This window comes from Hyphomicrobiales bacterium (assembly GCA_030688605.1).
In the GTDB taxonomy this organism is placed as follows: Bacteria; Pseudomonadota; Alphaproteobacteria; order Rhizobiales; family NORP267; genus JAUYJB01.
On the sequence record JAUYJB010000036.1, the window covers coordinates 1 to 49,340 of the forward strand.

Genomic DNA, 49,340 nt, shown 5'->3' on the forward strand with positions numbered 1-49,340 from the left:
TCGCCCATAACCTGATGGCGGCCCATCGCCTGCGCACCGCGACCACCTAAGCCGGCCGCGGACACACATTCGGCGACATCAAAACCAACAACGCCCTGCCCAGACCACTGCAGCCATGTACAAAACGCCGATTCCTTCACAAGCTCATTCGCGGGATGGACATGCTCAATCCGCGCCAGGTCGGAGAAGCGGAGCGCATCGGCCGCAAGCAGGTCAAGAGCATCGTGAATTTCCTGAAAAGGGAGGCGCCGGGATTCGAGAACGCCATTCTCACCAACATCGCCACTCGGGTCGGCGTGCGTGAGACAAGGCGCATTGTAGGACAGTACACGCTGACGGCCGAGGACATTCTCGAACAACGTTCCTTCGACGATGTCATCGCTCTTGGCTGTGGGCCCATGGATGTTCACGATCCGAACGGCACCAGTGTATCGCTCAGCATGCCCCCGGCGCCTTGGGACATTCCAATGCGCTGTCTTGTGCCGGCAGGCGTCGAGGGGCTGTTGGTGACCGGACGGGCGATCTCGGCGACTCAGGAAGCCAACGGCGGATCACGTCATATGGCAACCGCTATGGCTCTTGGCCATGCCACAGGCACGATGGCGGCAATCGCGGTCGATCAAGCCAATTCCCCACTGTCGGTTCCGACGAAGGTGGTTCAGGCGGCGCTTCACGACACCGCCGCCGCGATCAGTGTTGAGGATTGCGAGCGGCTTACACAGGTGAATGCAAACTAGCCGAAACAATTCACTGAATTACAATCTCCTTGTAAGCGATGGGGTGGACGCTCTCCTTGCCGTGGTTCCAAACACCACCACTTTGGCACGTCGATGCCGTCGGAGGGCGTCCACCCCATCGCTTACCGGCGCTTCCCTGTTCCTTGAAACAAATTTCCTGTTCGCCGGAGAAAATTCCCTGTTCCGTCGCGTAGGGAATTTCCGAAAAAATGCCGTGATTGCAATGAGTTATGAGGGACGGCAAGGCCGATTTGCGCACATATTTGAAAAATTTCCCTGTAAATTCCCGTAGAACAGGGAAATCGGTACCGGAGACGGGTTCGCCGCAGACTGCCTGCTCCACCAAGCCTTCAATTCACGCGCTGGGAAAAGCAGCGACTGCCGCGGGGCGTTTCGGCGCGTGGGAGCCGCGCGGTCATCGGCGTCGATTTTGGCTGAAGGCGGGGGCGGTGCGGGAAGGACGGCCGCTTCCGAGTTTGGGGGTCGTCTTGCGGCCATCCTTCTACCGAACCTGACTGACTACGCACGACCTGAATGCCAGCCACCGCCAGTTAAGCGCAAAGACCTTGCCATTCAGTGAAGCGGATTTGCCGCATCATATGGGAAAAATCGGAACTCGCGCCCCCATATCTGGTGGGTCGCGCGGGCTTCATGTCGCAGCCATTGCATTTTGCGAATAAGGCGGGTTTGCGGCCTGATCGGAGGACAAGAATTTGTCCGGGGCGAGGCGTGGACCGAAATCCCCCTGATCTGATTCGGATTTTGCTCCTATCTGTTCGGTTGGGCATGTTCTTGTCGCAAAACCGGTTTCCACTCTTGCGGAACATGCTTCTAGGCGCGCGTCATTCCGCGGCCAGATGGCGGCTGTGGCGCGCGTCGCTCGCCAGCCAGCGATCGAGAAGCCGCCGGAGCCAGTCGGCATTGGCGTCGTCGTGGATAGTGCGCTCGCTGAAATGCTCTTCCCGCGGGCGGGCGCCAGGCAGCGTCAGCCGTTCCGCCCCGCGCACCGTCCAGCGGTGCATCATGGCAAGGTTGACTTCCGGGTGAAATTGCACGGCGTAGGCGGCCTCTCCGTAGCGGAAAGCCTGGCAGGCAAAGGTGTCGCCCTCGGCCAGCAAGGTCGCTCCACGCGGCAGCTCGAGCCCCTCGCGATGCCATTGATAGACCTTCTGCGGCCAGGGCGCGAGATCGGCTCCGGCGCGGGTCGGGCGGATCGGATAGTAGCCGATCTCGACCTCGCCCTGGCGATGCTCGCGGACCGGGGCGCAGAGCTGGCGGGCCATGATCTGCGCCCCCAGACAGATGCCGAGGAACGGCGCCTCCTCATCGAGCGCGACCCTGACCCATTCGATCTCGGCGCGCATATAGCCGTCTTCGTCATTGGCGCTGATCGGCCCGCCGAAGATGATGGCACCGGCATGCTCCTCCATGGTCTCCGGCAGCGGGTCGCCGAAGCGCGGCCGGCGCATGTCGAGCTTAAATCCGCGCCCGCGCAACATGTTTCCGACCCGTCCGGGAGTCGAGTGCTCCTGATGCAATATGACGAGAATCTTACCGGTCATCGCAGTGCAACATAGCGGCAAAGGCCTGAGAAACAAGTAAACGCGCGCGCGTCAATCCGCCTTCCGCGCCTTGGCAGCCCGCCGCTTCAGCCGCAGGCGCTCGCGCCGCTGCACGCCGAGCAGCTCGGCGACGCGCCACACCAGATTGTCCTCGAACTCATGCACGGCGCCGTCGGCATAGACGATCTCCCACAGCATCTCAACACTGCGCTTGCGCCCCTTCTCGTCAAGCGCCCGCTTCAGCACGCTGGTGAAGGTGTAAAGGTCGACGGCCTCCTGGTCGCGCTCGCGCGCCTCGGCGACCAGCTCGCTCGTCTCGGCGTCGGAGAGCTCGAACTCGCGTTTGAGGACCGTCCGGATGGTGGTCTTTTCCGCCTCGTCGACGACGCCGTCGATCGACACCGCATGGACCAGCAGCGCGGCGATGGCGAGCCTGTGGTCGTCCTCGCCGAAGTGATGTGCCGCATCCGGGGATTGCTGCAGGCGGTCGATGAACTGGCGCAGGGCTGTCAACATGATCCTGGGGCGAATATGGGGTCCCGCTCACCTTAGTCGAGCCAGCCGGCGGCGGCAAATCGGCACCATTGATTACGCCCGCCCGATATGCTCATAATACTGATGATTTAGAGGGGTTCAAATCTGCAAGGGAGACGGCGCGGCGATGCCCGAGCGACAGATTTTGATTGCCGGTGGCGGAATTGGCGGTTTTGCGGCGGCTCTGGCGCTGAGCCAAAAGGGCCGCGCCGTGCATCTGATCGAACAGGCTTCGGAATTCGGCGAGATCGGCGCCGGCATCCAGCTCGGCCCCAACGTCTTCAAGATGTTCGACGTGCTCGGCCTTACCGACCCCATCAACGATGTCGCCGTGTTCCCGGACGCGATGGGGATGATGGACGGGCTCACCGGCGAGCGGATCACCCGCATCCCGCTCAACACCAACGAGTTCCGCGCCCGCTTCGAATATCCCTATGGAGTCATCTACCGGCCCGACCTGCACAACGCCCTGATCGACGCCTGCCGGGCCTCGCCGCTCGTCGAACTGACCCTCAAGCAGAAGGTGGTCGACTTCGAGAATGCCGACGACAGGGTCCGGGTGTTCACGGAGAGCGGCAAGACCTACGAGGGCGAAGCGCTGATTGCCGCCGACGGCGTGTGGTCGAAGGCGCGTGCCAAGATCGTCAATGACGGCAAACCGCGGGTGTCCGGCCACATCGCCTACCGCGCCGTGCTGCCGACCGAGCAGGTGCCGGAGCATCTGCGCATCAAGGAGGTGATCCTGTGGGCCGGGCCGAAGACCCATCTAGTCCACTATCCGCTGCATCGGGGCGAAATCTTCAATCTGGTCGCCGTGTTCCATTCCGACCGCTACGAGGAGGGTTGGGACGTCTACGGCGACACCGAGGAGCTCAACCAGCGCTTCGCCGGCGAGCACGAGAACGTGCTGATGATGCTCGACAAGATCGAGACTTGGAAGATGTGGGTGCTGGTCGACCGCGAGCCGGTGAAGAACTGGAGCGACGGGCGCGTGACGCTGCTCGGCGACGCCGCCCATCCGATGCTGCAATATCTCGCGCAAGGAGCCTGCATGGCGATCGAGGACGCGGTCTGCGTCGCCAACAAGATCGAGGCGAGCAACGGAGACTTCGAGGCGGCCTTTCGGGCCTACCAGAACGACCGCTATCTGCGCACCGCGCGGGTTCAGATCATGGCGCGCGTCTATGGTGAATTCTATCACGCCGCCGGCCCGACCGCCGAATTGCGCTACATGATGCTGTCGCAGCGCACCCCCGAGCAGGCCTATGACGGCAATGCCTGGCTCTATGCCGGCGTCGACAGGACCGGCGCGGCCCTGGGCTGAGCCGGGGGAAGCAGGAAAGCCAAGACGGAAGGAACAACGATATGTCCTTGACCAAGGCCCCGGCCGAGACCGCCGAGCGGAAGGCCTATTACGAGAAGATCGGCAAGAAGAACATGACCCCGCTGTGGGCGGTGTTGAGCGGCCTCATCACGCCGCAGCCGAAGAGCGCCTGCAAGCCGCATTTGTGGCGTTATGCCGAGGCGCGCGAAATGCTGCTCGAGGCCGGCGATCTGATCTCCGCCAAGGAGGCCGAGCGCCGGGTACTGATCCTGGAGAACCCGGGGATGCCGGGGGATTCGAAGATCACCACCTCGCTCTATGCCGGGCTTCAGCTTGTATTGCCCGGCGAGGTGGCGCCGGCCCACCGCCACAGCCAGTCGGCGCTGCGCTTCATCATGGAAGGCTCCGGCGCCCACACCACCGTCAACGGCGAAAAGACCGTTCTCGAGGTCGGCGACTTCGTCATCACGCCGCCCAATTCCTGGCACGACCACGGCAATGATTCCGGCAAGCCGATCATCTGGCTCGACGGGCTCGACATTCCGCTGGTGCAGATCCTCGACGCCTCCTTCGCCGAATCCTACCCCGACGAGGAGCAGCCCATCGACAAGCCGACCGGCCACTCCAACGCCCGTTATGGCGCCAACATGCTGCCCGTCGACTATGAGAGCCGGGTGCTGTCCTCGCCGATCTTCAACTACCCTTACGCGCGCACCCGCGAGGCGCTCGAATCGATGCGCCGGCGCGACGAGTGGGACCCCTGCCACGGGCTGAAGATGAAATATGTCAATCCGCAGGACGGCGGCTTCGCCATGCCGACCATCGGCACCTTCATCCAGCTCCTGCCCAAGGGGTTCAAGACGGCCCGCTATAGGTCGACCGACGCGACCGTCTATGTGCCGGTCGAAGGCCGCGGCCGCTCGCAGATCGGCGAGGAGACGTTCGACTGGGGGCCGCAGGACGTCTTCGTCGCGCCGAGCTGGATGCCGGTCCACCACGAGCCGGACGGGGACGCGGTCCTGTTCAGCTTCTCCGACCGGCCGGTGCAGCAGAAGCTCGGCCTGTGGCGCGAAGACCGCGGCAATGCGTGAGGCGGGATGGCTCTCGTTTGCATGAGCCAAGAGACCGGATGAGCGAGCTCCTTCAACGCCCGAGCGATGCCGCGCACAGCTGTTTCGAGGAGGTGTGCAACATGCCGGGCCATATGCTGCGCCGGTTCCAGCAGATCGCCGTTTCAATCTTTCTCAGGGACTGCAAGGCGTTCGAACTGACCCCGGTGCAGTTTTCCGTGCTCGCGGCGCTGTCTGAGGCAAATCCGCTCGACCAGATCCGCCTCGGGGGCATGGTCGCGCTCGACCGCACGACCATCAGCCTGGTCGTCCGCAAGCTCGAGGAGCGCGGCCTCGTTGCCCGCCAGGTATCCAAGAAAGACCGCCGCTCCAAGCTCATCAGCCTGACGGTAGCGGGCCGGGCGCTGGCCGAGGCCGCGCTGCCGAGCGTAAGAGCGATCCAGGACAAAATCCTGGCGCCGTTGACGGCGGCCGAGCAGGATGTATTCATGGCGCTGTTGCACAAGGCGGTCGAGGCCAACAATCAGCAGAGCCGCGCGCCTTTGCGCAGCGTCTGACGGAACCCCCGGATCCTGTGCCATTGCGGGACGAATCACCTTATTTTGGGCCAGATTTCGTATCCGCCGCCGCCACCGGCCTCGACGGTTGCGGCCGGTCTCACCATAACTGATTGAAAAATATCCTTTTTTCTCGGAGCCCCGAGCGCGCCGTCGGCCTTCGGCTTGGCATGGAAGCTGCGAGAAGGAACGCGAAAAAGCCTCCGGCAGGCATCGGACAGGACCATGACCGCGCACACGCCCACCGACATCTCGACGCCGGTGTTGATTCTCGGTGGCAAGGAGAATTCGCTGTCGCTGGCGCGCCATCTCGGCCGCCGCGGCATCGCGGTCAGGGTAACCGGGCAAAGGGAGTGCTTGGGCATGTATTCCCGCCACTGCCGGCAGCGCATTCCGATCGGCTGGGACGTGAGGGCCCGGGCCTTCTGGCGCGAGCTGTTGCTGTCCGGCGACAGGCCCGATCTTCACGGTCACATCATCTTTCCCTGCAACGACGAGGCGATCGAATTCGTCGCCGATTTCCAGGACGAGCTTGCCCACCACTACATCCTCGACGGCGGCACGGCAGCTCAGCGCAAAGCGCTGCTCGACAAACGCAGGACGCTCGAACTGGCGCTCGCCGCGGGGGTCGTGACGCCGAATTTCTGGAGCGTGAAGGACGAGGCGGACATCGAGAAGCTGCGCCATGGCGCGACCTTCCCGCTCATGGTCAAGCCCATTCAGTCGCACAAATTCTCGCGCGTCTTCGGCCAGAAGCTGTTCATCGTCGAGAAGGATTTCGCCGCGCTCCTCGACAAGGTTCGCCTCGCCCAGGCGCATGACCTCGAGGTCATGGTCATCGAGATGATCCCCGGTCCGGACGACCGGTTGAGCAGCTACTACACCTATATCGACGAGCGCGGAAACAACCTGTTCCACTACACCAAGAGGGTTCTGCGCCGTTATCCGGCCAATCGCGGCAATGCCTGCCATCACATTACCGAGTGGCTGCCGGAGACCGCGGTGGCGGGGCGCAAATTCTTCGACGGGATCGGCTTTCGCGGCCTCGGTAACATCGAGTTCAAGCGCGACGAGAGGGACGGAAAGCTCAAACTGATCGAGGTCAATGCCCGCTTCACTGCGGCCCAGGAGCTGGTGGTCCAGTCGAGCATGCCGATCGACCTTATCGTCTATTGCCACCTGACCGGGCAGCCGGTGCCGCAGGTCGGCGACTATGAGCAGTTGGTAAGATATTGGTATCCGGTGAGGGATTTTCTGGCGTTTCTCGAGCTGCGCAAGAGAGGGCAATTGAGGTTCGCGGAATGGGTGACGAGCGTTCTGCCGCTCAACCATGTCTCGCCCTTATACAGTCCGGCCGATCCGATGCCCTGTTTCGGCGCCGCGGGCGCGGTGCTCGAGAAAATCGTCAGGGGCCGCCGACAAACAGCGAATGAACGGACACCGCAGCGCTACGGAACCTTTACCGCCCGCTGATAGCGTCGCGCGGGACCAGGGCTTTCGCATGCGCATATTCACGCACGAACCACTGAGCCGGCCACGAGGCCATGGCGCGACGGCCGCGCGACTTGCGGCCGGGCGACCCGGTGGCCTGAAGTCCCTGCTCAGATCCTCGAGCCTCGCCGTCGGCGCGCGGGTGGCGGGCGCCGTTTTGGGCATCTGTGCGCAGATTCTCCTTGCCCGGATCCTGAGCGCGGAAGATCTCGGCAACTTCTTTGTCGCGCTCAGTCTGGCGACGGTGCTGGCGACCGTTTCGACGCTCGGCTATCCGTGGATCGTGCCAATGATCCTGGCGCGGGCCGATGCCGCCGGACGGCCGCATCGCGCGGCCGCCTTCCTCGCCTGGGCGCGGCGGGACATCGGTGTTGTCAGCGCGGGCCTCGCGGTCGTCGCAATCCTGGGCATCTGGCTTGTGCCGTCCTTTTCGATCCACACGCGCTGGGTTCTTACGGCCGGCGCCGCGACAGCGCCGGTCTTCGCCCTCATGCGATTCAACGGCCCGGTGGCGAACGCACGGCGGAAATTCGCGCTCGGCTATCTCCCGGACCTGTTCTGGCGACCGCTTTTTCTTCTCGGCCTGATCGTCGCCTTGTGGGCCCTGTTCGGGCGGTTCGACGTAACGGGCCTGCTGCTCGGTCATCTCGCCATCACAATCGCGCTGGCGGCGGAGATGGCCCGGCGCCTTAACGCCGCCGACGGGACCGGAGACGGCGTGGCGACGGCGCCCGGCCGCCTCGGGCCGGGACGGCGCGGACAGGGGCGCAGATGGCGCGCGCGCGCTCTGCCAATGGTCGTCGCGACGCTGTTCATCGGCGTCTTCGCCGACCTCGACCTGCTGATTGCCGGCAGCATACTGAACGAGACGGAGACCGGCATTTTCGGTGTCTGCATCAAGATCTCCATGTTCCTGGCCTTCTCCATCCAGGCGGTGCATCAGGTGATGGTGCGCGACGTGGCGAACGCCCTGCAAAGCCGCGACCGGTCGGCGCTCACGGCGATTCTGTTCAAGGCCAACCAAACCAACCTGCTGGTCAGCCTAGGCGCCGTCGCCGGGGTGTATTGGCTGGCCCGGCATTTCCTGGCGCTGTTCGGACCCGAATTCGTCGACGGCGGCCTCAGCCTTCTCTTGCTCGCCGCGGCCCAGGCGATCCGCGCGGCGGCGGGGCCCGCGACCCAAATCCTCGCCTTGACCGGGCATGTGCGCGCCACCCTGCCGGTCTTCGCAGCCGGTCTCGCGCTGCTCTTCGCGACCAATCTGGCGCTGGTGCCCCTTTATGGTCTGACGGGCGCGGCGCTGGCGGTCCTCATCGTGACCGCGGTCTGGTCGATGGGGCTCAGCCTCCTCGCCAAGGCGCGCACCGGGCTTGACGTCGCCATCTTCAGGCTGCCGCAGCTATCCGCCCTGTCCGGCGCCAAGGTCGGCGGCTCCGTGCAAGGTGGCCGCTGACCGACCGCCGACGGTTTGCCGCGGATTTCCCGGGCGGGCACGATCCTTAACGGCGAAAGCCTTGTTTTCGACAGGCGCGGCGGGCGGCAGCGGCAGGCCGAAGGACTTTCGAGCGCCGCCTTCATCGCGGGGCTGCGGCCTAGGGCCGGACCTCGGGACCAGCCCGGTAACGTGTCGTAAAGTCTGGAAATTAACCCGCGCAGACGGGCGGCCGCCCCGCTTCTCCTCGGCTATCCCATAAGCCATTGATGTAACGGGAATTCTTCTGTCCAGGCTCAAGCAATCGATGTCGCCGGCCCTGTTTGCCGTGTCACCCCATTCATGTCCTGACCGTTGATGGTGCCGACCCAAAACAGTGCATACACGGAGCATTAACCCTCAATCAAATTCGTCAGGCCGCAGCATTTCTTATGGATGGCGCGAAACCATTTCTTCAATGCGAGGTGATAGCGTCCCGAAACCTAGAAAACTCCCAAGTGTACGAGGGCAGGCGATGACGACACTCTACGCAACCAGAGGATCGGGCAACTGTTTCAAGCCGTTCTTGCTTATGAACCAGCTGAACATCCCGTTCCGCACCATCGCGGTCGACGTCCTGAAGGGCGAGACGCGCAAGGCCGCATATCTGGCGATCAATCCCAATGGAACGGTTCCCTATCTGAAGCTCAACGACGGCCGCGGCATCGGCGAGTCCAACGCGATGCTGTGGTACCTTGCCGAGGGCTCGCAGCTGATCCCGCAGGACGCCTACTCGCGCGCCAAGATGCTTCAATGGATGTTTTTCGAGCAATCGAGCCTCGAGCCGTTCATTTCGCCGGCGCGGTTCTTCATCTCCATTCTTCCGGACGGGCGGAAAGGCCGGGAGAGGGAAATTGCCGCCTGGCAGGAGCGCGGCCGCAAGGGGCTGACGCTTCTCGACGCCCATCTGCGCGACAGCAAGTTCATCGTCGCCGATCGCTACACCATCGCCGACATCGGCGTCTTTGGCTACACCCATGTGGCCGATGAGGGCGGCTTCGATTTCGCCAACTATCCAGCGGTGAAGGACTGGATCGCGCGGGTCGAGGACACGGACGGTTATTTGCCGCTGTCCCATCTGCTGCAACCGGCCGAACAGGCGCTGCAAACGGGGGCCGGGGCCGCCTGATGGCCAATGCGACTCAAGAGAGAACGCCGAAGGCGGCGAAGAACGGCGCCGTTCGCGATCAAATGGTCGCGAGCGACGGCGCGCCTTCCTACGTCGATCGGCTGAAGACGCCGGTGTGGATCTTCGACATCGACAGAAGTCGTGTCGTCTGGGCCAACCAGCGCGCTCTTGAAGTCTGGTCCGCGGAATCCATGGAGGAACTCAAGTCCCGCGACCTGCGAAAGGACATGTCGGTTTCGGTCGCCAAGCGGCTCAAGCAGTATCAAGAGGATTTCGAGAAGCACAATGCTTCTTTCTCGGAAATCTGGACGCTCTATCCCAACGGGGTGCCTCGCACGCTGCGCGTGAACTACAGCGGAGTCCGTCTGCCGGACGGCCGCATGGCGATGTTTTGCGAGGGGACCGAACACCAGTCCGAGACTCCGGAGACCCTGCGCAGCGCCGAAGCGCTGTTGCACGCCACGGTGATGATCTCGCTCTACAGTCTCGACGGCCAGCCGCTGTACCGAAATCCGGCTGCACGCGCCGATGTCGGCTCCGTCAACGAGACCCTTCTGTCACGCTTTGTCGACGAATCCGACCATCAAAAGATCAGAAGCGCCCTCAGCCGTAGCGGCGAAGGGCGGCTGGTGGCGCGGATTCGCTCATTCGCGGGCATCCGATGGCACGAGATTACGGCCCGGGAATGCCGCGACGCGGCAACCGGATCACCGGCCATCCTGATCAGCGAGGTCGATGTCTCTGACCTCAAGGAGACCGAGGAAAAAGCGCACTTCCTGGCGTTGCACGATGTGCTGACCGGGCTCTTGAACCGGACCTATGTGCAGCGTGAATTCCAGACCTTGCTGGACGCCGCCAAGGAGAGAAAGGAGCATATCGGCCTCCTTTTCATCGACATCGACCGGTTCAAGAACATCAACGATTCGCTGGGTCACGCGGCCGGCGACGAACTGCTGATCGAATCCGCCCGTCGGCTGCGAAGCGCGATCCGCGAGACGGATATCGTGTCGCGCATCGGCGGCGACGAGTTCCTAGTTCTGCTGAAAGACGCCAGCCACGAGCCGAATCTCGACGAGGTCGCCGAACGCATTCGCGCCGAGCTTTCGAAGCCGGTCCTTGTCGGGAACTGCGAGCTTCAGGTCACGCCCAGCATCGGCATCAGCGTGTTTCCCGAGGACGGGCCGGACATGGAAACGCTGATGAAGAGCGCCGATCTGGCTCTGTACGAGGCCAAGGATGGCGGTCGCAACTGTCACCGCTATTTCTCAGCGGCAATGAAAGAGCGCGCGGAGACGAGGCTGGAAACCGAATCGAGTCTGCGCCGCGCCCTGGAAGAGCAGGAATTCGAGGTCTTTTATCAGCCGCGCGTCTCCGTTGCCGACAACCAGATCGTCGGCGCGGAAGCGCTGCTGAGGTGGCGCCACGGCACAAAGGGGCTCGTCGGTCCCAACGAATTCATCTCCATTTGCGAGGAAACGGGATTGATCGAACCGCTCGGCGAGTGGGTGCTGGAGACCGCCGCCAGGCAGCAGAAGGCCTGGCAGGATCAGGGCTACCTTCTCGACGTGTCCGTCAACCTGTCGCCGCGCCAGTTTCGCAATAAGATGCTGCTGCCGATTGTCGGCCGCATAACCGATGAGACGGGATGCGATCCGACGCACATCGACCTCGAGATCACCGAGTCGATGCTCATGGGCAGCGACGACGATATCGGCGAAACGCTTCGGACCTTGAGCGGTCTCGGCTTCCGCATTTCCATTGACGACTTCGGTACGGGATACTCCAACCTGTCGTACATCCAACGCTATCCTGTGAGTTGCCTGAAGATAGACCGGTCGTTCATCGCCGATCTGAAAAAGAACAGCGCGATAACGAAACTTATTATTTCACTTTGCAAGATGATAAATGCAAAGGTGATCGCCGAGGGCGTCGAAACCGAAGAGCAGCTCGCCTGGCTTCGCAAAAACGAGTGTAATGAATACCAGGGATTCTTGTTCGGCCCCCCGACGACCGTTGACGAATTCGACAGACTGCTCGTGCAAACGAACACGCAAAGAGAGCCGCACTGTTACTTGCAATATGCGGGCTGACCATGATTGTGCCGCGCTGACGGCGCTATTCGCTGAAGACGCGAGAGATCGAACGCACCCCGCTATATGCAACCCGGCCCTTTTCCGGCGTCACCGAATTCCGGCATAGCGCGCGGCAGTGCACGCCGCCCTAAAGCGGTTCATGGTTATAGGGAACCATTTGACCGGGATGATTTTGCGCCGTGGCCAGGCGCGGCTCGCCGGGCGATGTGGTACATCGGCCAACAGCCGCAACACCGCCACGGCGCAAAAGAACCCGGCCTTCGGTGGGCCAAATCGGCCCACCGGGTTCGTTGCGGCGCTCGCCCGATATCCCGTATCGCGTGTCGCGGCCCACGCCTGCCCGGATGAACCGATTTGGACCATCCAATTGATCCCCTATAACCATGAACCGCCCTAGTTCCTAACGCCGGTCAGCCTTGTCGCCGCCTCTGGCAAGTTGGACGGTACGACCGCCGACGGCGGTGGTCTTCGCGTAGGTCTCCCTGCGCGCCGGCGGCATCTCGCCCGCGCGCACGGTGCGTTGGGCAACGCGCTCGACCGGACGGATGGCGACCTCCGGTGCCGGCAGATGGGCGAAGGGCATCGCGGCGACGTCCTCGGCAATCTCCGGTATGATCTCATCCTCGGCGAGAATCTGCGCATTGAGGGGCTGAGACAGCTTCGAGCCGTCGCGGTAAAGGGCGATCGCCTTCACGCCCAAATACCAAGACAGGACGAATGCCGCCTTGCAGTCCTCCACGGTCGCCTCGTTCGGCATATTGATGGTCTTGGATATTCCCCCTGAAATGAATGGCTGGGCCGCCGCCATCATGCGAATGTGGCTCTCCACCGACAGATGCCGCCTGCCCACCCGACCGCACTGATTGGCGCAATCGAAGACACGCAGATGCTCTTCCTTCAGACCCGGTGCGCCTTCGACCGTCATCGCTCCGCAGCAATAGAGGTTGGCGGCCGCGATATCGGTCTTGTCGAAGCCGAGGGCAGCCAGCATGTCGAAACGCGGGTCGGCGAGAGCCGCCGGGTCGAGCCCCAGGACCTCGGTACAGAAATCTTCGCCGAGCGACCATTTGTTGAATACGAATTTGAGGTCAAAGGCACCGGGGAGCGCTTGTTCGACGGCCGCGCACTTTTCGTCGGTGAAGCCCTTCGCCTGGAGCTTGGCATGGTCTATGCCCGGACCGCCGAACAAGGTTCCGGCGCCGATCGCATAGTCGACGATCGCCCTGATGGCGTTCTCTTCGTAGCCGAGCGCGCGCAGAGCCTGGGGCACGGCCCGGTTCATGATCTTGAGGTGGCCGCCGCCGGCAAGCGTCTTGAATTTCACCAGGCCGAATTCCGGCTCTATGCCGGTGGTATCGCAGTCCATGACCAACCCGATGGTGCCGGTCGGCGCCAGAACCGTCGCCTGTGCATTGCGGTAGCCGTGGCGCACGCCGATCTCAATCGCCCTGTCCCAAGCAGCTTTGGCGTGGGCGACAAGGCGCGCGTCGGGGCAGGCGGTCTGGTCGAGGCCGGCAGGCGGCATGCTCACGGATTCGTAGTCGGCGGTTCTGGAGTCGAGGGCGCGGCGGTGATTGCGCATGACCCGGAGCATGGCATCGCGATTCTTGGCATAGCCCAGGAAGGGCCCGAGCTCGCGTGCCATTTCGGCGCTCGTGGCGTAGGCGACGCCTGTCATGAGCGCCGTAATTGCACCGCAGATGGCGCGGCCCTCGCTCGAATCGTAGGGGATGCCAGATGACATCAGAAAACCGCCCAGATTGGCGTGGCCAAGGCCGAGGGTGCGGTACTCGTAGGTCCGCCGGGCGATCTTGGGCGAGGGAAACTGGGACATGGCGACGGAGATTTCAAGCGCGATGGTCCACAGCCGCACCGCATTCTCGAAGGCCTCGACATCGAAACGCCTGTCGGCGTCGCGAAACTGGGCCAGGTTCAGCGAAGCAAGCGTGCTGCCCGTATCGTCGAGAAACAGGAATTCGGAGCACGAATTCGACGCCGTGATCGGCCCAGTGACCGGGCATGTGTGCCAGTCATTGATGGTGGTCTGATATTGGATGCCCGGGTCGGCCGAGGCCCAGGAGGCATAACCCATACTCTCCCACAAATCCGCTGCATCGACGGTGTCGGCGATTCCTCCGTCGGTCCGCCGCCGCAGGTTCCACGGCAGTTTCTGCTCGACCGCCCTGAGGAAATCATCCGACACGCGGACGGAATTGTTCGAGTTCTGACCGGAAACCGTGCGATAGGCTTCCGAATCCCAATCGACGTCGTAGGTGGAAAAGGCAAGGTCGCCATAGCCCTGCCGGGCAAACTGGATCACGCGACGGATATAGTTCTCCGGCACCTGGTTCTTCCTGGCCGAGCGCATCTCGAAGTCGAGCGCGCGGTTCTTCTCCGGGTCGAATCGGGTTTCCTCCGGCCCGTCGTGATCGGAACAGGCCCTCAGAATGGCCCTGAGATGCTGGGCGCACAGCTTGGAGCCGGTGACCAGCGCCGCGACCTTTTGCTCTTCCTTGACCTTCCAGTGGATGAATTCCTCTATGTCCGGATGGTCGATGTCGACGACGACCATCTTGGATGAGCGGCGCGTCGATCCCTTGGCGGTCACCAGAGCCGAAGCGCGGTCGCCGCTGCTCAGAACGGAAATCAGCCCGCAGGCCTGGCCGCCGCCGGAAAGCGACTCGCTCGACCCTCTGATGTTGGAAAAGTTGGCGCCGGTCCCAGAGCCGAACTTGGCGATGCGCCCTTCCTCGACCAGCAGAGGCAGAATCCCCGCCTCGTTAACGAGATCGTCGTTCACGGATTGAATGAAGCAGGAATGCGCCTGCGGATGCTCGTAGGCGGACGTCGAAATCGTCAGCTTGCCGGTCTCGAAATCGACATAGGCGTGGCCCTGACTGTCTCCCTCGATGCCGTACGCCCAATGCAGGCCGGTGTTAAACCACTGGGGAGAGTTCGGCGCTCCCTTTTGGGTCGCCAGCATATAGCGCAACTCGTCGAAAAACGCCTGGGCATCTTCCTCGTTGTCAAAATAGCCCCCTTTCCAGCCCCAATAGGTCCAGGTGCCGGCCAGCCGATTGAAGACCTGGCGGGAGTCTCGTTCCGGTCCGGTCCTTTCGGCCTCCGGCAGCGCGGCGAGCGCCTCGTGATCCGGCACTGAACGCCATAGCCATGGGGGAACGGACGTCTCCTCCACACGCTTCAGCGCTGCGGGCACACCCGACTTGCGGAGATATTTCTGGGCGAGAATGTCGCTTGCAACCTGGCTCCAGGTCCTCGGGACCGAGACGCCATCGAGCCGAAAAACCACAGATCCATCCGGGTTGCGGATTTCACTTGCCGCCTTCCGGAACGCAATCGTTTCATAAGGTGAAACGCCTTGGAGCGTATAACGCCGCTTTATACGCATAACCGCCTCCTCAAACACTACAAAACACCGCACAAAATTAGAGCGGTCCCCCCTTCCCGTTCGCAATGGGAGATGATGAGTTTGGTCCGCCGCTCAGCAGTATTTAACCTTAATGTTCCGTTAATGTAAAACTTTGTTCAAATCGTGGTTAACGGGTCTGAGAAAAAATGCCGCTGGCCGCCGCGTGATTCGTGGTCCGATCGCATCAGGCTCCGCCAGAACGGTTCCATTTCATGTCGTCTCGCTCTAAGTGGTAGATTGCTCGGCGCAGTGGCCCATTCCGACTTAGGATGGGCGCGCACCGTGTCCACGCCTCGACTTCCGGCGGGCGGTCGGTAAGGGGCAAACACACACGAGGGAGGTTTACCGTGGCTATCAAAGACTTGCTCGTTGCCTACCAGGGGGAGGAGAGTTCCCAGAAGGCACTCAAGTTCGCACTGCAGATGGCGAAGAAATACAATGCGGCGGTCACGGGCGCCCACGTGTATGTGGCGCAACAATATTCGAGCCAGGTCCGCAACTGGATTCCGGGGGAGGTCCTGGAAGCCCTGCGCAAGGCCGAGGAAGCAACGGTCAAGACCATCGAGAAGTCGTTCCGCGATGTCGTCAAGGAAACCAACCCCAAGGCCGCGCACGACTGGATCTCAGTCGAAGGCCCGCCGAGCCTGTTGCTCGCGCGCCTGTCGCGCTGCTTCGATATTCTGCTGACCGGCCAGTTCGAGGGCGCCATCCGCCATGGCGGGCGCCTAGTGCAGCCGGAGGAGCTCGCCTTGCGCTCTGGAAAGCCGATGATCATCGTGCCGCAGGAATACAGGGTCCGCCCGTTCAAGGAGGAGGCCGTGGTTGCCTGGGACGGCAGCCGCTCGGCAGCGCGGGCGCTCACCGACGCCATGCAGATCCTGGAGACCAAGAAACGCCTCCATGTGGTGACCGTGACGAAGGATGGCGATGACGAAGACACCAAGCGGCTCGGCGACCACGATATCTTCGAGCACCTCAAGCGCCACGGCATCGCCGCGCAGCCTCTCCGCCTGGAGGTGAAGGGCAGCACGGGCAGAACCATTCTCGACTATTGCGAGAAAACCGACCCGGACATACTGGTGATGGGCGCCTTCGGCCGCGGCAATCTCGGCGCCTTGCTGTTCGGTGGGGTCTCGCGCTACATCCTCGAGCACCAGACGGTGCCGGTGCTGATGTCACACTGAGGCTGCCCCCGAGCCGGTCCCTCGGCCGCGATCAAGGCGGTTGCGGCCGACCCGGCGGTTGGGGGGCCGGCTAAGTCCGAAACGTCACACGGTACGATCGATGTCCGTACCATCGAGAAGGCGCCGACCTTGCCCAAAATCCGCACCTAGGGGGTTCCGATGACGCTGTTCCTGCCCTTCTGGCAACGTCTGCTGGCGACGATCGCGGCGATGCTCCTGATGAGCTATCTGGTGGGTCTCTTGTGGGAGGCGGCCTTGAATTTTCCGATGCCAAGTTACGCTGCCGGGGTTATCGGCGGATTGGCGGCATTGCCCGTCTGGGATTTTTTGAAAAGGGTCAGGCCGTCGCAAGGGGAATAGAGCCGTCCTTCAATCGCCGCGGGAGGGGGCGGATCCGGCGAAAGGGGAAAGCAGAACGGCGGCTCTATCAGGGCCGCCGATGGGCGGACCGCCATTCAAAAGGAAATCATGTTATCAAGGGGTTATGGTGCCGGTGGACGGATTCGAACCGCCGACCCACGCATTACGAATGCGTTGCTCTACCAGCTGAGCTACACCGGCGCCACCCGCCGTTTCGGCGGAAAAACTGCCCCGACAGATACTCTCTCAATCCCCGCTTGGCAATTGCGCCCTTCGCCCTGGCGCGACTGAACCCCTTCCTATCCGCCCCTTTGCAACTCGGCGTCCTCGTCGCTGATCGCATCGCCGTCCGGGCCGGGATCGTCGGGCGGCCGCGGCACCACAGGCGCCGCGGACGCCGAACCGGCCGCAACCCTGTCGTCGCCGGTTTCGGCCTTGGCCTTGCCGCCCGCGTTGGCTTTCTCTTCATTGCCGCCCGGTGCGGACGCGGTGGCTTCGGCCTTGGCCTTCTCGCCGGTATCGGTCCTCTTTTCTTCGCCGCTCGGCGCCGGTGCCGCAGCTTCCGCCTTGGCGGTTTCGGCCGCCGCCGGCGCGGCGACGTTCACCGGCAGGACGAGCGTCTTGACGTCGGCTTCCGGTTCGCCGAACAGGTCCGGCGAGGGCGAGCCCAGCGCCTCGACCGGCACTTTCCATTCAAACGCATCGAGGCGGCCGGTGACCGGCGATACCGGCGCCCAGTCCTCGCTGACCACCCCGTCCGCCGTCCACGCCGGATCGCGCGGCGCGCGCACGGCGCGGGACAGCCACGCCCGGCCGCGACCGGCATCGCCATGCTCGCCGTCCTCGATCTCCGCCATCAGCATGCAAATGCGCTGGGTCGGCCCGGCGCCCAGATAAGGTTTCAGCGCCTCGCGCGCCTCGCCCCATTCGTGCGCGTCGGCGGCGGCACCGGCGAGCGCGATGGCGCCCTCGCGCGGGTCCTTGGCCTTGGCCGCCAGGGTGCGCATGCGCTTCAGGCGGTCGCGGGTCGAATCGCCGGGGCGCACATTGATATAGGCCTCGGCAATGTCGGGGTGCGAGAACAGCTTCCAGGTTTTTTCCAGGACCCTGACCGCGCGGCGCGTATTGTCGGCGTCGGCAAGGAGCCGGCCGGCGAGGTTCGCCGCCGGCACCAGGTCGGGGGCAAGGCCGTGTGCCTCGAGCGCCAAGGCAAGCGCCCGCTCGGGATCGGTCTCCGCCACTCCCATCGCCCGGGCCGTGAGCAGCACCGCGCGCGGTCGCCGCGCGGAAGCCTTGTCGATGATCCCGTTTGCCCGATTGGCATTGAGCATCGCCAGCGCGCCGGCCCAGTCGCGCCCGGCGCAATGCATCTCGAACAGCGCCCTTGCTGCCCATGGGGTCGCCGGGTCGAGCCTGAGAGCGCGCTCGGCAAGGCCGCGCATCGCCGCAGCATCGCCCTTGCGTTCGGCTTCGATGAACAGGCCGCGCAGGCCGAGGATCTCGGTTTCCGGCGCGGCGAGCATGGCCTGAAAGCTTCGCATTGCGGTCGCGGGGTCGCCCTTGAGCTGCGCGGTCTGTGCCTTGAGCAGCAGGGTGAGCGGCTCCTCGCCCATGATCGCCTGCGCCTGCTCGGCATACTTGGCCGCAAGCCCGGCGTCACCCGTGCCGACCGCGATCATGCCGCGCGACAGCGCCTGATAGCCCTTGGCGCGGCGGCGGTTGCGCAGAAAGCCCGACAGCGCGCCGGGAATGCCGAGGACGAATCTGAGCCCTGTCCAGCCGGTCATCGCCACGATGATCGCAACCAGCACCAGGATCCCCGCGGCGACGAGGCTTGTCTCGACCCGGTATCCCTCCCAAGTCAGCACCAGCTCACCGGGCCGATCGACGAGCCACGCAATGCCGGCGGCGATCAGCGCCACGGCTATAAAACTGACGATCAAACGGGTCATTGCGCGCCGGTCCCTTGACCCGCCGGAAGACCGATCAGCACATGCTGGTTGAGCGTCGCCATCTGCCGCTCAGCCGCAATTCGCGCCTGCGCCCGCTCAAGCCAAGCCATCATCGCCGCCTGCGCCGCCGGGTCCAAGGCGGCGAGTTCGTCGACCGTGGCCGCGAGGTCGCCTGCCGCAAGCTGCGCTTCGGCGCGGGCGAGCACGGCGCCCGTCGTCTCGCCCTCGACCTCGCCGGTCGGGCGGATGCGCACGATCCTACGGGCATTGGCGATCAGCCGATCGAAAAAGCCGTCCGTCGGCAGCGCCGTGGCGCTCATCGCGGCGGATGCCGCACCCTGGAATGTCTCGGCAAGTTCGTCGCGCCGCGCCACGCCCTCTTGTGCGTAAGCCTCAAGGGCCGTGATCTCGTCGGTCGCGCCGGCCAGCTTCTGGACGGTTGCAAGCTCGCTTACGAAGGGGGCGCCTGAATTCACCGCCCGCTCCAGTCCGGCGACGGCGATGGCGAGCGCCGCGGCGGATCTGGCGGCGGGAGCGCTTTCGGCAACGGTCGCAATCTCGTCGCGCAATGCCGCCACATCGGCGCGCGACGCCGCGATCTCCTGCACGACCGCGGACATGCGCTCGACGATCTCGGCGCGGAGCGCCGCGCGGGCGGATGCGATCTGGCCCTGGGCTTCCGCCTTCGCGGTGCTCTCAACCGCATCGATACGCCGCGTCAAGGCGCCGATGGCGGCCGATGCCGCCTGGCCATCGTCGGAGGCGGCCATCTTCTCGATCAAGCCGCGCACCTCCTCGCGCCCGGCCGCGGCTGCCGCTTCGGCGTCGCTCAGGCGGGCAGCAAGTTCGGTAAGCCGGTTGTTAAGAGCGGCGAGACGCTCAGACGAATCATCCCGTGGGGTCTGCGCCAGTGCCCCTTCGGCCGCCTCGAACCGCTGGGTCAATTGCTGCACCGCAGCGGAAAGCTCGTCCAGCGCGCTCACAGGCAATTGGCTCGATCCTAACGCCGCGATCTCGCTTTCCATCTCGGCCTTGAAAGCCTCGATTCGCGCCTCGACCGGCGCCGCGTCCATGCCGGTGCCGGGCAACAGCCCAAGCCGGACCAGGCCGCCATAGGCACCAAGCGCAACGAGGCCGCCGAGAATCGCGCCCAGCACGAGGACCACGGCCATGAGCCTCAAGTCGCCTAACCACGCGGATTTGCCAGGCTCCGCAGCCGGTTCCTGCGGTGCTTCGGCTGCAGTCTCTTGCGCCGCGGCGGTCGCCTCCTCCGATTCGGCGGATTCGTCCGGGCCCGCCTGTTCACCTGCCTCGGTCGCGGCGGCTTCCGGCTCATCGGCTTCCGCCTTTTCAGCCGCCACCTCGGTGGCGGCAAGATCGATGGTCGCAGGCCGGCGCCTGGCCCGCCGCTTTCGGGCCTTCTCGCCGGGCCGCTCACCATCTGATTTGGTCTCGTCCGTCGGGCTCATGCTGTCCTTCGTGGTCTGCGCCACGCGGGCCTAAAATTGGTCAAACCGGCTCCGTTATACGATGCCCGCGCCGTCAGCGCGAGGCGTTGCCGGCCCGTTCCGCCTCGGCCAATCGCTGCAGCAGCGCCTCCTGTCGCGGTGCCGTTGCGACCAGCAGCCGGCCGCGGTCAAGGCCGAGCGGTGCAAGTTCGGTGGCAACCGCTTGTGAAAGACACACATGGTAAAGACTGCGCGCTGCGGCAAGCAGGTCTTCGGTCTCGGCGCGGATGAGATCGGCATGGATGCGCGCGGTACGCGGCGAATAAAGCAGCACCGCGTCCAATTCGCCCGCCCGAAGAGCCGACCGCGCTTCTTGGGACAGCGCCGTCGCCGCCTTGGCGGCATAAAGAACCGCCACTTCGACCGTGAAGCCATCGGCTCTGAGAGCGGCCTTCAGATCGCCGGCGCGGTCGCGCCCGGCGATGTGCACGATGCGGCCCCGCTCAGGCTCGACGCTATCGCGCACCAGCGCGGCAAGCGCATCGACGTCGCCGCCGGCAACCCGGACATCGGAAAAGCCGGCCTTGCGCGCGGTGCGCGCCGTGGCGTCGCCGACGGCGAAGAGCGGCAGACGCCGCGACCTCGCGCCTAGCTGTTGCGCGGCAAGCGCGCGCACGCCGTTGGAACTCGTCGCGAGCAGGGCCTGCACGCCGTCAAGGTTCAGGTCCACCTCCTTGCACGGGACGATCCGCATCAACGGCGCGATCAAGACCGCGTGGCCGAGCCCGACAAGAGTGCGGGCAAGCGGCTCGCTGTCCTCTCTCGGCCGGGTCAGCAGCACGCGCATCCTCAAGGTCCAGGACTATCGGAGGCTTCGGGAGCGGCAAAGAATCCGGGGCGCAGGCGCGCCTTCAGCGCCGTTCCGGCGTCACGGCCGATCCGCGCGGCCTCGGCGCGCGGCCCCCGCGCTTGGATGCTTTGCTGCTCGCGTCCGTCCGGCGACAGCACCTGACCGCGAAACGCGATGTCCCGGCCCGCGATCTCGGCAAGCCCGGCGATCGGCGTCCGGCAGGAGCCGTCGAGGGCGGCCAGAAACGCGCGCTCGCAGGTGACGCAATCGGCTGTGTCGGCATCGTGGATGGCGGCGAGGAACGAGATGACCTCCCGGTGGTCCACGCGCGTCTCGACGCAGATCGCCCCCTGGCCGACGGCGGGCAGCATCTCGCCGGTCTCGGCCACCGAGGTGGCGTGATCGGCAAGCGAGAGCCGCTTGAGGCCGGCGAGCGCCAGGAACGTCGCGTCGGCTGCCCCTTCCTTGAGCTTGCGCAGTCGGGTCTCGACGTTGCCGCGAAAGGTGACGATCTCGATGTCCGGGCGCAGATTTTTCACCTGCGCCGCCCGCCGCAGGGACGCGGTGCCGACGCGGGCGCCTTGCGGCAGCTCAGACAGGCTGCTCGCATGAAGCGAGATGAACGCGTCGCGGACATCCTCGCGTGCCAGATAGCAGGCGATGGCGAGCCCGTTGGGCAGCTCGGTCGGCATGTCCTTGGTCGAATGCACGGCAAGATCGATGCGGCGGTCGAGAAGCGCCTGCTCGATTTCCTTGGTGAACAGCTCCTTGCCGCCGATTTCCGCCAACGGCCGGTCGAGCACCTTGTCGCCCGAGGTCTTGATGACGACGATCTGGAAATCAGCCTCGGTCAGACCGTGCGCTTGCATCAGCCGCGCCCGCACCTCGTCAGCCTGTCTGAGCGCCAGGGGGCTCCCCCGCGTACCGATCCGGATCGTGGATTGCATAAAGTGGCATCCAGGTGCTAGGGCCAGCAACGGCGCCGAACCTAGAGCATTATCCGGCCGTATGGGAACCCGCATTGCGCATCCTGGGGATCGAGACGACCTGCGACGAGACCGCGGCGGCGGTTGTCCTGCGCCGTGCCGACGGTTCGGGCGAGATCCTTTCCAACGTCATTCATTCGCAGGACGAGGCGCACGCCCGCTTCGGCGGCGTGGTGCCTGAGATCGCCGCCCGCGCCCATGTCGAGCTGATCGATACGGTCATCGCCGCGGCGCTCGACGAGGCCGGGCTTTCCTTCGCCGATCTCGACGGCGTCGCGGCAGCCGCCGGACCGGGGCTCATCGGCGGCGTCATCGTCGGCCTGACCACCGCCAAGGCGATCGCGCTGGTGCACGACAAGCCGCTCATCGCCGTCAACCATCTGGAGGCCCACGCGCTCACCGCTCGGCTCACCGACCGCGCCTCCTTCCCCTATCTCTTGCTGCTCGTCTCCGGCGGCCACACCCAGCTCATCTGGGTGCATGGGGTCGGCTCCTACGAGCGTCTCGGCACCACCGTCGACGATGCGCTGGGCGAAGCCTTCGACAAGACCGCGAAGCTGTTGGGCTTAAGCTTTCCCGGCGGCCCGGCGGTGGAGCGCATGGCGCGCACCGGCGACCCCAAGGCGATTTCGCTGCCGCGGCCGATGCTCGGGCGCAAGGAGCTGCATTTCTCATTCTCCGGCCTCAAGACCGCCGTCCGCCAGGCGGCCGAGGCGCGCGCGCCGCTCTCGGACAAGGATATCGCCGACATCTGCGCCGCCTTCCAGGCTGCCGTCGCGGAGAGTGTTGTCGACCGGGTGCGGATGGCGCTTGCCGCCTGCCGCGCCCGCGGCCTTAGGTCCGGCCGGCTGGTGGTTGCCGGCGGCGTTGCCGCGAACGCGGCGCTGCGGGCGGCGCTTGAACTGACCTGCGAAGAGGAGGGGGTGATGTTGACCGTTCCGCCGCCTTCGCTGTGCACCGACAATGGCGCCATGATCGCCTGGGCCGGCGCCGAACGGCTGGCGCTCGGACTGAGCGATCCCCTCGACGTGGCTCCGCGGGCACGCTGGCCACTCGATCCGGACGCGGCTCCCGCGCCCGGCGCCGGCGTCAAGGCGTGAGGGACGGCCGATGGAACGAATCAACCGCATCGGCATCGTCGGCGGCGGCGCCTGGGGCACGGCGCTGGCCACCGTCGCCGACCGCGCTGGGCGCGAGGTGCTGATCTGGGCGCGCGAGGCGGAGGTCGTCGACGACATCAACGCGCGACACGTCAACAGCCTGTTCCTGCCCGGCATCGCGCTCAAGCCGGCGATCCGGGCGACCGGCGCGCTCGCCGAGCTTGCCGGCCACGACGCCCTGTTGCTGGTCACCCCGGCGCAGGCGCTGCGCGCGGTCGCGGGCGATCTCCGCCCGCACCTGCCGGAAGGCAAGCCGCTCGTCATCTGCGCAAAGGGCATCGAGCAGACGACGGGAAGCTTTCTTTCCGACGTGCTTGCCGAAGTCTGCCCGGCCGCCGTCCCGGCGGTCTTGTCCGGCCCCAGCTTCGCCGCCGACGTCGCCCGCGGCCTGCCGACCGCGGTGACGCTCGCCTGCGTCGACGATGCGCTCGCCGAGAGCCTCGCCGCCGCTCTCAACCCGCCGACCTTCCGCCCCTATGTGTCGCACGATTTGCGCGGCGCCGAGATCGGCGGGGCGGTCAAGAACGTGTTGGCGATCGCCTGCGGCATCTGCGAGGGCAGGGGGCTCGGCGCCAGCGCCCGCGCCGCCCTGACGACGCGCGGCTTCGCCGAGCTTTCCCGCTTCGGCGCGGCGCTGGGCGCCCACGCGGAGACGCTTGCCGGCCTTTCCGGCCTCGGCGATCTCATCCTCACCTGCAACAGCCCGCAGTCGCGCAACATGTCGCTCGGCATGGCGCTCGGTCGCGGCGAGGCGCTCGACACGGTGCTTGGCGCCCGCCGCTCGGTCAGCGAGGGCGTCTATACGGCGGCCGCCGTCGTGGCGCGGGCGAAGAAGCTCGGCATCGACATGCCGCTGTGCAAGGCCGTCCACGGCATTGTCTCAGGCGTAATCTCCGTCGACGCGGCGATCGACGCCATTCTGGCGCGCCCGCTGAAACGGGAAGGCCCGTGATCGATGCTGGACAGGAGCCGACGGTGACGCCTAGATTTCTGCCGGTTCCCGCGGCACGCAAGGAGAGGCCACAACAGATGCTGTTTGTCGTCATTGCCAATGACAAACCCGGCACTTTCGGCACCCGCAAGGCTACGAGGGAGGCTCATCTCGCCTGGCTGAAGGGGCTCGGGTCCAAGATCAAGATCGCCGGGCCGTTCCTCGATTCCAGCCAGTCGATCATGAATGGCAGTCTGTTGATCATCGAAGCCGAAAACGAAGCCGTGGCCAGGGCGCTCGCCGCCCAGGACCCCTATGCCAAGGCGGGTGTTTTCCGACGGGTCGAGATCAAGCCGTGGCGCTGGGTGGTCAACCCGCCGGGTCAGGCGTGATGGCCCATTGGCTGTTCAAGTCGGAGCCGGGCGCCTGGTCGTGGGACGATCAGGTGGCTGCCGGCAGGACCGGCACCGAGTGGGACGGCGTGCGCAACTATCAGGCGCGCAACAGCATGCAGGCCATGAAGAAGGGCGACCGGGGCTTCTTCTATCATTCGGTCGGAGAGAAGAGCATCGTCGGCATTGTCGAGGTGATCGCCGAGGCGCACCGTGATTCGACGACCGAGGACGAGCGCTGGTCTTGTGTCGACCTGGCCGCCGTCAAGGCGCTGCCGAAGCCGGTCACGCTTGCCGACGTCAAGGCCGCGCCGCGCCTTGCCAGGATGGTTCTCGTCAACAATTCGCGTCTTTCGGTGCAGCCGGTCAGCGATGATGAATGGGCGATCATCTGCGCCATGGGCGGGCTTGAGGGGTGAGGCAGGACATGATCTCGGGAAGGAGGCTCCTTATGGATTTCGCCGGAATGAATTATGCGGCGATCATCGTCGCCGCCATCGTCGGCTTCCTGGCCGGTGCCGTCTGGTACGGCCTTCTCGGCAAGCAGTGGCTCGCCGCTCTCGGCAAGAGCAAGGACGAGATGAAGCCGTCGCCGGGGCCGTTCATTACCTCCGCGGTCGCGCTCATCGTCATGGCCTATGTGCTCGCCGGCACCATCGGCCATCTCGGCGAGGTCAATCTGCGCGCCGGCGTCATATCGGGCGCCATCGTCTGGGCCGGCTTCGCCGCCACCACCATGGCTGTCAACAATGCCTTCCAGGGGGCGAAGGTCACCCTCACCCTGATCGATGCCGGCCACTGGCTTGTGGTGCTGGTGCTGATGGGCGGTGTCATCGGCGCATTCGGCGTCTAGAGCACATGCCAAAGAAGGGTATCCTCGACGGCTTACGCGTGCTCGATCTGACCAGCGTCATTCTCGGTTGCTATGCCACCGAGCTACTCGGCGATCTCGGCGCCGACGTGGTCAAGATCGAGCAGCCGGGCGAGATGGGCGGCGACATCATGCGCTGGGGCGGGCCCACGCCGGCAGGCGGCGCACCGGGCATGGGGCCCTTGTTCATGGCCTATAACCGCAACAAGCGCTCGCTCGGCCTCGACCTCAAGGAAAAAACGGGCCGCGCGGCTCTCCTACGCCTTGGCGCCAAGGCCGACATCTTCGCCAGCAATATGCGGCTTGAAAGCCTCGAGCGCCTCGGGCTCGGCTATGAGGCGCTGAAGGCCGCCCGCGGCGATATCATCTATGTCCATGCCGCAGGCTTCGGCTCCGATGGACCCTATGCCGGCCGTACCGCCTATGACGAGACGGTGCAGGCGGCTGCCGGCATGGCCGATCTCTATCCCCGCGCCTATGGAGAAGATCAGCCGCGCTACCTGCCGACATTGGCCGCCGATAAGACGGTAGCCTTGTTCATGGTCTATGCGAGCCTTGCCGCTCTTTACCACCGCGCCGTGACCGGCGAGGGCCAGTTCGTCGAGGTGCCGATGTTCGAGTGCATGACCCATTACAATATGAGCGAGAATCTCTACGCCCACATCTTTCAGCCGCCGACCGGAGAATATGGTTACAACCGCATCCTCAACTCCGAGCGCCGCCCCTACCGGACCATGGACGGCTGGATCTCGGTCTCGCCCTATACCGACCGCAACTGGCGCGATTTCTTCGCCTTTGCCGGCCGCGAGGCGGAATTTTCGCGCGATTCCCGCTTCAACACTTACGGAGATCGCATCCGCAACATCGCCGCCCTATACGCCATGGTCGAGGAGATCACCGAGACCAGGACCACCGAGGAATGGTTGTCCTTGCTGGCCGAAAAGGGCATTCCGGCAATCCGTGTGAACCGCCTCGACACGATCATGGACGACCCGCACCTTGCCGCCACAGGCTTCTTCGCGGTCAGCCGGCACCCGAGCCAGGGCGCAGTCGTCGACATGAAACATCCGGTGCGTTTTTCCGCCACCCCGGCCGAGGCCCGCCGACCGGCGCCGCGGCTCGGGGCGCACAATGACGAGGTTTTCGCCGACTGGGGAGTCGACGCCCCGCACGCGGAGGAAAGAGGCGGCGGAAGCTGACCGCCCTGCCAAAGTTTGACCGGGCCACGGTTGTCGGAGCATAAACGCCCCACCATAATGCGCCCACACTCTTGTCGCCCTTGGGGGAGGAAGGTTCATGTCGGAGCGAAAAATTCACCCGGTGCCGCGCGCATGGGCGAAAAGCGCCTATATCGACAATGCCACATATCTGAAGATGTACGAGGAATCGGTCACAAACCCGGCCAGGTTCTGGGGCCGCGAGGGCAAACGCATCGACTGGATCAAGCCTTACAGCAAGGTCAAGAACACCAGCTTCAAGCCGCCCAAGGTCTTCATCAAGTGGTACGAGGACGGCAAGCTCAACGCCTGCTACAACTGCGTCGACCGCCACCTCAAGAAGCGCGGCAATCAGACCGCCATCATCTGGGAAGGCGACGACCCCTATTACGACAGGAAGATCACCTATAACGAGCTTTACGAGCATGTCTGCCGTTTTGCCAACGTGCTCAAGAACAACGGCGTCAAGAAAGGCGACCGGGTCACCATCTACCTGCCGATGATCCCGGAAATCGCTTACGCCATGCTCGCCTGCGCGCGCATCGGCGCGATGCATTCGGTGGTGTTCGGCGGCTTTTCCCCGGATTCGCTTGCCGGCCGCATCATCGACTGCAAGTCCAACTTCGTCATCACCGCCGACGAGGGCCTGCGCGGCGGCCGCACCGTTCCGCTGAAGGAGAATACCGACGCGGCGCTGAAGAAATGCCCCGGCGGCGAGAAGGTGCTGGTCATCCGCCGCACCGGCGGCAAGGTGCCCTGGAACGACAAGCGCGACCGCTGGTACCATGAGGAGGCGGCCAAGGTCTCCGCCGATTGCAAGCCGGTGGCGATGAATGCGGAAGACCCGCTCTTCATCCTTTACACCTCCGGCTCGACGGGAAAGCCGAAGGGGGTGCTGCACACGACCGGCGGCTATCTGGTTTTTGTCGCCGTCACCCACAGCTACATCTTCGACTACAAAGAGGGCGATGTCTTTTGGTGCACGGCCGACGTCGGCTGGGTCACCGGCCACAGCTACATCGTCTACGGGCCGCTCGCCAACGGCGCCATCACCCTGATGTTTGAAGGCGTGCCGAACTATCCCGACGCCTCGCGCTTCTGGCAGGTGGTCGACAAGCACAAGGTCAACATCTTCTACACCGCGCCGACGGCGATCCGCGCGCTGATGGGCGCCGGCGACGCCTACGTCAAACGCACCAGCCGCAAGTCCGTGAAGCTGCTCGGCACCGTTGGCGAGCCGATCAACCCGGAAGCCTGGGAATGGTACTATCGGGTGGTCGGCGATAGCCGCTCGCCGATCGTCGACACCTGGTGGCAGACGGAGACCGGCGGCATCCTGATCACGCCGCTGCCAGGCGCGACCAAGCTCAAGCCGGGCTCCGCCACCCGGCCATTCTTCGGCATTCAGCCGGCCATCGTCGACAGCGACGGCAAGCTGCTCGAAGGCGCGGCGGAGGGAAATCTGGTGATCCTCGATTCCTGGCCGGGCCAGATGCGCACCGTCTATGGCGACCATAAGCGGTTCGTCGAGACCTATTTCACCACCTATAAGGGCATGTTCCTGACCGGCGACGGCTGCCGCCGCGACAAGGACGGCGATTATTGGATCACCGGCCGCGTCGACGACGTCATCAACGTCTCCGGCCACCGCATGGGCACCGCAGAGGTTGAATCCTCGCTGGTCGCCCATCCCAAGGTCTCGGAGGCCGCCGTCGTCGGCTATCCGCACGACATCAAGGGGCAGGGCATCTATTGCTACGTGACGCTGATGGAAGGCGGGAAACCGTCCGACGCGCTCAGGGACGAGCTGCGCGCCTGGGTGCGCAAGGACATCGGCCCGATTGCCACGCCGGACCTGGTCCAGTTCGCGCCCGGCCTGCCGAAGACGCGCTCGGGCAAGATCATGCGCCGCATCCTGCGCAAGATCGCCGAGGACGACGCGACCCATCTCGGCGACACCTCGACGCTGGCCGACCCCGCCGTCGTCGACAATCTGGTCAAGAACCGGCAGAACAAGAGGGCATAGCGGGCGCAGAGCCCTGTCGATACTGATTGAGACATTCGATGGCGGCGCTGCCGCACCAATCCGTCCGCCTCCCGCCGTCATAGGGACGCGCCAGGCCGGCGGCGACGAGCTCAGGCCCGAGCGCGCGTTCGTCCGCCGTCGTTACGTCGGCAAGCACGCGGCCGAAATATTTGTCGCCGGAAACGGCGCTGAGCCGCACGGTCTTGCCTGAGACCGCCTTGCGCACGAAGTCGGCGGCGCGTAACGCCAATGTCCGTTCGCCGGCGCAGCCAGCTTTGAGCTCGGGCGCGTCGATGCCGCGGATGCGCACCGCGACCTGAACCTTTTGGTCGATCCAGATATGCGCGCTCACCAGCAAGGTATCGCCATCGACGACGCGCGCGACGTGCGCCGAAATCGGCCCGGCGAGCATATCTGCGCGTGGCCCGATATGCGGTGTCGGGTTGTTGTTGACCGCGCCCGGAATGATTTGGGCCGGTCTCCCCGTCGAAGCGTTTTCGGGCCCAATGGAACCTGCTCCGCCCGCCGGCGAGCCGGCCCATACCCAGCCTGCCACGCTTGCGAACAGCGCGGCCGCGGCCGCGAGAGGCGCGACGCGATTTGAACCGGTGCATGCCCATTTCGTTGTTTTTCCCATTCCCTTGCGACCCACGGTTGTACAACTATAACGTGTATGATACTGGTGTCGAGTGAAAAAAGGGAACAAAATAAAAACATCACGCAAAGCGCGTGGGAAGATACCGCCTCTGCAGGCAGCAACCCGCAGGCTCAGAAATCGCTGGCGATGCCTTTGACCTCCCAGTCGCCGTAACGAACCGGATCGAGTCCGCCGCGGTCATTGACTTCCTTGGCGACCTCCTTTTCGGCCTTCTCGCCGCGCCGGTCGATTGCGGCGCGAGCGCGCGTTCCGCCGCCGGGGTCAGCTTCTTGCCGCGTTTCCCGACTGCGGCGCGTTGCGGGTCGGTCCTTTTCGGCTCCCTGGGCATGGCGAAAACAATCTAGCGCCGCGCCGCGCCAACTTGAAGCTTGGCGACGACATCCCCATCATATTCATCGGACACGTCGCGGGCGCTGCGGCCCGCGTCAAGCGAACGATCGAACGGAACAAAGATGAACCTTTTCAAGACCGCGCTGCTTCTCGCCGCCCTCACCGGGCTATTCATGGCCATCGGCTTTCTCATCGGCGGCCAGGGCGGAATGCTCATCGCCTTCGTCGTGGCGCTGGCCATGAACGCCTTCAGCTATTGGAACGCCGACAAGATCGTGCTGCGCATGCACAATGCGACAGAGGTGGACGAACGGACCGCGCCTGAATTCTTCGCCACCGTGCGCCGCCTCGCCGCCGCGGCGGACCTGCCGATGCCGCGCGTCTATGTCGTCGATTCCGCCCAGCCCAACGCGTTTGCCACCGGCCGCAACCCGGCCCATGCCGCCGTCGCCGCCACCACCGGCCTGCTGCAATCGCTGTCGCAGGAGGAGGTCGCCGGCGTCATGGCTCACGAGCTCGCCCACGTGAAGAACCGCGACACGCTCATCATGACCGTTACCGCGACCATCGCCGGCGCCATCTCCATGCTCGCCAATTTCGCCTTCTTCTTCGGCGGCAACCGCAACAATAACGGCCTCGGCCTCATCGGCACGCTGGCGCTGATGATCCTGGCGCCGCTGGGTGCGGCACTGGTGCAGATGGCGATCAGCCGCACCCGCGAATATTCCGCAGACCGCCTCGGCGCGGAGATCTGCGGCCGGCCGCTGTCGCTTGCCTCGGCCTTGCAGAAGATCGCCGGCGCTGCGGCGCACATCCGCAATCCGGCCGCCGAGCGCAACCCGGCGACCGCGCATCTGTTTATCGTCAACCCGCTCTCCGGAGAGCGCATGGACAATCTGTTCTCGACCCACCCGGCGATCGAAAACCGCGTTGCCCAGCTCATCGCCCTGGCCGAGGAGTGGGGAACGAGCGGCGGCGGCCGGGGATCGGCCGGTGCCGCAAGCGTCCCGCCTGCCGGGCTCCGTCGGTCCGGGCCCTGGGGCTGATGTTCGTTCATGCACGGCCGATCCGCATTCGCCCGGCGCATGGCCGTGCCTGAACCCGACCGCCAACAACGCAACAAACCCGCCGCCGACGCAGGCCTTGCTCCCCGCCGCGTCGCCCTCGACCTGTTGAGCCTTGTGTTGCGGCAGGCCCGGCCGCTCGCCGACCTTCTCGATGCGGACAGCCCTGAGGACGGCCTTGCCCGGCTTTCCGAGCGCGACCGGGCGCTCGCACTCATGATCACATACACCGCGCTGCGCCGGTTGGGCCAGATCGACGCTTGTCTGAAACGCATCTACCGGTCCGGCGTGCCGGCGCGCGCCGGAACGCTCGAGGAGGTCCTGCGCATCGGTGCCGCGCAGATCCTGTTTCTCAATGTACCGGCCCACGCGGCCGTCGACCTTTCGGTGCGGCTTGCCGACCTCAATCCCCGCGCCCGGCATTACCGCTCGCTCGTCAATGCCGGTCTGCGCCGCCTCGCCGAAAGGGGCGCAACCCTTATTGCTCAGCAGGATGAAGCCCGACTCAACACGCCGCTCTGGCTATGGCAGAGCTGGCTTGAGACCTATGGCGAGGAAACCGCCCGCGCCATCGCTTCGGCTCATCTTGTCGAGCCGGCCCTCGACCTCACCGTCAAGGAGGACGCCGCCGGCTGGGCCGAGCGCCTCAATGGGATCGTGCTTTCGACCGGGTCGGTGCGCCTTGTCCGCGGCGGGCGGATCGAGGCGCTCGAGGGCTATCGGGAGGGCGCCTGGTGGGTGCAGGATGCGGCGGCCAGCCTGCCGGCGCGGCTGTTGCGCGACGTTACCGGAAAGACCGTGCTCGATCTGTGCGCCGCGCCCGGCGGCAAGACCGCCCAGCTTGCTTCCGCCGGCGCCAGGGTGGTCGCGGTGGAAAAATCGCCGCGCCGCGCCCGCAGGCTTGAGGAAAACCTTCGTCGCCTCGGTCTTTCGGCCGAAATCGTCGTCGCCGACATGCTCGAATGGCGACCCGGCACGCCGGCCGACGCGGTGCTGCTCGATGCCCCGTGCACGGCGAGCGGAACCCTGCGCCGGCACCCGGACGCCGCTTGGCTCAAGCGCGCCCGGGACCGCGACGAGCTGGTAGCGCTGCAGCGCCAGCTTCTCGCCTGCGCCGTTTCCCTGATACGCCCCGGCGGCGAGCTCGTCTTTTGCACCTGCTCGCTCGAGCCCGAGGAAGGAGAACAGCAAATCACCCGTTTATTGGAGGCCGGTGCGCCGGTGCGCCGGGCGCCGATCACGCCCGATGACATCGGCGGCCTTGACGAGGGCGTCACCGCCTCGGGCGATCTGCGTACGCTGCCCTTCATGCTTCCCAACGCCAATCCGCGGCTTTCCGGCATGGACGGCTTCTTTGCCGCTCGGCTCGTCCGGACCTAAAGTCAACACGCTGATTCGCGTCGAGAGGGCGGCGATCATCCATTGACCTTAACGCGGATCGCCGCGAATGTTGGCGCGGGCTCCCCACCGACGCGGCGGTTGTGAGATGCGGTCAGCGGCGGCGAGGGCGAGGAGGCAAGAGCGCGACATGTTCGCATCCAAGCTGAGAGAGAGAGGGCGGCTTGCCCTGCTCCTGACCGCTGCGCTTATGCGCGCCCTGCGCCGGCGGCTCTATCCCTCTTCGCTGTACCGGTGGCGGTTTTCCGGTCCGATCACCGACCGCCTCCTGCTCGCTCCGCAGGATCTCCGCACCGCCGACCCGACCATCGCCAACGAGATCTATGGCGGCCGCTTTTCGCTTGCCGGCCAGGTCGCGGTGATCGAGCAAGGCTCTCCCTTCACCTCCTCGCCGCCGTCGCTGGAATGGCAGCGGGCGCTGGTCGGCTTCGGCTGGTTGCGCCATCTGCGCGCGACCAACGCCGCCTTGGCGCGCTCCCAATCCCGAGCGCTCATCGACGACTGGTTGCTATCCGCCGGCCACTGGCGGGGCGTGTCCGCGGACGCGGAGGTCACCGCACGCCGGATCATCTCCTGGCTGTGCCATTCGCCGCTGATCCTTGAAGGGGCCGACCGCGCCTTTTACCGGCGTTTCCTGCGCAGCCTGAACCGCCAGATCCGCTATCTGCGCAAGGCCGCGACCACGACGCCTGAGGGGTTGCCGCGCCTGACCGCGATCATCGCCCTCAATTATGCCGGCCTGTGCCTCGGCGGGCTCGACCGTCAGCAGCGCCAGGCGGCACGCTGGCTCAACGAGGAGCTGGCCCGACAGATTCTGCCCGACGGCGGCCATGCCAGCCGCGATCCGGGCGCCATCGTAACCCTGCTGCTCGAGCTTCTGCCGCTGCGCCAGACATTCAGCGCGCGACAGATCCATCCCCCCGCCGGTCTGCTCAACGCCATCGACCGGATGATGCCCATGATCCGCTTCTTTCGTCATGGCGACGGCGCTTTCGCCTTGTTCAACGGTATGGGCGCAAGCCAGGCCGACGCGGCGGCGACCGTGCTTGCCTATGACGATTCATTCGGCAAGCCGATCGACAATGCGACCTATTCCGGCTATCAGCGCCTCACCTCGGGCAATACCACAATCATCATGGACACCGGCCGGCCGCCGCCGATCCGGCTCAGCGGTAGGGCCCATGCCGGCTGCCTCGCCTTCGAGCTGAGCTCGGCCCAACATCGCATCATCGTCAATTGCGGCGCGCCGGCGACCAACAGCCGGGCCTGGCGCCAGGCCGCGCGCACGACGGCCGCCCATTCGACGGCGACGGTCGAGGATTCCTCCTCGTGCCGCCTTGTCGGCGACAAATGGCTCGCCGACATTGTCGGCGAACTGGTGCTCTCCGGCCCGCATCATCTGACAGTCGCCCGCGAGACAGGGGTGGGCATGACCCGGGTCACCGCCAGCCATGACGGCTACTACGAGCGGTTCGGCGTCGTTCACGAGCGCCGTCTGGAGATCAAGGCGGATGGCCGCGTCCTGACCGGCGAGGACGCTTTCTCCTGCGCGCGCACAGACGCCAATCCGGCCTATGCGCTGCGCTTCCACCTTCACCCCGACGTCCACGCCAGCCGCTCCACAACCGCTCACGGCATCATGCTGACGCTGCCGAACCGGGAGGCCTGGAGCTTCGCCGTCGAGGGCGCCGAGGCGGAGCTTGAGGAAAGCGTCTACTTGCCCGATCCGGACGGACCGCGGCGAACCGGCCAGATCGTCGTCTATGGACGGGTCAACCATCAGCCACGCGTCGCCTGGTCGCTGGTCCAGGTGGGCGAGTCCGGCCGCTCCACGGCGCCCGCCCATTCGGATGCCGTCGAGCAACGGGAGCTGCCCCTGGCGCAGGAATGAACCGATGCGCCTTTTTGTCCCAATCCAAATCGCTTTAAAGGCCGCGAGGTTGCGTTAAACACAGGATCGCAATGCGTCGACCGGAACGCCCGGAAAGACGCCCGCAAAGAAGCTCCATGAGCGAGAAACAGCAAAAGATCGCCCGCGCCCTCATCTCGGTCTCCGACAAGTCGGGCCTCATTGAATTTGCGTGCGGCCTCGCCGGCCTGGGGGTCGAGATCATCTCCACCGGAGGCACCACCCGGGCGCTGGCCGAGGCGGGAATCGAAGCCCGCGAAGTTTCCGCGCTGACCGGCTTTCCGGAACTGATGGGCGGCCGGGTAAAGACCCTGCACCCGCGTGTCCATGGCGGCCTGCTCGCGGTGCGCGGCAATGCCGAACACGAAGCGGCGATGCAAGAACACCAGATCCCGGCGATCGACCTCATCGCGGTCAATCTCTATCCCTTCGAGGCGACGGTGGCCAAGGGCGCGGGGTTTGCGGAATGCGTCGAGAATATCGATATCGGTGGCCCGGCAATGATCCGCTCGGCGGCCAAGAACCACGCCGCCGTCACCGTCATCGTCGACCCGGAAGACTATGCCCGCGCTCTGGCCGACATGGCCGAGAATGGCGGCGGCACCAGCGCCGCGCTGCGCCGAGAGCTTGCCGCCAAGGCCTATGGCCGCACGGCAGCCTATGACGCGGCGATCGCCACATGGTTCGCCGAGGAGACCGGCGAGACGGCGCCCACTTACCGCGCTTTTGCAGGTCGGCTTGCGCAGATTCTGCGTTATGGCGAGAACCCGCACCAGCAGGCGGCCTTCTACCGCACCGGGGTGGTGCGCGCAGGCGTTGCCACGGCAAGCCAGTTCCAGGGCAAGCAGCTCAGCTACAACAATATCAACGACACCGACGCGGCCTTCGAGTTGGTCGCCGAGTTCGACCCCGCGTTGAGCCTCGCCGTCGCCATCGTCAAGCACGCCAACCCGTGCGGCGTAGCGGTCGGCGCAACGCTCGTGGAAGCCTATCGAAAGGCGCTCAAATGCGATCCCGTGTCCGCGTTCGGCGGCATCATTGCCACGAACCGGCCGCTCGATGTCGAGGCCGCGCGCGCCATGGTCGAGATTTTCACCGAGGTCATCATCGCGCCCGACGCCGACGAGGCGGCAAGAGCGGTGATCGCCACAAAGAAGAATTTGCGCCTGCTCATCGCCGGCGGTCTGCCGAATCCGCGCGCGCCGGGGCTCACCGTCAAGTCCGTCGCAGGCGGCCTGTTGGTGCAGTCGCGCGACAATGGCAATATCGACGATGTCGAGCTCAAAGTGGTGACCAAGCGCGCCCCGAGCGATCAGGAATTGGCCGACCTCAAGTTCGCCTTCCGCGTCGCCAAGCACGTCAAGTCGAATAGCATCGTCTACGCCAAGAACGGCGCCACGGTTGGCATCGGCGCGGGCCAGATGAGCCGGGTCGATTCAGCCCGCATCGCCGCCCGCAAGGCCCAGGACGCGGCCGAAGCGGCCGGCGAGACGGAGCCCCTGACCCGTGGCTCGGTTGCGGCATCCGACGCCTTCTTCCCCTTCGCCGACGGGCTCATTGCCACAGCGGAAGCCGGCGCCACCGCGGTCATTCAGCCCGGCGGCTCAATGCGCGATCAAGAGGTGATCGAGGCCGCCGACGAGGCCGGCCTTGCCATGGTCTTCACCGGGATGCGCCATTTCCGCCATTAGCGCTACTCGGCCCGAGCATCCGGCACCGTCCTAAGCAGCGCGTAGCCCACGACGAGAAACAGAAGTATCACCGACATGCCGAGGCGCAGGCTGCCGGTCGCAGCCGTTACCGCGCCGATCATCAGCGGGCCCAAGAATGCCGTCGCCTTGCCGACCAGCGCGTAGAGGCCGAAATATTCGGTGATCTCCTCTTTCGGCGCCAATCGCACCAGCAGCGTGCGGCTTGCCGACTGGATCGGTCCGGCCACGATGCCGATGACGCAGCCGGCGGCGAGATAGGCCAGCTCCGACATCGAATTAAACAGCCGACCGGCGTCTGCGGGGGTAACCGAGACGACGAAACCGACATGATCGCGGCCGACCGACAGAATGGCGATGGCCGCTGCGGCCAAAATGACGAGGCTGGTCAAGATCAACCGCCGCGATCCGAGCCGATCATCGAGCCGCCCGCCGAAACCGGCACCGATGGTCGCGGCGATAATCAGGATGACGCCGAACAGGCCGACCTGTTGGGCCTGCCAGTCGAATGTCGCCGCGGCATAAGCGCCGCCGAAAGCGAACAGCGCAGAAAGCCCGTCGGTATAGATCATGCGGGCGACCAGATAGCGCGCTATGGGGCCGCGCGCGGCAAGCCGCACAAGCGTCGCACGCAGCGACTTCATGCCCGCCACCACTGCCGCCGAGAGCCGCGCCTGATGCGGCCGGTCAGGCACGAAGGCAAACAGGGGCACGACGAAGACGAGATACCAGATGGCCGAGAACGGCCCGGAGAAACGGTCACCCTCGAAGGCCGCCGGATCGAGGTCCAGGAGAGGGGCAAGACCGGCGACGGTGCGGCCGGCGATCGGATCGGCCAGGAACAGGATCAGCATGACCGCGAGGCTGGTCAGACCGCCCATATAGCCGACAGCCCAGCCGAGGCCGCTGATGCGGCCGATTCGAGACGGCGGAGCCACGTCGGGCAGCATGGCGTTGGTGAATACGGCGGCGACCTCCGCGCCGACGGTTGCCGCGATGAAGGCGGCAAGCACCGGGAGCACGCCATAGGGCAGACCCGGAACCGCCCACCACAAACCGATGCCGCCAGCGGCAAACAGCAGGGACGAGGCCGCGATCCAAGGCTTGCGCCGTCCGCCGGCGTCAGCGATGGCGCCCAGCACCGGACTTAGAACCGCGACCGCGGCCCCGGCGCCGGCCACCGCATAGCCCCACAGTTTTTGGCCCTGCACCGGATCGCCGACGGCGTGGGCGACGAAATAGGGTGCGAAAACGAAGGTGGTTATCAACGTGAAATAGGGCTGCGCCGCCCAATCGAACATCACCCACCCCACGATCGCGCGCGACCCCCCGCCCGGCGCATCCTGCTCTTCGGCGGTTGGACCGTCGCTGCCACTATCCCCCATGACGTGCCCCCATGATCGAGCCCTATGATCCGCATAGTGCCCCAGGGCGCAGGCATGGCGCCACCCTCACCTGCGCAGGAGATCGTGCAGCAGGCTCGCGCCAACGGCGAGCTTCGAGAACGTCAGCGCCCCGTCGCCGGCGATCTCCCGGAGCGAGCGGCGCGTACGTTCCACCTCGGCGCGGCGGCTGCCGGCCCATTTCTCGATCCCAGTTTCGCCTGCCTCGCCCGTTGCCAGGACCTGGGCGGTAAGCCGGCGCTGCGCGTCGGCGAGATTGTCGAGCGTGCTATTGAGCGCCAGGCGACCGAAATAGTCGGCGATGTCCAGCCCATGGGCCAGCTCAACGATGCGGTCGGTCTCGAAATAGGCGCCGACGGCAAAGAAGGCCCGTGCAACCGCGTCGACGGGTTTTCCTGTGTTCCCGGCGACGAGAACGATGTCCGGCGCCATGGCCAGGGGCTCAAGCGCCGAGATGCGTTCGGCGAGCCTGGCGGGCACGCCAAGTTCGCCAAGGCGCTCGCGCGCCCGGTCAAGCCGAGTCCGGGCCTCGGCCGGCAGGACGCTGTCCAGTGCCGCCGACAGCTCCTCGATGCCCTCCCGGTAACGCTCGACGAGGGCGGCCAGCCCCTCCCCGAACTCGGCGTTGCGCAGGAACCACGCGATCTCGTCCAAAAGCAGCGACTGCACCTCGCCGTAAAGCTCAAGCTGCACCGTGTTGACAATCTTGTTGTCGAGCGCATCGATCTCGGAATTGAGCGCGGTCATTTGGAAGCTGTCGCGCGCCGCCGCGAAGGCAGCGGCAATTTTCGGCACGTCGGCGCCGGTCTCGTCGGTGAGGCGGTTGATCATTGTCGGACCGCAGCGATTGATCATCGAATTGGCGAGCATGGTGGCGATGATCTCGCGGCGCAGCCGATGCTCATGGATCTCATCGGCGAAGCGTTCGCGCGCTGCCGCCGGGAAATAACGCATCAGTTCGGCGCCAAGATAGCTGTCGTCCGGCACGTTCGAGGTGAGAAGGTCGTTGTAGAGCGTGATCTTGGCATAGGCGATGAGGATCGCGATCTCCGGTCGGGTCAGAGGCCGGCCCTGCTTCTCGCGCTCTGCGAGCGCAGCGTCGTCGGGGAGGTTTTCCACCGCCCGGTCGAGCAGGCTGCGTGCCTCCAGGTCGCGCATGAACCGTGCCTGGAATTCGAAATCGGCCAAGCCCAGATTTTGGCCGAGCGAAATCGCCAGCGTCTGCATGTAATTGTTGCGCAACACGAGCTTGGCGACGTCTCGGGCCATCTTGGCGAGAAGCCGGTTGCGATCCGGAACCGAGAGCTTGCCGGCACGCACCGCCGCGCCAAGCGCAATCTTGATATTGACCTCGAGGTCGGAGGTATTGACGCCGGCGGAATTGTCGATGGCGTCGGAATTAACTCGCCCACCATGGGCGGCGAATTCGATGCGCGCGCGCTGGGTCATGCCAAGATTGGCCCCCTCGCCGACAACCTTTGCGCGCAATTCCTTGGCCGTGACGCGCACCGCGTCGTTGGCCCGGTCGCCGACCGCCTCGTCGCTCTCTTCGCTGGCGCGCACATAGGTCCCGATGCCGCCGAACCAGAGCAGCTCGGTCTTGGCCTTGAGCAATCCGTTGATGATTTCGAAAGGCGTCGCCTTGTCCTTGGAAAGGCCGGTGATGTCGCGCATTTCCTGCGACAGCGGGATCGCCTTGTCTTGCCTCGAAAAAATGCCGCCGCCCTTGGAAATAAGCGTCTTGTCATAGTCCTGCCAGGACGAGCGCGGCAGCTCGAACAGCTGCTTGCGCTCGGCAAGGCTCGCCGCCGGGTCCGGATCGGGATCGATGAAGATGTCGCGGTGGTCGAAGGCGGCAACGAGTCGGATCCGGGGTGACAGAAGCATGCCGTTGCCGAACACGTCGCCGGACATATCGCCAATGCCAACGACCGTGAAGGGCGTCGTCTGAATGTCGACGTCTATCTCCCGGAAATGGCGCTTGATCGCCTCCCAGGCGCCGCGCGCGGTAATCGCCATCTTCTTGTGGTCGTAACCGGCCGAGCCGCCGGAAGCGAAGGCATCGCCGAGCCAGAAATGGCGGCCTTCCGAAATCTCGTTGGCGATGTCGGAGAAGCTCGCCGTGCCCTTGTCGGCAGCAACCACGAGATAGGGGTCGTCGCCATCGTGGCGCACGACGCGCGGCGGCGGAATGGTGTGGTCGCCGTCGAGATTGTCGGTCAGGTCGAGCAGGCTCGAGACGAAGATCCTGTACGCGGCGACGCCTTCGGCCAGGAGGTCCTCACGGCTGCCGCCCGCCGGCGGCCGCTTCAACACGAAGCCGCCCTTGGCGCCGACCGGGACGATGACAGCATTCTTGACCTGCTGGGCCTTTGCAAGACCGAGCACCTCGGTGCGGAAATCGTGCGGCCGGTCGGACCAGCGCACGCCGCCGCGGGCGACCTCCCCGAACCGGAGATGCACGCCCTCGACGCGGGGGGAGTAGACGAAGATCTCCGCAAAGGGGCGCGGCTTAGGCAGCTCTTCGACCGCGGTGGAGTGGATCTTGAAGGCCATGGTTGCCTTCGCCGCGCCGTCGGGATCGCGCTGATAGACGTTCGTTCGCGAGGTCGCCATGACGAGATTGGCGAAGCGGCGGATGATGCGGTCCTCATCGAGCATTTCGACCCCCTGCAGCGCTTCTTCGATGCGCTTGAGGATCGTTTCGCTTTCACCCGCGCGCCCGTCCATATCGAGGTTGAGATCGGGATCGAAGCGGGTCCGGAACAGCCCAATGAGCTGGACGGCGATCTCGGAGTGCCGGTTCAGCGTCGTCGACATGTAGCCCTGGCCGAAGGGAATATGCGCCTGCCGCAGATAGCGGGAATAGGCACGCAATATGGCAACCTCGCGCCAGGAAAGGCCGCCGCGCAGCACCAGGCCGTTATAGCCATCGTTCTCGGCCGCGCCGCGCCATACTGCCATGAAGCAGTCCTCCAGCGGCCCGCCCAGCCGCGGCAGTGCGACCGGCTTGCCATCGGCGGTCTCCAGCGCCATCTCGTGCAGCCAGACTTTCTCCGAATCGGCCGGATTGATGCCATAAGTGCGCTCGTTGACGACGCGAAAGCCCATATGCTCCAGCATCGGAACGCGGCTCGACAAGGTGATATGCTCGCCGAGGTGAAACAGTTTCAGGCGCAGCCGTGCGCTGTCGCCCACCCGATCGGAATGGGGCACGAAATCGATGGCGATGCGGTGGTCCTCGGTGAGTTTGTCGATGATGGCGATGTCCTGGACCGCATCCTCGGCCGCAAACGCCTCCTGATAGGCGATCGAGAAGGCGTTGCGATATTTGTCGAGCAGCGCCTGAACCTGTTGCGGCTCGATACCGCGCGCGAGCACGGCGTGGACATTGTTGTCCCAAGTGCGCAAGAGCCGGCCGATATCCGTCTCGAGCTGCCGTTCCGGCGGGTCCGGGGTCTTGCCCTCGTAGCGACCGATAATGTAGTGGACGCGCACCAGCGCGCCTTCCAGGAATGCCGGATAATAGGCCGAAATCCGGCCCTCATAGATCTTTGCCAGATATTCACCGATGACGGCACGCCCCTGCGTCGAGTAGTGATCGCGCGGCACGTAAACCATCACGGAGACGAAACGATCGAACTTGTCCGGACGCGTCAGTACACGCAGGCGCGGATGTTCGTCGAGCTGGAGGATGGCGAGCGCAAAGCGGGTCAGGGTTTCCAGGTCGATCTGGAACAGCTCGTCGCGCGGGAACTGCTCCAGTACGTTGATCAACGCCTTGCCGGAATGTCCGGTCGGGTCGAATCCGGCGCGGTGCAGCACGTGGTCGACCTTGCGCCGCAGGAAGGGGATGTTGCGGGCGCTTCTGTTGTAGGCGGAAGAGGTGAACAGGCCGACGAGACGCAATTCGCCGGTCAGGTCGCCGTCAGCCGAGAACAGCTTGATGCCGACATAGTCCATATGCACGCGCCGGTGGATGCGCGAGCGTACATTGGCCTTGGTAACGATCAGCGGCGCCGGCTGCATCAGGAACTCGCGCAGTTCCGGCGTGAAGATGACGAGCTCGCGACCGCGGCGCAGCACCTTGACGTCCGGATTGCTGAGGATGCCGAGACCGGTCTTGGCGAGACGCTCCAGCCCGCCAGCTCCGGCCTTTCCGTTGAAGGCGTACTCGCGCATACCGAGCAGGGTGAAATTGTCCTCTGCCAGCCAGCGCAGAAACTCGATCGTTTCGGCGATCTCGTCGACAGGCATCGGCGGCGGGGCTTTTCGAAAGCTCTCGATGGCCTCTTCCAGCCGTGCCAACATCGCCGGCCAGTCATTGACCGCCATGCGGCAATCGTCGAGCACGCCGGAAAGCGACTCGGCAAGCTCTTTGCGCGCCGCGGCGCGCTCCATGCGCTCGACATGGATGTGGATGTGGCTTTCGCGCACGACCCCTTCAGTCGCGTTATCCCCCGGCTTTCCCTCAGCCACAGGTCCGGTGCGCCGGCCTGCCTTGTCGCGGGGAACCGCCAGCAGCGGGTGCAACGCCAGATGCACCTTCAGCCCGCGATCCTGCAACTCGCTCATCACCGAATCGACCAGAAACGGCATATTATCGTTGGTGATATCAATGACCGTGACCGGCGTGCGCCAGCCATATTCGGAGAGCACCGAAATGTCCGGATTGGCGATGCGGATCTTGTGGCGACCGGGCTTGCGCCGTTGCAGATGCTCCCAGGCATCGAGCGCCACCGCCGCCACGTCTTCGTAGCTGTATTGCGCGAGGTCGTCGGCAATCCCGTGTGCGAGCAAGAGGGCGATGAAGCCGGTGGCGTCCGCGTCGATGTCGCGGGTCGCCCGCGCCGCCGCGATCACATGGTCCGCGAGATCCTGGTTTGCCTGTTCGGCGGGTAACGCCATGGTGCTGTCCTCAAAAAATTCCGGCCGGGACCGTAGACCGAAATCCACGTTATCCGTAACGGATTTCGCTCCTGTCCTTTTGGTTGAGCATGTTCTTTTCGCAAAACCGGTTGCCACTTTTGCGGACCACGCTCTAGCGGCCAATTCTGGGCCAGGCCCGTGAACAAACGATAACCGACCGGCAGGCATTATAGAGATTATTGGGAGGCCGGCGGCGGGCCTTTCACGGCCTCGCGCGATTGTTAAGCAGGCGTGCCGCGGTTACAGCTCGACCAATTGGTTGGGCAGCTCGTTGCGGTCGCCGGCGGTAAGCGGGAAGTGCCTGGCCAGCACCTCGCCGCAGATCGCGATTGCCTTGACGAAGCCCGCCGCCGGGCGGCCATTGCGCGCGGCGGCGACGAGAGCGGCCGCCGCCTCGTCCCAGACGGCAGCATCGACCCTTTCATAGATCCCTTGATCGGCCACGACTTCCGCATACCGTTCCGCCTCCGATACGAAAATCAGCACGCCGGTGCGGGCTTCCGTCATGTGCAGCCCATGGGTGAGGAACAATTCGAACGCATGGCGGTGGGCGCGCCTTCGCTTGACCGGCCCCGGCACGAGGCGGACGCGCAGCGGGGTCCAGGCAAGGGCGAGCGCCAGGGCCAAGAACAAGGCAAGCTGCGCCACATAGATGATCTGCACCGGCCACAGAGTGAGCAGGATCAGCGGCGCCGGCAGGATGAGCGCGGCAAGTGCCGCCCACAGCAGCGGAATATAGCGGTAATCGTCGCTTGCCCGGGCAAAGACGCAGAAGATTTCGCCGCTGGTCATCGCCTCTGCCATCCGAATCGCGGCTGAGATCTCCTCGCGTTCCTGTTCGCCGATGCTCATGGGCTACCAGCTCCCCGACGATCCACCGCCGCCGAAACTGCCGCCGCCGCCGGAAAATCCGCCGCCTGACGAACTCCAAGAGCCGCCTGACGAGCTGCCCGACGACCAGCGCCCGCCCGTTGTGCCGCCGCGCCAAATAAGGATGAAAATGAGGATAACGAACAAGAAAATCATCACCGGGAAGACCATCGCAAACAGCTCGTCCTTGACCTCCGGCCGCGTGGCGGCACGCTCGGCGATCGCCGCGGCGTCGCCGGTCAGCGCGCTGATGACGTCGTCGGCGCCGGCCATGATGCCGCCGGCCATGTCGCCGGCGCGAAAGCGCGGCAGGATAGATGTCTCGATGATGATCTTGGTGAGCGCGTCGGTGAGCGTGCCTTCGAGCCCATAGCCGACCTCGATGCGCACCGTGCGCTCGTTCGGCGCAACGATCAGCAGGACGCCGTTGTTCTTGTCCTTCTGGCCGATCGCCCAATGGCGGCCGAGCTGGTAGCCGAAATCCTCAATGGACGTGTCCTGCAGCGAGGAAAGCGTGACGATGACGAGCTGGTCGGTGGTTTTTTCTTCCAACGCCTGGAGCTTGGCGGCGAGCGCGGTTTCTTGCGCGGCGTCCAGGAGCCCGGCCTCGTCGACGACCCGGCCGGTCAGGTTGGGAAAGACGAGCTCGGCGGCGAGCGCCGCGCCGCAGGCGGGTAACACCGCCAGCACCACCAGTGCTGATGTCCACCGCTTCATGGCCTGGTCTGCGCCGCGCTCATGGAGATTGCCCGTCAATTGAAGTTGACTTGGGGCACCTCCTTCGTGCCCTCGGCGACTGAGAACTGCTGCATCGGCTGACGGTCGGAATAGAGCACCGCCTTCCAGATCACGCCGGGGAAGGTCTTCAGTTCCGTGTTGTAGAGCCGCACCGCCTCGATATAGTCGCGCCGGGCCACCGAAATCCGGTTCTCGGTGCCCTCGAGCTGCGACTGCAGGGCGAGAAAATTCTGGTTCGCCTTCAGGTCCGGATAGTTCTCCACTACCGCCAGCAGGCGGGAAAGCGCACCGGTCAGTGCCGCCTGGTTCTGCTGGAACGCTTCGAAGGCGGCAGGATTGGTCAGAATGTCCGGGGGGATCTGCGTCTGCGTCGCTTTGGCGCGGGCCGCGACCACCGCCTCCAGTACCTCCCTTTCGTGCGCGGCATAGCCCTTCACCGTCTCGACCAGATTCGGGATCAGATCGGCGCGGCGCTGATACTGGTTTTCGACCTGGCTCCAGGCTGCGGTGGCCTGCTCCTCATAGGTCGGAATCGCATTGACGCCGCAGCCGGAGAGCAAGATTCCGGCGAGGACGACCAGCAGGATTTTCCAGGAGACGGGAAAGGTGGCGGCAAATGAATTGGGCATAACGGGAAAACCTCCCGCGGTTCGGCGTTGCGGACGGTGCGAAGGTGAGTCGCATTCAGCTTAATGAATTCCAGCCGCTCATACAAAGGGAAGCTTGGCGTGGACCGGTGGCGGCACAGTGACATTTTTTCCTCTGATGAGCGCCTCTTGACTCCATTCTGGGTTCATGGATTCCTGATGAGAACAAAACAGGAACATGTTCGAGTTGAGAGCGGATGCCCATGGCCAGAGTGCTTGTCGAGGAGTTGAGGCGGAAAATCGCCGCCATCGAGGCGCGGCCTCTGGTGGTGCCAGGGGGGGCCGTGCCGGGCGAGGCCATGCGGCATGCAGGCGAAGGGCGGTCTGTCGTGCCGCTCGGCGTGCCGGAGATCGATCATCTCCTGGGCGGCGGCCTGGCCCGCGGCGATTTGCACGAGGTGACGGGTGCGACACCACGCCAGGATGGGGCCGCAACCGGCTTCGCGCTGGCGCTCGCAGCCCGGCTGATGGCGATGATGCGCCCCGGCCCCCTGCTCTGGGCGCAGCAGGCGATGAGTGCCCAGGAGGCGGGCGCGCCCTATGGGCCAGGGCTCAGCCTGTTGGGGCTTAATCCGGGCCGGCTTTTGATCGTCCACTCGGGAAATGCCCGCGACACGTTGTGGGCGGCGGAGGAGGGGCTTTCCTGCCGGGCGCTCGCCCTCGTCCTCGCCGAGCTCTGGGATGGGCGTGCCTTGAGCCTCATTGCAAGCCGCAGGCTGCGCCTCGCCGCCCAGGCTTCCGGCGTGCCGGTGCTGCTGCTCAGCGGGCGCAACGCCGATGCCCCGTCGGCCGCTTCGACCCGCTGGAGCGTCGCCGCGCGCTCCGACGCCGGCCTGAGTTTCTCGGCACACGCTCTTGGCCGGCCGCGCTGGAAGATTGCCCTTGACAAGAACCGCGGCGGGCGCCTCGGCGCCTGGACCGTCGAATGGAAGTCCGATGCGTACCGTTTCCACCTTTCGTCCGCGCATTCTGGCGCTTTGGCTGCCCTATCTTTCGACCGACCGGATCATGCGCGATCGGCGGCGCACGGCGCCGAATGAGGCGAGCAGGACGGCTCTGCTCGTCACGGTGGCCAAGACGGAAAAGGCCCTGCGCCTCGTCGCTCTCAACAAGGCGGCGGCCTGCGCCGGTCTTACCTCCGGCATGGCACTCGCCGACGCCCGCGCCATGCTGCCCGTCCTGGACGTGGTCGAGGATGGTCCTGAGGCCGACGCGGCGCTGTTGCGTGATGTCGCCCAATGGTGCGGCCGCTATACGCCGCTGGTTGCACTCGATCGCCCGCGCGGCCTGTTTCTCGATATTTGCGGTTGTGCGCATCTCTTCGGCGGCGAGGCCGCTCTCGTCGACGACCTTCTTATGCGCCTTGCCGGCGCCGGATTTGCCGCTGCGGCGGCCGTTGCGCCGACGCCGGGCGCGGCCTTTGCGCTTGCCCGCCATGGCGGCGGCTTCATCGCCGAGGACGGCATTGTCGACGCCCTGGCGCCGCTGCCTCTGTCGGCCCTGCGTCTCGATCAGGAAAACGTGGCGGCGGCAGACCGCCTCGGCCTGAAGCGCATCGGCCAGCTCATCGATGCGCCGCGCGCGCCCCTTGCTGCCCGCCTCGGCGAAACTCTGCTGAAGCGTTTCGACCAGGCGCTCGGCCGCATGGCCGAGCCGATCTCGCCGCTTACACCCGTGCCGCGCTTTTCCGCCGAACGCCGCTTTATCGAGCCGCTCGCCCTTGCCGACGGCATCGCTGCCTGCCTTAAATCGCTGACAACCCATCTTGCCGCGGCGCTGGAACGGCGCGGCGGCGGCGCGCGGCGCCTCGATCTGGTTCTGTTCGGAGTTGCCGGCAGCCGCGTGAGCATCACCGTCAGCACCAGCCGGCCGCTGCGCGACGCCGGTCGCATGGCGGAGCTTCTCAACGAGCGTCTCGCGGCCTTGGCTCCCCGCGCGGATAAGGACACGGGCTTCGATGTCATCCGCCTGTCGGCGCCGGTCACCGCGCCGCTCGATCCGGTTCAGATCGGCATAACGGATGGCTCCTTGGGCGGAGATGGCGGGAGCGAGGATCTCGCCCGCCTGATCGACCGGCTCGGCGCCCGGTTCGGCCTGCGCCGCATCGTCCGGCTCAGCCCCCTGGACAGCCATATTCCCGAATTCGCCGTCGCCGCCGTGCCCGCCGCGCTCGAAGCCCCGCGCAAGAGTGCCCCTTGGCCGCAAGATGCGAGCGCGGAAGACGATGATGCACCGGCGCGGCCCGTGCGCCTCATCGAGCCGCCCGAGCCGGTCGACGCCATCGCCGAGGTGCCGGACGGCCCGCCGGTGCGCTTTTCCTGGCGCAGGATGAGCCACCGCGTCGCCCGCGCCGAGGGACCGGAGCGCATCGCGCCGGAATGGTGGCGCGGCAACGGGGCGCATCTCACCCGCGACTATTACCGGGTCGAGGACGAAGATGGCCGGCGTTTCTGGCTCTATCGCGCCGGGCTGTACACCCAGGAAACGGCATCTCCCCGCTGGTTCATCCACGGGATTTTCGCATGAGTCTTATCCCTTCCCGAGACCATCCCGCCTATGCCGAGCTCGCGGCGATGAGCAATTTCTCTTTCCTGCGCGGCACCTCGCATCCGGAGGAGCTGGCGGCAGCGGCCAAGGCGCTCGGCCTTGCGGCCCTGGCGCTCGCCGACCGCAACACGCTTTCCGGCATCGTCCGCGCCCATGCGGCTGCCAAGGAGCACGGCTTGAAATTCATCCCCGCCGCACGGCTTGTCTTCAGCGACGACACGCCGGATATTCTCGCCTATCCGCGTGACCGCGGATCTTACGGCCGGCTTAGCCGCCTGCTCACCCTGGGCAACCGGCGCGCCGAGAAGGGCCAATGCCGGCTGTTCCGCGCCGACCTTCTGGAACAGGGAGAAGGCCTCAATCTGGCGCTTCTTGCGCCGCCGCGCTGGGGCGAGGCAAGTGATGCGGCGCTTGCCGAAATCGCCCATGCCTTTCCCGGCCGCGTCTGGCTCGCCGCCAGCCTCTCCTATGGCGGGCGCGACCGGGTGCAGCTTGACCGTCTTGCCGGTCCCGCGCGGGCCCATCGCGTGCCGCTTGTCGCCGTCGGCGACGTGCTCTACCACGCCCCGCAACGGCGGGTGCTGCAGGACGTTCTGACCTGCATCCGCGAGCACAAGACCATCCACGAAGCCGGCCGCCTGCTAAAGGCCAATGCCGAGCGCCACCTCAAAGGCCCGGCCGAAATGGCGCGGCTGTTCCGCGACCATCGCGATGCCGTCGCCGAGACGTTGCGTCTTGCCGAGGACTGCCGCTTTTCGCTCGACGAGCTGAGATACGAATATCCCGACGAATCTGCGGGCGAGAGCGCCACGCCGCAGGAGGAGCTCGAACGGCTGACCTGGCTTGGCGCGCGCGAGCGCTATCCTTCAGGTCTCCCCGACAAAGTGCGCAAGAGCCTCGAGCACGAGCTCGTGCTCATCGCCGAACTCGACTATGCGCGCTATTTCCTCACCGTCCACGACATCGTCCGCTTCGCGCGGGCGCGCGGCATCCTTTGCCAGGGCCGCGGCTCGGCGGCCAATTCCGCCGTCTGCTTCTGCCTCGGCGTCACCGAGGTCGACCCCGACCGCATCGACCTTCTGTTCGAGCGCTTCATCTCCGCGGAGCGCCGCGAGCCCCCCGACATCGACGTCGATTTCGAGCATGAGCGGCGCGAGGAGGTGATCCAGTACATCTACGGGAAATATGGCCGCGAGCGCGCCGGCATCGCCGCGACCGTCATCTCCTACCGCACCCGCTCCGCGGTGCGCGAGGTCGGCAAGGCGATGGGGCTGAGCGAGGACACGGTTTCGGCGCTCGCCGGCTCGGTGTGGGGCTTTTCGCGCGACCGGCTCGCCGAGGGAGAGGTGCGGCGTCTCGGCCTCGAACCCGCCGACCCGACGCTCGCCATGACGCTCGGGCTCACCCGCGAGCTGACCGGCTTTCCGCGCCACCTGTCGCAGCATGTCGGCGGCTTCGTCATCACCAAGGGCCGTCTCGACGAGGTCGTGCCCATCGCCAACGCCGCCATGGAGGAGCGCACCTTCATCGAATGGGACAAGGACGACCTCGACGCGCTCGGCATGCTCAAGATCGACGTGCTCGGCCTCGGCATGCTGACCTGCATCCGCAAGGCATTCGACTTCATCGAAGCGCATTATGACGAACGGCTGACGCTGGCCACGATCCCGGCCGAGGACCCGTCCGTCTACCGGATGCTCGCCCGCGCCGATTCGCTCGGCGTGTTCCAGGTCGAAAGCCGGGCCCAGATGTCCATGCTGCCGCGCCTGAAGCCGAAAAATTTCTACGATCTCGTCATCGAGGTGGCCATCGTGCGGCCCGGCCCCATCCAGGGCGACATGGTGCACCCCTATTTGCGACGCCGAAGCGGCCAGGAGAACGTGGTCTACCCCCACCCGAGCTTCGAGCGCACTCTCAAAAAAACCCTGGGCGTGCCCATCTTCCAGGAGCAGGTCATGAAGCTCGCCATCCTGGCGGCGGGCTACACACCGGGCGAGGCAGACCAGCTCCGGCGCGACATGGCCGCCTGGCGGTCCCGCGGCCGCATCGAGGCGCACCACGAGCGGCTCGTGTCACGCATGGTGGCCGAGGGCGTCCCCGAAGAGTTCGCCGAGCGGATCTTTTCCCAGATCCGCGGCTTCGGCGAGTACGGCTTCCCGGAAAGCCACGCCGCGTCGTTTGCCCTCATCGCCTACGTGACGGCCTGGCTTCGGTGCCACCATCACGCGGCCTTCGTCTGCGGGCTCCTCAACTCCCAGCCCATGGGCTTCTACTCGCCGTCCACCCTCGTTGACGACGCACGGCGTCACGGGGTCACCATTCGCCCCATCGACGTGAACCGCAGCGAATGGAACTGCACCCTC

The 49,340-nt window shown here is 65.3% G+C and carries 38 protein-coding genes, 1 tRNA gene and 2 pseudogenes; 25 read left to right on the forward strand and 16 right to left on the reverse strand.

The features are described from left to right. Nucleotides 1-155 precede the first annotated feature (155 nt). Entirely contained in the window at nucleotides 156-737 is a 582-nt protein-coding gene (locus Q8P46_04435; protein ID MDP2619412.1) for an FAD-dependent oxidoreductase, read from the forward strand. Between the two features lie 10 nt (nucleotides 738-747). Here Q8P46_04435 and Q8P46_04440 read toward each other — a convergent pair whose 3' ends face one another. From Q8P46_04440 to Q8P46_04450, 3 genes are all read right to left on the reverse strand, one after another. After that, entirely contained in the window at nucleotides 748-1,083 is a 336-nt protein-coding gene (locus tag Q8P46_04440) for a hypothetical protein (GenBank protein ID MDP2619413.1), read from the reverse strand. Between the two features lie 496 nt (nucleotides 1,084-1,579). Beyond that, nucleotides 1,580-2,299, reverse strand: a complete 720-nt coding sequence (locus tag Q8P46_04445) for a glutamine amidotransferase (GenBank protein MDP2619414.1) — start codon at nucleotides 2,297-2,299, stop codon at nucleotides 1,580-1,582. 51 nt (nucleotides 2,300-2,350) lie between these two features. Further along, the gene (locus Q8P46_04450) at nucleotides 2,351-2,815 is read right to left on the reverse strand and encodes a TerB family tellurite resistance protein (GenBank protein MDP2619415.1); all 465 of its coding nucleotides are present in this window, start codon (nucleotides 2,813-2,815) and stop codon (nucleotides 2,351-2,353) included. Between the two features lie 145 nt (nucleotides 2,816-2,960). Between Q8P46_04450 and Q8P46_04455 the strand changes: the two genes are divergently transcribed. The 8 genes from Q8P46_04455 (at nucleotide 2,961) to Q8P46_04490 (ending at nucleotide 12,365) form a co-directional block, all read left to right on the forward strand. Further along, nucleotides 2,961-4,157 (forward strand): 3-hydroxybenzoate 6-monooxygenase, encoded by a 1,197-nt coding sequence (locus tag Q8P46_04455; protein ID MDP2619416.1) that lies wholly within the window; start codon nucleotides 2,961-2,963, stop codon nucleotides 4,155-4,157. A 41-nt stretch (nucleotides 4,158-4,198) separates the two neighbouring features. Continuing rightward, the gene (gene gtdA / locus Q8P46_04460) at nucleotides 4,199-5,248 is read left to right on the forward strand and encodes a gentisate 1,2-dioxygenase (protein ID MDP2619417.1); all 1,050 of its coding nucleotides are present in this window, start codon (nucleotides 4,199-4,201) and stop codon (nucleotides 5,246-5,248) included. A 38-nt stretch (nucleotides 5,249-5,286) separates the two neighbouring features. Beyond that, nucleotides 5,287-5,784, forward strand: coding sequence for a MarR family transcriptional regulator (locus tag Q8P46_04465; protein MDP2619418.1), 498 nt, complete (start codon nucleotides 5,287-5,289; stop codon nucleotides 5,782-5,784). Between the two features lie 225 nt (nucleotides 5,785-6,009). Continuing rightward, a complete protein-coding gene (locus Q8P46_04470; protein ID MDP2619419.1) occupies nucleotides 6,010-7,257 on the forward strand; it encodes a hypothetical protein in 1,248 nt (415 codons plus the stop codon). 28 nt (nucleotides 7,258-7,285) lie between these two features. Then, nucleotides 7,286-8,728 (forward strand): polysaccharide biosynthesis C-terminal domain-containing protein, encoded by a 1,443-nt coding sequence (locus tag Q8P46_04475; GenBank protein ID MDP2619420.1) that lies wholly within the window; start codon nucleotides 7,286-7,288, stop codon nucleotides 8,726-8,728. A gap of 493 nt (nucleotides 8,729-9,221) precedes the next feature. Further along, entirely contained in the window at nucleotides 9,222-9,875 is a 654-nt protein-coding gene (locus Q8P46_04480; GenBank protein MDP2619421.1) for a glutathione S-transferase family protein, read from the forward strand. Beyond that, complete coding sequence (locus tag Q8P46_04485; GenBank protein MDP2619422.1) at nucleotides 9,875-11,965, forward strand: EAL domain-containing protein; 2,091 nt, start codon at nucleotides 9,875-9,877, stop codon at nucleotides 11,963-11,965. Before Q8P46_04480 ends, Q8P46_04485 begins: the two co-directional genes overlap by 1 nt. Nucleotides 11,966-12,134: 169 nt before the next feature. Next, on the forward strand, nucleotides 12,135-12,365 hold the full coding sequence (locus Q8P46_04490) for a hypothetical protein (protein ID MDP2619423.1): 231 nt from the start codon (nucleotides 12,135-12,137) through the stop codon (nucleotides 12,363-12,365). A gap of 21 nt (nucleotides 12,366-12,386) precedes the next feature. Here Q8P46_04490 and Q8P46_04495 read toward each other — a convergent pair. Next, nucleotides 12,387-15,377 (reverse strand): annotated as a pseudogene (locus Q8P46_04495) (adenosylcobalamin-dependent ribonucleoside-diphosphate reductase). Between the two features lie 368 nt (nucleotides 15,378-15,745). Between Q8P46_04495 and Q8P46_04500 the strand changes: the two are divergent. After that, on the forward strand, nucleotides 15,746-16,582 hold the full coding sequence (locus Q8P46_04500) for a universal stress protein (protein MDP2619424.1): 837 nt from the start codon (nucleotides 15,746-15,748) through the stop codon (nucleotides 16,580-16,582). A 159-nt stretch (nucleotides 16,583-16,741) separates the two neighbouring features. Then, entirely contained in the window at nucleotides 16,742-16,942 is a 201-nt protein-coding gene (locus tag Q8P46_04505) for a hypothetical protein (GenBank protein ID MDP2619425.1), read from the forward strand. Between the two features lie 125 nt (nucleotides 16,943-17,067). On the opposite strand, the gene Q8P46_04510 is transcribed toward Q8P46_04505, so the two are convergent. The 5 genes from Q8P46_04510 to hemC all read right to left on the reverse strand — a co-directional run bounded on the left by Q8P46_04510 (nucleotide 17,068) and on the right by hemC (nucleotide 22,139). Further along, nucleotides 17,068-17,143 (reverse strand) — tRNA-Thr (locus Q8P46_04510). Between the two features lie 98 nt (nucleotides 17,144-17,241). Then, the gene (locus Q8P46_04515; GenBank protein ID MDP2619426.1) at nucleotides 17,242-18,894 is read right to left on the reverse strand and encodes a heme biosynthesis HemY N-terminal domain-containing protein; all 1,653 of its coding nucleotides are present in this window, start codon (nucleotides 18,892-18,894) and stop codon (nucleotides 17,242-17,244) included. Then, nucleotides 18,891-20,363 (reverse strand): hypothetical protein, encoded by a 1,473-nt coding sequence (locus Q8P46_04520; protein MDP2619427.1) that lies wholly within the window; start codon nucleotides 20,361-20,363, stop codon nucleotides 18,891-18,893. The genes Q8P46_04515 and Q8P46_04520 overlap by 4 nt, the downstream gene beginning before the upstream one ends. A 73-nt stretch (nucleotides 20,364-20,436) precedes the next feature. Further along, nucleotides 20,437-21,189: a uroporphyrinogen-III synthase gene (locus Q8P46_04525; protein ID MDP2619428.1), complete on the reverse strand. Its 753-nt coding sequence runs from the start codon at nucleotides 21,187-21,189 to the stop codon at nucleotides 20,437-20,439. A gap of 2 nt (nucleotides 21,190-21,191) precedes the next feature. Next, a complete protein-coding gene (gene hemC, locus Q8P46_04530; protein MDP2619429.1) occupies nucleotides 21,192-22,139 on the reverse strand; it encodes a hydroxymethylbilane synthase in 948 nt (315 codons plus the stop codon). A 74-nt stretch (nucleotides 22,140-22,213) separates the two neighbouring features. Between hemC and tsaD the strand changes: the two genes are divergently transcribed. From tsaD to acs, 7 genes are all read left to right on the forward strand, one after another. Further along, nucleotides 22,214-23,278 carry a tRNA (adenosine(37)-N6)-threonylcarbamoyltransferase complex transferase subunit TsaD gene (tsaD, locus tag Q8P46_04535; protein ID MDP2619430.1) on the forward strand — a complete coding sequence of 355 codons (1,065 nt, stop codon included), beginning with the start codon at nucleotides 22,214-22,216 and terminating at the stop codon, nucleotides 23,276-23,278. 10 nt (nucleotides 23,279-23,288) lie between these two features. Then, nucleotides 23,289-24,290, forward strand: a complete 1,002-nt coding sequence (locus Q8P46_04540; protein MDP2619431.1) for an NAD(P)H-dependent glycerol-3-phosphate dehydrogenase — start codon at nucleotides 23,289-23,291, stop codon at nucleotides 24,288-24,290. A 77-nt stretch (nucleotides 24,291-24,367) separates the two neighbouring features. Then, complete coding sequence (locus Q8P46_04545) at nucleotides 24,368-24,661, forward strand: YciI family protein (GenBank protein MDP2619432.1); 294 nt, start codon at nucleotides 24,368-24,370, stop codon at nucleotides 24,659-24,661. Beyond that, nucleotides 24,661-25,080: an EVE domain-containing protein gene (locus tag Q8P46_04550; protein MDP2619433.1), complete on the forward strand. Its 420-nt coding sequence runs from the start codon at nucleotides 24,661-24,663 to the stop codon at nucleotides 25,078-25,080. Before Q8P46_04545 ends, Q8P46_04550 begins: the two co-directional genes overlap by 1 nt. Before the next feature lie 32 nt (nucleotides 25,081-25,112). Next, nucleotides 25,113-25,514, forward strand: coding sequence for a DUF1761 domain-containing protein (locus Q8P46_04555; protein ID MDP2619434.1), 402 nt, complete (start codon nucleotides 25,113-25,115; stop codon nucleotides 25,512-25,514). A 5-nt stretch (nucleotides 25,515-25,519) separates the two neighbouring features. Continuing rightward, nucleotides 25,520-26,731 carry a CoA transferase gene (locus Q8P46_04560; protein MDP2619435.1) on the forward strand — a complete coding sequence of 404 codons (1,212 nt, stop codon included), beginning with the start codon at nucleotides 25,520-25,522 and terminating at the stop codon, nucleotides 26,729-26,731. 97 nt (nucleotides 26,732-26,828) lie between these two features. Next, nucleotides 26,829-28,775: an acetate--CoA ligase gene (gene acs, locus Q8P46_04565; GenBank protein ID MDP2619436.1), complete on the forward strand. Its 1,947-nt coding sequence runs from the start codon at nucleotides 26,829-26,831 to the stop codon at nucleotides 28,773-28,775. Here the strand turns inward: acs and Q8P46_04570 are convergent. Together Q8P46_04570 and Q8P46_04575 are read right to left on the reverse strand one after the other, a co-directional pair. Beyond that, nucleotides 28,747-29,499 carry a thermonuclease family protein gene (locus tag Q8P46_04570; protein MDP2619437.1) on the reverse strand — a complete coding sequence of 251 codons (753 nt, stop codon included), beginning with the start codon at nucleotides 29,497-29,499 and terminating at the stop codon, nucleotides 28,747-28,749. The genes acs and Q8P46_04570 overlap by 29 nt on opposite strands. A gap of 44 nt (nucleotides 29,500-29,543) precedes the next feature. Then, nucleotides 29,544-29,761: pseudogene (locus Q8P46_04575) on the reverse strand (DUF1674 domain-containing protein). A 124-nt stretch (nucleotides 29,762-29,885) separates the two neighbouring features. Between Q8P46_04575 and htpX the strand changes: the two are divergent. The 4 genes from htpX (at nucleotide 29,886) to purH (ending at nucleotide 35,825) form a co-directional block, all read left to right on the forward strand. Next, nucleotides 29,886-30,809, forward strand: coding sequence for a zinc metalloprotease HtpX (gene htpX / locus Q8P46_04580; protein MDP2619438.1), 924 nt, complete (start codon nucleotides 29,886-29,888; stop codon nucleotides 30,807-30,809). Between the two features lie 39 nt (nucleotides 30,810-30,848). Beyond that, on the forward strand, nucleotides 30,849-32,207 hold the full coding sequence (locus Q8P46_04585; protein MDP2619439.1) for an RsmB/NOP family class I SAM-dependent RNA methyltransferase: 1,359 nt from the start codon (nucleotides 30,849-30,851) through the stop codon (nucleotides 32,205-32,207). Nucleotides 32,208-32,355: 148 nt separating this feature from the next. Further along, nucleotides 32,356-34,116 (forward strand): heparinase II/III family protein, encoded by a 1,761-nt coding sequence (locus Q8P46_04590; GenBank protein MDP2619440.1) that lies wholly within the window; start codon nucleotides 32,356-32,358, stop codon nucleotides 34,114-34,116. Between the two features lie 116 nt (nucleotides 34,117-34,232). Continuing rightward, complete coding sequence (gene purH, locus Q8P46_04595; protein MDP2619441.1) at nucleotides 34,233-35,825, forward strand: bifunctional phosphoribosylaminoimidazolecarboxamide formyltransferase/IMP cyclohydrolase; 1,593 nt, start codon at nucleotides 34,233-34,235, stop codon at nucleotides 35,823-35,825. A 2-nt stretch (nucleotides 35,826-35,827) separates the two neighbouring features. Here the strand turns inward: purH and Q8P46_04600 are convergent, their stop codons facing one another. From Q8P46_04600 to Q8P46_04620, 5 genes are all read right to left on the reverse strand, one after another. Next, entirely contained in the window at nucleotides 35,828-37,228 is a 1,401-nt protein-coding gene (locus Q8P46_04600; protein MDP2619442.1) for an MFS transporter, read from the reverse strand. Nucleotides 37,229-37,294: 66 nt separating this feature from the next. Beyond that, nucleotides 37,295-42,154: an NAD-glutamate dehydrogenase gene (locus Q8P46_04605; protein ID MDP2619443.1), complete on the reverse strand. Its 4,860-nt coding sequence runs from the start codon at nucleotides 42,152-42,154 to the stop codon at nucleotides 37,295-37,297. Nucleotides 42,155-42,415: 261 nt separating this feature from the next. Then, complete coding sequence (locus Q8P46_04610; protein ID MDP2619444.1) at nucleotides 42,416-43,027, reverse strand: hypothetical protein; 612 nt, start codon at nucleotides 43,025-43,027, stop codon at nucleotides 42,416-42,418. Nucleotides 43,028-43,030: 3 nt separating this feature from the next. Then, nucleotides 43,031-43,762 carry a TPM domain-containing protein gene (locus tag Q8P46_04615; GenBank protein MDP2619445.1) on the reverse strand — a complete coding sequence of 244 codons (732 nt, stop codon included), beginning with the start codon at nucleotides 43,760-43,762 and terminating at the stop codon, nucleotides 43,031-43,033. A gap of 35 nt (nucleotides 43,763-43,797) precedes the next feature. After that, a complete protein-coding gene (locus tag Q8P46_04620; protein MDP2619446.1) occupies nucleotides 43,798-44,412 on the reverse strand; it encodes a LemA family protein in 615 nt (204 codons plus the stop codon). Nucleotides 44,413-44,633: 221 nt separating this feature from the next. Here Q8P46_04620 and Q8P46_04625 point away from each other — a divergent pair, with 221 nt between their 5' ends. From Q8P46_04625 to Q8P46_04635, 3 genes are all read left to right on the forward strand, one after another. Next, a complete protein-coding gene (locus Q8P46_04625) occupies nucleotides 44,634-45,470 on the forward strand; it encodes a hypothetical protein (GenBank protein MDP2619447.1) in 837 nt (278 codons plus the stop codon). Beyond that, a complete protein-coding gene (locus Q8P46_04630) occupies nucleotides 45,367-46,956 on the forward strand; it encodes a DNA polymerase Y family protein (protein ID MDP2619448.1) in 1,590 nt (529 codons plus the stop codon). The genes Q8P46_04625 and Q8P46_04630 overlap by 104 nt, the downstream gene beginning before the upstream one ends. After that, on the forward strand, nucleotides 46,953-49,340 hold a 2,388-nt coding region (locus Q8P46_04635), incomplete at its 3' end, for an error-prone DNA polymerase (protein ID MDP2619449.1). The genes Q8P46_04630 and Q8P46_04635, both read left to right, overlap by 4 nt.

Coding starts and splice junctions, on each gene's coding strand:
- Q8P46_04520 (MDP2619427.1), bottom strand. CDS start 20,363: ATGAGCCCGACGGACGAGACCAAATCAGATGGTGAGCGGCCCGGCGAG.
- Q8P46_04475 (MDP2619420.1), top strand. CDS start 7,286: ATGCGCATATTCACGCACGAACCACTGAGCCGGCCACGAGGCCATGGC.
- Q8P46_04465 (MDP2619418.1), top strand. CDS start 5,287: ATGAGCGAGCTCCTTCAACGCCCGAGCGATGCCGCGCACAGCTGTTTC.
- Q8P46_04455 (MDP2619416.1), top strand. CDS start 2,961: ATGCCCGAGCGACAGATTTTGATTGCCGGTGGCGGAATTGGCGGTTTT.
- Q8P46_04435 (MDP2619412.1), top strand. CDS start 156: ATGGACATGCTCAATCCGCGCCAGGTCGGAGAAGCGGAGCGCATCGGC.
- Q8P46_04590 (MDP2619440.1), top strand. CDS start 32,356: ATGTTCGCATCCAAGCTGAGAGAGAGAGGGCGGCTTGCCCTGCTCCTG.
- Q8P46_04505 (MDP2619425.1), top strand. CDS start 16,742: ATGACGCTGTTCCTGCCCTTCTGGCAACGTCTGCTGGCGACGATCGCG.
- Q8P46_04470 (MDP2619419.1), top strand. CDS start 6,010: ATGACCGCGCACACGCCCACCGACATCTCGACGCCGGTGTTGATTCTC.
- Q8P46_04540 (MDP2619431.1), top strand. CDS start 23,289: ATGGAACGAATCAACCGCATCGGCATCGTCGGCGGCGGCGCCTGGGGC.
- hemC (MDP2619429.1), bottom strand. CDS start 22,139: ATGCAATCCACGATCCGGATCGGTACGCGGGGGAGCCCCCTGGCGCTC.
- Q8P46_04560 (MDP2619435.1), top strand. CDS start 25,520: ATGCCAAAGAAGGGTATCCTCGACGGCTTACGCGTGCTCGATCTGACC.
- Q8P46_04600 (MDP2619442.1), bottom strand. CDS start 37,228: ATGGGGGATAGTGGCAGCGACGGTCCAACCGCCGAAGAGCAGGATGCG.
- Q8P46_04620 (MDP2619446.1), bottom strand. CDS start 44,412: ATGCCCAATTCATTTGCCGCCACCTTTCCCGTCTCCTGGAAAATCCTG.
- purH (MDP2619441.1), top strand. CDS start 34,233: ATGAGCGAGAAACAGCAAAAGATCGCCCGCGCCCTCATCTCGGTCTCC.
- Q8P46_04550 (MDP2619433.1), top strand. CDS start 24,661: ATGGCCCATTGGCTGTTCAAGTCGGAGCCGGGCGCCTGGTCGTGGGAC.
- Q8P46_04555 (MDP2619434.1), top strand. CDS start 25,113: ATGGATTTCGCCGGAATGAATTATGCGGCGATCATCGTCGCCGCCATC.
- Q8P46_04610 (MDP2619444.1), bottom strand. CDS start 43,027: ATGAGCATCGGCGAACAGGAACGCGAGGAGATCTCAGCCGCGATTCGG.
- acs (MDP2619436.1), top strand. CDS start 26,829: ATGTCGGAGCGAAAAATTCACCCGGTGCCGCGCGCATGGGCGAAAAGC.
- Q8P46_04625 (MDP2619447.1), top strand. CDS start 44,634: ATGGCCAGAGTGCTTGTCGAGGAGTTGAGGCGGAAAATCGCCGCCATC.
- Q8P46_04630 (MDP2619448.1), top strand. CDS start 45,367: ATGCGTACCGTTTCCACCTTTCGTCCGCGCATTCTGGCGCTTTGGCTG.
- gtdA (MDP2619417.1), top strand. CDS start 4,199: ATGTCCTTGACCAAGGCCCCGGCCGAGACCGCCGAGCGGAAGGCCTAT.
- Q8P46_04485 (MDP2619422.1), top strand. CDS start 9,875: ATGGCCAATGCGACTCAAGAGAGAACGCCGAAGGCGGCGAAGAACGGC.
- Q8P46_04525 (MDP2619428.1), bottom strand. CDS start 21,189: ATGCGCGTGCTGCTGACCCGGCCGAGAGAGGACAGCGAGCCGCTTGCC.
- Q8P46_04515 (MDP2619426.1), bottom strand. CDS start 18,894: ATGACCCGTTTGATCGTCAGTTTTATAGCCGTGGCGCTGATCGCCGCC.
- Q8P46_04545 (MDP2619432.1), top strand. CDS start 24,368: ATGCTGTTTGTCGTCATTGCCAATGACAAACCCGGCACTTTCGGCACC.
- Q8P46_04490 (MDP2619423.1), top strand. CDS start 12,135: ATGATTTTGCGCCGTGGCCAGGCGCGGCTCGCCGGGCGATGTGGTACA.
- Q8P46_04480 (MDP2619421.1), top strand. CDS start 9,222: ATGACGACACTCTACGCAACCAGAGGATCGGGCAACTGTTTCAAGCCG.
- Q8P46_04450 (MDP2619415.1), bottom strand. CDS start 2,815: ATGTTGACAGCCCTGCGCCAGTTCATCGACCGCCTGCAGCAATCCCCG.
- Q8P46_04605 (MDP2619443.1), bottom strand. CDS start 42,154: ATGGCGTTACCCGCCGAACAGGCAAACCAGGATCTCGCGGACCATGTG.
- Q8P46_04585 (MDP2619439.1), top strand. CDS start 30,849: ATGGCCGTGCCTGAACCCGACCGCCAACAACGCAACAAACCCGCCGCC.
- htpX (MDP2619438.1), top strand. CDS start 29,886: ATGAACCTTTTCAAGACCGCGCTGCTTCTCGCCGCCCTCACCGGGCTA.
- Q8P46_04615 (MDP2619445.1), bottom strand. CDS start 43,762: ATGAAGCGGTGGACATCAGCACTGGTGGTGCTGGCGGTGTTACCCGCC.
- Q8P46_04445 (MDP2619414.1), bottom strand. CDS start 2,299: ATGACCGGTAAGATTCTCGTCATATTGCATCAGGAGCACTCGACTCCC.